The organism is Paenibacillus radicibacter (genome assembly GCF_024721995.1).
In the GTDB taxonomy this organism is placed as follows: domain Bacteria; phylum Bacillota; class Bacilli; order Paenibacillales; family NBRC-103111; genus Paenibacillus_AM; species Paenibacillus_AM radicibacter.
This window is the reverse complement of record NZ_JANQBC010000008.1, coordinates 1-57671: the sequence shown is the minus strand read 5'-3', so window position 1 is coordinate 57671 and position 57671 is coordinate 1. Positions and strand designations below refer to the sequence as shown.

The following is a 57671-nucleotide window of genomic DNA, read 5'->3' as shown; positions in this document are numbered from 1 at the left end:
TAGCAAGCTCTATCTGCCTCTTCGCTCCTTAAGTGAAGTAACAGGCAAATATGTGGATTGGGATGAGTTCCGTGGTAGTGTTGCTCTAACGGACAAGCCCGTCTTAACTGGCAAATATGAACTAAAGGCACCTGACCTAGCAAAAGGTATCAAAATGGGCGTCGGCTCCTCGTTGACGCATATTCCTGGCGACCCGGATAACGTCTTCTATTCCACAGCAGATCGTGGACCGAACGGACAGATTGATGTCGATGGCAAATCTCGCCGTACATTCCCGTTGCCAGACTATACGCCTTCCATCTATAAAATTAAAGTTGAAAACGGTGAAATCAAAATTCTTGAGGAAATCCCTCTTAAGGTAAATGGTATTAATCCGACGACTGGCAAATCGACGATCACAGGCTTGCCGAACATCGATGGTCGCGATGAAGTGCCATATGATGCGAAAGCAGAGAAGAAAATCAAGTATGATCCGTACGGATTGGATATCGAAGGGATCGCCTACAATGCTAAAGATGATACGTTCTGGATCTCGGATGAATACGGTCCATCCATCGTTCACGTGAAGCGTGACGGTACGATCATCGAACGCATCGTGCCGCAAGGCTGGGCATCACAAGTGAAGACGCCACTCGTTCCTGCGCGCGAAGTGTTGCCGGCTGTCTACAATAAGCTACGTCAGAATCGTGGAGCTGAATCCGTAGGTATTACGCCGGACGGCAAATATATGTTCATGGCGATGCAGAATGCACTTCGTAATCTGGACAAGACGATGGATAATTCCCATCAAGTTCGAATCATGAAGTTTGATCTTGCTACACTCAAACCAGTGGGGGAATTCGTCTACGTCTTGGAGGATGCTACGCCATTTAAGGGATTAGTACAAGGAGACATCGTGTTATCTGACATGGTAGCTATTAACGAGAACACGCTGCTAATCGACGAGCGCGACAAGTTCTCCGGTGATAAAGCGCAATTGAAACGTATTTTCGCGATAGATCTCTCGGATGCGACGAATGTTCTCGGCAAGTATGACGATGCGAAACAAGCGGGCAAGACACTTGAGCAAATGAGCATGCAAGAATTGAAGAAGAACGCAATCCTGCCAGTAGCGAAACGCACGGTACTAGATGCAGTAGAGTTCAAATACCCGTACGAGAAGATTGAAGGCGTGTCACTTGTTAACGGCAATACGCTTGTGATTATCAACGATAACGACTTCGGTATCGACAGCAATTTACCAACGAACGGTACGGAACTATGGACATTCAAGTTGCCTTATGCAATCAAATAATTGAGTAATGTGTAGACAGGCTATTTGCTTCTTGTAAGCAAATGGTCTGTTTTTTTGATCCTGACGCAAAACCTGGCTATAAATGTGCTTAAAAAGGTTATTTCTAACAGCTCCCCCGACTAAAGTCGAGGTTTGCGTACAGTCCTAGGGCTATGTTCAGTTAGGATGAGATAGGATACATTAACATTAGTATGTATTGGCATTGGTGGCAAATTTGTGAATAAGTGAAAATATTCGCATTGATTGTGGCTGTGCTTGAACGCAATAATACTTTTTTTATCCTTAAGGTTGGCCTAGAAAAATAGAGGCTTAAATGGTTACCTAGGCTTGCATGTATGTGGAGAAGGGGGACAAGTTAATTTTATGGAAAATGAAGGTCGTAGTAAAAAGAAGAAGTGGATACTGATATCGCTGGGGATTGCAGTTGTTTTAGCAGGGGCGGGTACGTGGTTCTTTCTCGCTAATTCCAGTCATGTGATGCCGATGGTTACGAACACTGCACAAGTAGAGCAAGGATCGATTCAAGTGAGTGTGGGTGGATCTGGTGCAATTGCATCTGCGGAGAAACAGAGTGTAAAAGCAGGTGACGGCGGTAAAATTCTAAGTTTCTCTGTTAAGCAAGGCGATCAAGTGAAAAAGGGGCAAGTGCTCGTTACATATGAAGCTAAAAATTTGAAAGATGAACTCAAGCAAGAAGAGTTGTCTTTATTAAAAAAAGAGATGGATTTGGAATCATCTCAACAAGCATTAAAGGAAAATACAGATGAGACCAAGATTGAAGAGATGAAAATTAACATCAAGAAGCAGATGCTAGAGATTGATCTATCGAAGAGTAAGATTCAATCTTTGCAGAATGATCAGAAGCCACCTGCACCTGTAGTTGCTCAAATTGATGGTGAACTTATTACACTTAATAACGTAGTCGGTGATACGGTTGCGGGCAGTGCGGCGATTGGTGAAATCGTGAACTACGGCAATTTAAAAATCGACATTGAAGTTGATGAGATGGATGTTCTTAAAGTCAAGGAAGGCATGGCTGCGCACATTACAGTGGATGCGTCACCAGGTAAGATTTTTAATGGAAAAGTGACGAAGATTGCAAGCGAGGGTACAGCTAAGAATGGAATTTCTGTATTCAAAATCACGCTTAGTGTAGATAGCAGCCAAGATGCAACCTCAATTAAAGCAGGAATGTCTGCTCGTGCGGTCGTAAAAATCGAAGAAAAGAATGATGTAATCATATTGCCTATTGAGGCTGTTCAGCAGATGGATGGTAAGAGTTTCGTTAAGGTAGAGGAAGTAGCCCCAGCTACTGATGGCGCGAAACCAGCTAAAGACAAGAAACCAACAGGAGCGCCAGCATCCGCAATGCGGGAAGTACAAGTCGGTATTCAGAATGAGAGCTTCATTGAAATTGTGAGTGGACTTCAAGTTGGTGAGAAAGTTGTTCTGCCGAATATGACACCAGGTGGGCCTGGAAATTTCGGTGAAATGATGGATGCGCCAGCAGGTGAAGCCGTTGTCGTAACTCATGGTGGGTGAGATGGAGCTAAAGGAGAGTAATAGGATGGTGGATAAACCTCTCATTGAGATTAAAGATTTAGTCAAAACATACGTTATGGCAGGGGAAAAAGTCCCTATTCTTAAAGGCATCACGTTCTCAATTGCACAAGGGGAGTTTGTTGCGATTGTTGGGCCATCGGGTTCCGGTAAATCGACGCTGATGAACATGATCGGTTGCTTGGATGTCCCAAGCTCTGGCAGTTACCTTCTGGATGGTAAAGAAGTTAGTGGGATGTCGGAGAATAAGCAAGCGCAAGTTCGCAATGAAAAGATCGGGTTTATTTTCCAAAGCTTTAACTTATTAACAAAGTTGACGGCACTTGAGAATGTAGAATTACCACTGATCTATCGTGGAATGTCGTTAAAAGAACGTACAGCACAAGCGACACAAGCATTAGTAAATGTAGGTCTTGGTGAACGTACAGGTCATAGACCGATGCAGTTATCAGGTGGACAACAGCAGCGTGTAGCCATTGCTAGAGCACTTGCGGGTAACCCTCCAATTCTACTTGCGGATGAACCGACAGGAGCACTAGATTCGAAGACGGGTAAGGAAATTATGGAGATGATGCACGAGCTACATGCCAAAGGTCATACGATTATTATCATTACCCATGACCTTGAAATTGCAGAGCAGGCGAACCGTGTCATTCGCATTCAAGACGGTTTAATTACAGAGGATCGGGGTGCTGCTTCATGATTCTAATGCAGGCACTCAAGATGGCTTGGAAAAGTATGATCAGTAACAAACTCCGCTCGTTCTTAACAATTCTAGGAATGATTATTGGGGTATTCTCTGTTATTGCACTCGTTTCTCTTGGAAAAGGATTAGGGAACAATATCCAAGATCAAATGGGTGATATGGGTATCTTAAAATTGTATGTGAACATTACTGGCCGAGGAACGAATGCATCGCTTAGTGTTGAGGATACAATGGCGCTTAAGAAAAAGGAAAACGTAGCTGCTATTTCTCCAACTATTAGTGGGAGTGTAAAAGCGAAGAGTGGAAATAAAAACAAGGAAGTACCTATAGAAGGTGTCGTGCCGGATTATGAGACGGTGGAAAACTTCCATGTGCAGAAAGGTCGATTTATTGTTCAAGCGGACGTTAATAATCGAACGAAGGTAGCACTAATTGGTACAGAGACAGCGACGAATTTATTCGGTTTAGCTGATCCTATGGGTAAAGAAGTTATTCTTAATGGAATTGCTTTTCGTATTGTGGGCGTACTTGAGTCTAAAGGAACCAGCTTCATGGGCTCTCAAGATAACAAGCTCATGATCCCGATTTCAACGGCAGGGCGGCTTCTTGCAAATCCAGGTATAAATAGCTTTGTTGTGAAAGTAAATGCGGCTGAGAACATCGATGGGGTGATGGCAAGTTTACGTAAGGACTTACTTAAGCGATTCAAGACTCCAACAGGTGATGGCTTCCATATTTACAATCAACAAGAATTCTTGGAGCAGAACGAGAGCATGATGGCGACGATGACGGCTGTGCTTGGTGGTATTGCAGGTATTTCCTTGCTTGTTGGCGGTATCGGAATTATGAATATCATGCTCGTATCCGTAAGTGAGCGCACAAGAGAAATTGGAGTTCGTAAGGCGCTAGGTGCGAAGAAGCGGGATATTCTGCTGCAGTTCTTAATCGAATCGGTGTTATTAGGTGCAACTGGGGGACTCATTGGCGTAGTAATCGGAATTGGAATTGCTCTTGGACTTGGACAAGCATTCAATCTACGAGTTCCAATTTCACTTGGAGTTATTAGTTTCGCGTTCTCCTTCTCATTAGTAATCGGTGTAGTCTTCGGATTATTCCCAGCGAATAAGGCAGCGAAATTACGTCCAATTGATGCACTGCGTGTAGATTGAGTATAATAAGAACATGAAATAGAGGAGGTCTATATGAAGAAACCATTATCAATGAAAATTATGAGCGCAACATTAGGCATCACACTTGCCATGGGTGGTGTTGCTCCTTATGCGTATGCTGCTGAGGCGACGGAGACAGTGGGAGTCGCACCTGTTCAAGTCTTGGAAGTAGCTAAAGGTGTTCAAGTTGAAGTGAAACAAGTGCAGAGTTTAGTTGAGCAAGGCAATAGCGTTCTATCGTTCGTTGTGTCCGTATCCAATAACAGTGACAAAGTTGTGGATTGGGCAGGCTACCGTGTTCGTACGACTACAACTTCAGGACAAGCGATCATTGCACAGCAAAATACAGTGAATAAAGACAAAAATAAAATCCAGCCCAGCCTAACACGGAATATTAGTTATTCTGTAAAGGTGAACGGTGTTGTTAAACCTCAAGATATGAAACTGGAGTTCATCCAGTGGGACTTTAGCAAACCGAACTTTGAGAACCCTGTAGGGGAAATTACAATTGATGATACGATGTTGGCCAAAATAGATTCCGGCGAATCAAGCCCCATTCAGAATAATGAGTTGGGTTTAATTGCAGCTCTTACGAAATTCAATCGCACAGCCAATGAGAAGTATTACAGCCCATCCGTTACAATTGAGATGAAGAATTTGGGATCTGAAAGTGTTGAGATACCAGATTATAAGTACAGCATTCGTACAGCTGATGGTACTTTGTATCCACTGGATCGTAAGGAAGAGAAAGCAGCGGTACTTCGAGCTAAAGACAGCAAGAGCTACGTCCTAACTGGGAAGATTCCAGTGTCCAATAGCTCAGACAATTGGGAGCTGGTGATGACACAGAATGTGACCGAATTAAAGCGTAATATTCCGGTTTTAACGTTCATTCTTCCTGAAGTTGTACAAGCCGAAACCTCGAAAGTCAAGACGAAGGTTGATCTGAACAGTGAGAAGGGTCATTATCAAGCACAGTTAAATGAAGTGTATCGTCTACCATGGGAGGGTGATGATGTCGTAACAGCAGAAATACTTCTTACGAATGAAGATGTGAAGTCATTGTCCATTCCTGATCTAACAGGTTACTTGGTACTCGACGACGCGTTTGAGATTAAGGCGAATGTGATTAACACGTCCAAAGCAATTGGTCTAGCACCAAAAGAAACTGTGAAGCTGCAAGTTGTGGGTAAAATTCCATATACAACGGATTATAAGTCTTTGAAGCTTGTTTTACAGGAAAAAGGCAGCAATGAGGAAGTTGCGGATCTAGTTGACTTCACAGTGACGAACCCAACGCAATCTTATGCTATATATCGCCCAGGCGACCGTTATACGAACGATCAACCAGGACGCAAGTCGAAGTACGAACTACTTGAGACTAAAGTTTATCAAGGTGCGACACGTAACGTGGTAATGGCTCGATTCGAAGTTGAGAATTATGAGAAGCGTCATGTGAATATTTCCAATCTAGTCGGTAACTTTATGACAACGGATGGTGGATTATATCCTGCACAAGCAGCTCAAATTTCGAACAAGCTTAGTCCTAACAATAAAGCAATTCTTGAATTCTGGAGCTATGTTCCAACCAACTTTAGCTCATCTTCTGCTTACTTACTAGTGGGTGATGGTGTGACAGCAGGCAAGCTAACAGAAGCGAAGGAAACACCAGACGGATTTATTAATCCCGTAGCATTCTGGCTTCCTGATGAGAAGACGAAGAAGCCAGGATCTATTCAAAATGTTACCGTTAATCCATTTACGCTTACTTTTAAAAATGTAAAAACAACTTCCATGCCAAAGTCAGACAGCATTCAAGTGAACATCAATTATGATCTTATCCAGGATAACTCCGCAGAGACGAATCCAGAAGGCCATAAGCTTATTCTTGAATTGAAGTTACCTGAGGGTGGAGGAACAGTAGAGCGCGTGTTTAATCTTAAAGATTTAGAGATGGGTAGTGGAGACTCCAACAATCTGAAGATCGGTAAGAATCAGAAGCTTGATCTGTCCTTTAATATAAGTGGTGCATCCAATAGTGTAACGAGTACATTGATCATGAACTTGTATGATGAGTTCCAAGGTCAGCGTAAGCTTATTGGCACACAGGCTGGTTTATGGGAAACAACGAAGAATGAATGGTAAGTAAGATTAACCGTTAGCAATGCCTATTAAGGTCATCGAGTATTTCTCGGTGGCCTTTTCTTTATATTTGATCAAACCATTTGCTCTGTAGCACAAATGGCTGGTTAGATAGTGCGCGATCCTTTTTATCGGGTACATGCACACATAGGCTTTCGCCCACATAGAATGTAAAGTGCTCAATCAGACGGATCAAGACGATGCACATCTTAGGAGGTGGAGTGGTGCCTGGATTGTTCGCAGCGATAGCGCTGTTCATTAAGCAGCTGACCTTACTCGTGTCTTATGTTAAGAATAATGCTTTCCCCCAACCTCTACATGAAGAGGAGGAGACGAAACACCTCCAACTTATGGCAGAAGGTAATCAGCGATCACGGAATTTGCTGATCGAACATAATCTTCGCTTAGTCGCTCACATCGTTAAGAAATTCGACAACACTGGCGAAGACCTTGAAGACCTTATCTCCATCGGAACGATTGGTTTAATCAAGGCTATTGAGAGCTTTCAGACTGGAAAAGGGACGAAGCTTGCGACGTTTGCAGCGCGCTGTATTGAGAATGAGATCCTCATGCATCTGCGTTCGCTCAAAAAAACACGTAAAGATGTCTCGCTCCATGACCCTATAGGGACGGATAAAGAGGGTAACGAAATTACTCTCATAGATATCCTTGGCACAGAACCAGATGATGTCATTGATAAAGTGCAGCTTAAAATCGAGAAGAGTAAAATATATCGTAATCTAGATATTCTAGATGAGCGTGAGCAAGAGGTTATTCGTGGACGATTTGGATTGGAACATGGCGGAGATGAGCGGACACAAAGGGAAATTGCGAAGGATTTGGGTATTTCGAGGTCATATGTATCTCGGATTGAGAAACGGGCGCTGATGAAGCTGTACCATGAGTTTTACAAGGTGAAGCGTTAGGGTTAATAGTTAGTAGGCAATCCGATGAAATAGTATATTGTTATAAATCATATAAGCCAGAACTCCAAACAAGGAGGACTGGTTTATTTTGGTTGTTATAAATTTTGTGTTCTATTGTATAGTTACATGTCAAAAGCTATGGTATGTTTTGATAAAATTTAAATGATGGAGTGGTGAACGATGCGTAAAGAACAGACTTCCATGTGTAATCTTTCACTCATCCGTGTCAAGAATATGAAACCAGCAGTCATAGATGGATTGCGAGTGGTCCTCGTACTAAAGGGTAAGGTCCAAGTCTTTGTAGATCGTATGGAATATTCGTTCGTCGATGATGATATGATCATCCTTAATCCGTATGAGACATTGCGCATTGAAAGTACGGGTCCGAATCTCATTCTAATGCTAACGATATCGCGCAAACATATGGAGAGTTGTATGGACGAACCATGGCACGCTAGGTATGCCTGTAATTCAGCAACGATAGATTCAAGTGATGAACGACTAACTGAACTTCGAACTACATTAACCTACTTCATGCTTGCGTACTACCGTCATTTGGATTCCAATCCATTTGAGATCAGGAAGCATTTATTTGAAGTGTTGAGTGTATTGACGAAGTATTTTATTAAAGAAGTGTCGATTGATTCGACAGATACTAAATTCATTCAGAATGAGCGAATCCATCACATTTTACAATATGTCGATCAGCACTATCGCACACCACTTTCTCTTGAGCAAATCGCAAGTGAGTCGTACATTTCACTATTTCACTTATCTCGCTTGTTTAAGAAAACGATGGGGAAGACGTTCACGCAGCATGTGAATGAAGTCCGACTGGAGAAGGCAGTACTTGAATTAACAAGCTCTAGTGAATCCATTCTCAAGCTTGCACTTCATCATGGATTTGCCAACATTAAGATATTCAACAAAAGTTTCAGAGCGTGTTATGGAATGACGCCAAGCGAGTATCGTACGAAACAAAATTCTAGTGTAAATCATGCTACCCAGAGTCGATCAACAACTGATACAGACTCCTATGAGGTCATACATGCAGAACTTGCTCTTCAAGAACTGTCTCGTTATATGGTTGAAAAAGAGATGGACGATGACCAGATCAACATTCAGGAAACGCGGCAATTTACAGTGCCTAGGGTGCATAGTGAACATAAGGATCATTTGAAGTTGAAAAAGCCTGCTCGATTAATCCAAGTGGGTTCTTACCACAATTTATTAGCGCATGAAGTTCGCGAGCAGCTTCGAATTGTAGCTAAAGAGCTTCAGATGGCGTATGTATGTTTCGAAGGGTTTCATCCGGGACTTGATGTGGGTAGGCATGGCATGATGATGTCAGCCAATCTGTACAACAATGAAATCTTCGATTTCTTGCAAGAGATTAAGCTGAAGCCTTTTATCCAACTGAATTCGAATATACAAGTAGAAGCCATTATTACGATACTGACGTATTGGATCAATCGTTACGGCATAAATGACGTTTTGCAGTGGCGTTTTGAATTGGTTAAGTACCCAGCCATGAAAGACTCCATTTTCCTTGAATGGTATCGTGCATTATATCAAGCCATGATGAAATTGCACCCCGAACTTCGAATAGGTGTGTATGCGATGTCCTATTATCAAGCCTGTCATTTAAAAGGATTTAAGAAGTTCCTGTACGAAGTCGATCAATCCCAGCAGTTACCCAGCTTTATTACAATAAATGCGGATCCCATGGGGGGGACTTTGTGTGAGGAAGAGACAATCGAACCGTTAATGCGCGCTAAGTATATCCCAATTGAGATGTTACAGCAGCTTCAATCCCTCTATCTAGAAATGAATGTCGAGCTGCCAGATATGATATTGCGAGATTGGAATACCCTTGCTGGCCAAGGAGAGATGAGCGGTTCTTTCTTTAGGGCGGCACTTATTATTGACGCTTTGACGACGTACTCGAATCATTTTCAAGGAATCGGATATTGGTTAGATATTAAAGTCAAAGACAGCGTGACGGAGCATAAAGGCTTCAGCTGCTTGTCTTTATTTATGTACGGGGAACTTAAACGTCCGCTTTATTTTGTCTTACAATTGATGGATCGACTCGCAAGCGATATTTTGCTAACAGAAGAAGGGGTATTAATTACAAGAGAAGAGGACAAGTTATATGTTCTCGTCTATAACACGTGCTATTCGGACCCCATTCATTCGATTGATCAGTTCTTAACACGTTCGCAGAATAAACAACTGCATCTTGTTATAGAGGGGCTTGAATCTCGAACCTATCTCATGAAAGAGTATTTGCTGGATAAGGATCATGGTGGGATTTATAACGAATGGTTAAAAGTCGGCTCGCCTGTTGATATAGATGCTGAATGTGCGGATTATTTAACTCGCAAAATTGTTCCTGCCATGTATATGAAGCGGCAATATGTTCAAGATACGTTAAAACTAACGTCTAATTTAACGATCAATTCCTGCAAACTTTATATCGTGGAGCCCGAGTATTCATAGATTGACCCGCATAGCAATTATGTAGGCGTTATTTTTGCTTATGAAAAATAAAAAAGCACAACATGTGCAAATTTACCCCTTTTTACAGCAAATGAAGGCATGTGAAAAAAGGGGTATTTTTATACAATCAATTGTGTAAGCGTTACCAAATACGAATCAATGGAGGAAACAACGATGAATTGGAGAGAACAACTATCTATTGAGGAAGTTATCGCTTGGCGTAGACACATGCACCAGCATCCAGAGCTTTCATTCGAAGAAGTAGAAACAGCTAATTATATTTATAACGTGCTAAGCACTTTTCCTAACTTAGAATTAAGCCGTCCAACGACGAATAGTGTCATTGCGACATTGAAGGGATCAGCTCCTGGTAAGACGATTGCGCTTCGCGGGGATATTGATGCTCTGCCGATTATGGAGGAATCTGATGTTAAGTTCCCGTCCCTTAATCCGGGTGTGATGCATGCTTGCGGTCATGATACACATGCGGCGATGCTGCTAGGTGCAGCGAAGGTTCTGTCTGGAATGAAAGAGCAGCTGAAGGGGACGATTAAGTTTATTTTCCAACCGGCAGAAGAAGTTCCACCAGGTGGTGCAAAGGCGATCGTAGAAGCGGGCGTCTTAGATGATGTGGAGTATGTGTTTGGTATTCACATTTTCCCGAAATTAGAGGTTGGATATATTGGCACGAATGTTGGAGCGATAACGGCTGGACAGGATATCTTTGAACTCAAGATTCAGGGTAAAGGCTCGCATGGATCAACACCAGAGCTATCCATTGACCCAATTACAATTGGTTGTGAAGTGGTATCCAACTTGAACAATATTGTATCCAGACATGTGGGTGCATTAGATAATGCGGTGTTGTCGATTGGACAATTCACAGCGGGTGAGGTGTTCAACGTCATTCCAGATTCCGCAACGATTAAAGGAACCGTGCGAACCACGAATCCAGAAACACGCAAGCTAATGAAGAAACGTATTCATGAAGTCATCGACCATCTTGTACATGCGTATAACGGAACGTATGAATTGAACTATATGGATGGCTATAGTGCAGTCATCAACAATGAAGAGGTAATTGAGATTGTTCGTGGAGCAGCGAAGACGATTGTTGGTGACAAGCAATTTGTTAATCCAAAAATGATGGGAAGCGAAGATTTCTCTGCATACAGTGATGTCTGCAAAGGTGCGTTCTATGTACTAGGCGGCGGTACAGAGGAAGAGGGATGCGGTTATATGAATCATCATCCGAAATTTAAGATCAATGAAGATGCGCTTGCTATCGGTGTGCAGATGCATACGCAGATTGCGCTAGATGTACTTGGGAAGTAGTGCTTAACATCAGGAGGTTTACACATGACAACTAATAAAACACCGATGATGTTAATCGTCGCTCTCATGATCGGTTATTCCATGATCTATATGGATAAACAAATGATCTCGACTGCGATTATCCCATTGGCTCAAGAACTTGAATTAACGAAAGCGCAATCTGGACTCATCATGAGTTTATTCTTCTTGGGATATTCCTTGATGCAAATTCCAAGCGGCTGGCTTGCAGATAAAATTGGAGCGAAGAAAGTATTACTCGCATCCCTTGGTTTGGTTGCCGTATTCTCCGTCCTATTCGGATTTGGCGCAAGTTTAATGGTGTTTGTGGTGATCCGTTTCTTTGCTGGAATTGGTCATGCAGGTTATCCGCCAAGCTGTTCCAAGACAATCGCAGACAATTTCCCTCGTGAAAAAAGAACGTTCGCACAAGCGCTTATGCTTGCAACATCAGGGATTGGTGGAATTCTAGCCTTTACACTGGGTGCACAATTAATTGCTTCGAACTGGCATAACGCTTATTATGTACTCGGTGCATTGTTCGCTGTCGCATTCGTTCTAGTATGGATCTTCGTACCGAATAATTATCAGACTCCTGCCCAGCAGAATAAGAGTCAAGCGCCGAAGATGAAGTTTACTGAAATCATCACGAATCGCAATGTGCTCACATTATTCGTAGCGATGCTGCTTCTTAACTTCTTGTTATATGGGAATATGTCTTGGTTGCCATCGTATCTGCAAACGAAATTCGGCATTGAGATTGGACAAGTGGGTATCATCCTAGCGATCAATGCAGTCTGTACGACAGTGGCGACTTTAATTGTGGGCAGCTTGCTCTCCAAGTTATTCCTTGGCAAAGAAAAGATGTTCACGATCGTGACAGCGGTTATCGTTTCGGTGCTTATGATTGTATTCGTGATGTCATCCAATCTAATTTTCTCAACAATCATCCTGTTCTGTATCAGCATGGTTTCGATTGGAACATTCATCTCGATCTTCACATGGCCGCACAAACTTTTCGATCAGAGCATTATTGGTTCTTCCATTGGAATCATTAACACAGGTGGTACGATTGGTGGTTTCTTAGCTCCAATGGTTCTAGGTTACTTGATCGACCAAGCGGGAGGCTCTTTTGGATCTGCCTTTACATTCATGGCAATTGCAGGTCTCATGTGTGGTGTGACGACATTAATGATTAGAAAACAAGCTTAAGCTTAGGAGCATGACGATGAAATACCGAACAGTGTTTGATATTATTGGGCCCATTATGGTGGGCCCTTCTAGTTCGCATACGGCAGGAGCAGCGAGGATCGGCCGAATTGCTCGAAGCATTTTTGGAAAACAGCCAGAGTGGGTTGAGTTATCACTGTATGGTTCTTTTGCAGAGACATACAAAGGACATGCGACAGATGTAGCCCTTATTGCGGGTGTTCTTGATTTTGATACGAATGATCCTAGACTGCCAGAATCGCCAAAGTATGCAAAAGAAGCAGGTATAGAGGTTGTGATCAAGACAGAAGGAGCTGTTCTTGAACATCCGAACACGGCTAAGATTCGATTACAATCAGGTTCGGAAGAACTTGAGGTTGTTGGAATTTCGATTGGTGGCGGGAAGGTGGAGATTACAGAGCTTAATGGCTTCGATCTACAATTGTCTGGGACGAGTCCTGCGATTCTGATCGTGAATCATGACCGTTATGGCGTCGTTGCAGGTGTGACGAGTCTGCTCAATCAAGAGCGGGTGAATATCGGTAATATGAAAGTGTCTCGGAAGGAAAAAGGTAAGATGGCGCTAATGGTCATTGAGACGGATGAACAAATTCCAATGTCATTAATTAAGCAAATCCGTGGACTAGAAGGCGTTGATCAGGTTCTATCAATGGACGATTATTAAGTTGCATAAATGTAAGGGGGGCACTTCATGTTTCGTCATGCAGCAGAGTTGGTACAAATTGCAGAAGAGCGCTCTTGCTCGATAGCAGATGTAATGATTGAACAAGAAATGCATGTAACGGGGAGAACCCGTGAACAAGTCGTAGAGCTTATGGGGCGTAACCTTGATGTGATGGAAGCGGCTGTTAAACGTGGGCTTGAAGGTGTGAAGTCACACTCGGGATTAACAGGTGGAGATGCTGTTAAGTTGCACCAATATATCAATAGTGGGCAGGGAATCAGTGATTATACCATTCTAGATGCAGTCAGTAAGGCAGTTGCAACGAATGAAGTGAATGCGGCAATGGGGCTGATCTGTGCGACGCCGACAGCGGGTTCGGCAGGGGTTGTTCCAGGCGTACTCTTCGCTGTACGGGATAAGCTGGATCCAACAAGGGAGCAGATGATCGAGTATCTCTTCACAGCAGGTGCATTCGGCATGGTTGTCGCGAACAACGCTTCGATTAGTGGTGCAGCCGGAGGTTGCCAAGCGGAAGTAGGTTCCGCAGCAGGGATGGCGGCAGCAGCAGTTGTTGCATTGGCCGGGGGAACGCCGCAGCAATCAGCTACAGCAATGGCAATTGCGCTGAAGAATTTACTTGGCCTTGTCTGTGATCCCGTAGCTGGTCTAGTCGAAGTGCCCTGCGTCAAGCGTAACGCGATGGGTGCTGCGGTTGCCATGGTAGGTGCAGATATGGCACTAGCAGGCATTACTAGCACAATTCCATGTGATGAGGTCATTGAGGCGATGTTTAGAATTGGTCAATCCATGCCTGCTTCCTTGCGCGAAACAGCACTTGGCGGTTTAGCTGCAACGCCGACGGGTAAGCGACTGCAAGAGCAAATTTTTGGTAAGGTAGAGCGTGTATAACCATAGATACGATTACAATAATAAGTGCACCTATTAGGAAGTAGATAATAGGTGCTCTTTTCCATAAGCAAAATTTTAGATTTCAGGTGTTTTTTCGTGTATTCACAATAATGTATAATAATGGTAGTTGACAAGCGGTGAGATTGGGACTAATATTGCTGTAATCTAATATTGGATAACACGATGAAAGAGCGAAGTAGCGATATTGTCACTGTCTCAGAAAGCCAGGGGTTGATGCGACCTGGTACACACAATACAAGCGAATTACACTCTGGAGTAACTTAAGGTAGCTTAAGCGGAATGGCAATCGATATCGTTGCTAAGAGTGGTATTACTAGTGGCTGCAGCGCTAGTGATGCAATTTGGGTGGTAACACGGTTAATCAATCGTCCCTATGTCTATTAAAGACAAGGAGACGGTTTTTTTGTTTTTCTAGGACAAATTTATAATTCTTATACCAATACACCAAGGAGCTGAACTGCAATGATGAATATTATCGATGAATTGGAATGGCGCGGGGCTATCAATCAACAAACAGATGCTGAAGGATTGCAAAAACTGACAAATGAGAAGTCGATATCATTGTACTGTGGCGTTGATCCAACAGGTGATAGTATGCATATTGGTCACTTGATTCCATTTATGATGCTCAAACGTTTTCAGATGGCGGGACATCGTCCGGTTATTCTAATCGGTGGAGCAACAGGTACAATTGGTGATCCAAGTGGTCGGACTTCCGAACGTACACTTCAAACAATGGAACAAGTACAAGATAATGTTGACGCGCTCACAGCGCAAATGAAGAAATTGTTCCTAAACGAAGGCGAGACAGGTCTTCGAATGGTAAATAACTACGATTGGACACATAACTTAACAATTCTTGATTTCCTTCGGGACTTTGGTAAAAACTTTAGCGTCAACACGATGTTAGCCAAAGATATAGTAGCAAGTCGACTTGACTCAGGTATTTCCTTTACTGAATTCTCGTACCAAATTTTGCAGTCGATGGACTTCCATCATCTGTTCAAGAATGAAGATGTACAGCTCCAAATCGGTGGCGCGGATCAATGGGGGAACATTACAAGCGGTCTTGACCTGATTCGTAAGAAGGAAGGTTCAGAAGCGAAAGCCTTTGGTTTAACGATTCCACTTATGCTTAAAGCAGATGGGACGAAGTTTGGTAAGACAGCTGGTGGTGCAATCTGGCTTGATCCGAACAAAACAACACCTTTTGAGTTCTTCCAGTTCTGGGCAAACACCGATGACCGCGATGTCATTAGATACTTGAAATTTTTCACGTTCCTGACAAAAGAACAAATTGATGAGCTTGAAATGAAGGTGCAGACAGAGCCGCACAAACGCGAAGCACAGCGTGTGCTTGCTGAAGAAATGACAAAGTTTGTGCATAGTGAAGAAGCGCTGGAACAAGCGAAGAAGATCTCTGCTTCCTTATTTAGTGGAGATATCAAGTCACTTACCGCAGATGAGATCGAACAAGGTTTCAAAGATATGCCGACGTTCCATGCGTCAAAAGAAACCAAGAATATTATCGACTGGCTCGTTGACCTTGGCATTGAGCCTTCCAAGCGACAAGCCCGTGAAGATATTACGAATGGAGCCATTACTCTTAATGGTGAGAAAGTGACGGACGTGAATATGGATGTAACTGCTCAGAATTCTTTTGAGGAAAAATTCATGATCGTTCGTAAAGGGAAGAAGAACTACAGCTTAGTCAAACTTAGTGAGTAGATAGTGAATAGATATATCGAAAGAATAGCTGTTTAACAGCTATTCTTTTTTTTGTTCCCTGTAAAAGTGTCATTTATACGAATTTTTTTGCTGGTAAATTAACACAAATACACACTTTAGAACTTTACATCTGCAAGAACTTACATATTGAAGAGAATGGAAGAAATGATTGTATTATCTAGTTTTGCAAAGTTGATATAACCCCTTTAACAGATAGAACGCTTGAACACAGATGCATAAGTATTCTTTTTCACATACTCCTTAAAGATTAGAATTTCATTAGAAAATCCCTCTAAATGTTTTATCTCGCACAAATAATAGGCAACCTAAGCCTTATCAGTAAAACGTTTAGTTGTAAAGTTTATATATTCATTTTTATTAATATTTATGCATTGTTTTAGTAGATATTCGCTTTTATCCATAAAAGCATGAATCGTTTAAAGAATTCCACGGTGAAGTAATGAAAGCATGAATGTAGGCTTCAAACAATTACTGGAAAATAACCACAAACCCCTGTTACCATTGGTGTTTATGTAATTGACAGATCAAAATAATCAGGAGCATACTGGGGGTGAAGTTAATCGGTTAACATCAAACATTGCCAATCTTTGAAGTGGTCTCGTCATTTCGATTCCATTTCCTTCTACCGAAACTTATTCATTGATTATTCATTGTTAGTGATTTTGGATTAGGTAGACTGGGCACCTCATTGAAAACTGAATAGAAAGAAGGATCGATTTTATGGCCAACTCAAAAAAATTGACGCTATTTGGGCTAATTGGTATTACGATGGCGTTCTTCGGTACCGTACGTAGTGTACCGACGTTATCCATCACCGGTTGGACGCAGATCTTCTATATGATGGTTGCGGCAATATTATTTGCTCTTCCGATCGCATTGATGTCTGCAGAGTTGTCAACGGGATTTCCTGAAGAAGGCGGACCGCAAGTTTGGGTAAAGAAAGCACTTGGTGAGAAGTGGGGTTTCGTAACATCGTGGCTGTTATGGGTCCAAATGTTTTTCGGGATGGTAATGGTCGCTTCGACTGTTGGGATACTTTTCGGATACGTCATTGATAAACCGAATTTATCTTCGAACAACTTATTCATCTTTGCAGTTATCCTTATCTCCTATTGGGGCGTTACTTTGCTAAACCTCAAGTTCGATATGGTCAAGATTGCGGGTAACTGGGGGGCAATTATTGGGGTTTATATTCCCTTTGTCATTCTGGTTGTACTCGGTGTCAGTTACATGATCAAGAATGGCATTCAGCCAAACAGTTACTTGGGCGACTTCAAACCTGGCGATCTACTGCCAAACCTTAGCGATTTGGGTAGCTTAGCTTACTTGTCGGGTATCATTTTTATCTTCGCGGGGGTTGAGATTTCATCGGTTCATGCGAACAATATTGACAACCCGAAACGCAATTATCCAATTGCTGTTATTGCATCTGTTATTTTACTTGTTATTTTCAACTTAATTGCCGGGTTAACCGTTTCTAATGCTGTACCTAGTGGTGCACTCGAGCTCGCAAACATTACACAGCCTTATATGATTTTCTGTGAAGACTTAGGAATTCCGACTATTTTTGTGAATATTATTTCGGCCATGATCTTAATTGGTGTATTGGTACAGCTAAGTGCATGGGTACTTGGTCCAAGTAAATCGATGATCAAGGTAGCAGATGAAGGGAACTTACCTCCTTTTTTCCAAAAACGTACAAGTAAAAACATTCCGATTACGTTCGTCTTAATTCAGGCTATCGTCATCTCGCTCGTATCTGTTCTATATATTGTTGTTCCAAACGTGAATACAGCTTTCTTAATTATTACGATAACAACAACCATTCTTTATTGTTTGGTATACGCGATGATCGCCATTTCTGCGATTCGCCTTCGTTACAAAATGCCTGAGACTGAAAGACCATTCCGATTGGGCAACAAAGGTAATGGCCTAATGTGGTTTGTTTCTATACTTTCTTTAGTCAGTGTAGGGATAACTATTGTTGTTAGCTTGATTCCGCCATCCATTCTGGAACCAAGTCAATCTAAAGGTTATGTCATTTATCAAATTGGAGCTACGATCGTCATGGTAGGTATTGCTCTAATTATTAATAAAATGAAAAAGCCAAGCTGGAAAAAAACAGCTTAACTTATTTATAAAATTATTTTAACAATTATGGGAGGTTTGTAATCATGAATTATCAAATACCTGAAATTAACTTAAAAGCATTATTCCTTGGAGACAAAGGGGAAAACGTCGATTTATTTAAAGAAGTACTTCTTAAAGCGGTGGACGAGCATGTCGGCTGGAGACAAAATTATCAACCGCAAGATTTGCCGGTCATTACGCCGTATGATAAGAGCTCTAAGAGTTTCCAAGATACCGCTGACCACATGCGCAGTGTATTTAATGAATTGTCTGCGAAGCTTCGCTCTGAATCTCTTCCTTGGCACACGGCTGGTCGCTTCTGGGGTCATATGAACTCTGAGACATTAATGCCATCGATTATCGCTTATACAACTGCAATGCTATGGAATGGTAATAACGTAGCCTATGAGTCTTCTCCTGGTACTTCTCAAATGGAGGAAGAGGTAGGGCATCAATTATGCAAAATGATGAGTTATAAGGAAGGAGAAAGCTGGGGACACATCTGTGCGGATGGTTCCATTGCCAACTTGGAAGGTCTCTGGTATGCGCGTAATATGAAGTCCTTACCGCTTGCAATTAAAGAGGTTGCTCCTGAATATGTAGTAGGCAAATCCGAATGGGAATTGCTCAATATGTCTACGAACGAAATTCTTGACATTATGGATCAAATTCCTGACAAGTTAGATGAAGTTAAAGCGAAATCCGCACGTAGCGGTCGTTATCTTGACAAACTAGGTAAATGGTTAATTCCTCAAACCAAGCATTATTCCTGGCTTAAAGCTGCAGATATCATCGGAATTGGTCTTGAAAGTGTAGAAGCAGTCGATGTAGACAGCGAATATCGCATGGATATTACCAAGCTTGAAGCAAGAATTCGTGAGCTTGCAGCAGAAGGAACGCCTATTCTTGGTGTAGTAGGGGTTATCGGTAGTACAGAAGAAGGACAAATTGACCATATTGACCGAATCGTAGCTCTTCGTGAGAAATTGGCTGCAGAAGGTATTTACTACTATATTCACGCAGATGCTGCTTACGGTGGTTATGCTCGTGCAATCTTCTTGGATGAGAATGATGAGTTCATTGATTACGACAAGCTCGGCGATGTATACAAAGAGCACAATATCTTTACAGATATGAACTTGTATGACCAGTGGATGACAGAAGATATCTATAAATCGTTCAAAGCAATGAGCCAAGTAGAGACGATTACCATTGACCCGCACAAAATGGGATACATTCCATACTCCGCAGGTGCAATTGCGATTAGAGACAGCCGGATGCGTGATGCCATTTCTTATTTTGCAACTTATGTCTTTGAAAAAGATGCTGACATTCCAGCTCTGCTAGGTGCATATATCCTTGAAGGTTCCAAAGCGGGTGCGACAGCGGCTGCTGTATGGACTGCTCACAAAGTATTGCCGCTTAATGTAACAGGCTACGGTAAATTGATGGGTGCAAGCGTTGAAGCTGCATATCGATTCTACAATTTCTTGAAAGACCGCAAATTCAATGTGAATGGCAAAGTAATCGAATTGCATCCATTAACGAAGCCGGACTTTAACATGGTTGACTATGTATTTAATGAAGTCGGTAATACGGATCTTGAGAAAATGAACAAGCTTAACCATGATTTCTTCGATTATGCTTCCTATGTAAAAGGTGGATTGTACAACAACGAATTTATTACATCACATACGGACTTTGCTATTCCAGACTATGGAAACAGCCCGATGCAATTCGTACAAAACCTTGGATTTAGCGTATCAGAATGGGATCGTGTAGAGAAAGTAACGATTCTTCGCGCATGTGCATTGTCACCATATGCGCATGATGCAGCGGTGTTTGAAGAGTATGCAGAGAAGATGGAAAAAGCGATGCAAGAGAAACTTGAGAAAATTTATATGTATGAAATGGACGAACAATAATTTAACTAGAGAATGCGTAACGATACGATTAAGCGTGTCGTTACGCTTTGCTCTATTTCATAAAGGAGCCGTATTGAAGATGATGACTTCTATAAGAAAAGTGTTAACTGTGGCAGGTTCAGACTCTAGTGGCGGTGCAGGTTTGCAAGCGGATTTAAAAACATTTGAAGAATATGGGGTATTTGGCTTCAGTGCGATTACATCGATCGTGACCATGGATCCGGATCAGAATTGGCATCATGAGGTACATCCTATTCCTCCAGCTTTAGTAGAGAAGCAAATGAAAACTGTGCTTTCGGGTGGACAACTTGATGCAATGAAGACAGGGATGCTTGGTTCAGTAGAAGTGATTGAACTCTTGCATCACATGATCGACAAACAAGATATTGCAAATGTGGTTATTGATCCCGTTATGGTATGTAAAGGTGAAGATGAAGTCGTTCAACCAGAGAATGGGCAAGCGACTCGTGATCTGCTGCTCCCACAAGCAACAATTGTTACGCTTAATCTGTTCGAGGCTGGACAACTTGCAGGTATGGGGAGAATCACTACGCTTAATGAAATGAAAGAAGCAGCACATAAAATTATAGAACAAGGGGCAAAACACGTTGTAATTAAAGGTGGCAAAGCCCTGCGAAGTGAAAAAGCAATCGATCTGTTCTATGATGGCAAGGAATTTGTGCTCTATGAAGCGGAAATGTTGGATACGAACTATAATCATGGGGCGGGTTGTACCTTTGCAGCTGCGATTGCCGCGGGCTTGGCTAAGGGTAACACGGTAAAAGAATCTGTTGCGATGGCAAAGAAGTTTACGCTAGACGCTATCAAACAAGGTTTTGCATTTAACCGATTCGTAGGACCGGTATGGCACGGTGCATATCATAACGCTCATGAGCGCATGAGCAATTAAGAATTTATATCTTACTCCCTTACTTTCAATAGAGACACCATGAGAGGAGTTCAGTTTATGAATAAAGAAGTTACGCTAAAAGAAAGCATGTTTCTTTTAGTTGTGTTATTAGCCATTATTGGGACAAGCATTATTGGTTTTGGGATGGACCCTCAAATCCCGATTCTAGTATCTATTGGCGCGATTATTATTTTTGCCAGAATCAAGAGATTTTCTTGGGATCAAGTTCATAAAGGGATTTCAAGCGGCATTACGCCAGGGCTTATTCCAATACTTATCTTTATGCTCATAGGAGCACTAGTAAGTGTGTGGATAGCTGCTGGAACGATCCCGACGATCATGGTATATGGCTTTAGTATTTTATCTGCTCAGTATTTTTTACCCTCGGTATTTGTGATTTGTGCAGTCGTAGGCCTTACAGTAGGAAGTTCGTTTACGACGATCTCAACTGTAGGCATTGCTTTCTTTGGTATGGGGCAAATCATGGGATATAACCCAGCAATTACGACTGGCGCGATTGTATCCGGAGCTTTTCTAGGCAACAATATCTCTCCTTTGTCAGACACGACAAATTTAGCTTCAGCCATTGCGGAAGTGGACTTATTCGAACATATCCGATATATGCTGCGAGTTGTTATTCCTGCTTTCTTGGTTTCTCTTGTTGGCTACGTTGTCATGGGACGTGCTGGGGGTCTTGCGACAGGAGACCAAATTCAGGAGTTAGTCCAAACCTTACATTCTTCATTTACGATATCACCTTTCACCTTGATTCCAGTGCTTGTCCTTTTTCTATGTGCTTGGAAGAAGGTTCCGGCTGTTCCGACTTTGTTAACTAGCATTGCAAGTACCATCGGTATTCTTTATATGTATCATCCGCATACGAGACTTGCGTATATTTCAAGCTTGATGCAGAACGGTTATGCATCGCATACCGGAGTTGAAGGTGTAGACCAGCTATTGTCTCGCGGTGGGATTCAAAGTATGATGTGGTCTGTTTCTTTAATCCTATTAGCACTTGCACTTGGCGGTCTGCTCGTCGAGATGAAGATTATCCGTGCGATCATTTCACGCATATCCTCTTTTGTCAGTACGAAAGGCAAGCTTATTCTTATGTCTGCACTTAGCTCAATGGGAATAAACTTACTGCTGGGTGAACAGTATTTATCTATTATTTTACCGGGTGAAGCATTCAAGTCTCAGTATGATGCGATAAATTTGCCTCGCCATGAAATGTCTCGTATAATGGCTAATGCAGGAGCGGCTTTTAATGCGCTTATCCCTTGGGGAGTTAGCGGAGTGTTTATTACGGGTACATTAGGTGTTTCCGCGTTAGATTATCTGCCCTTTGCAATCTTCTGCATCGCTGCACCTGTGATTAATATTATGTTTGGGTTTATCAATAAATCTGCGAAATCCGCTCATCAATCTTAATCAGGATAATGGGTGTAATCGATCGTAAACAAGGAGGTAATCCGATGTTAATAGATGAACTGCAAGGGAAGGCATTAAACGACTTTATTCAAGGAATCCTCTCACTTCAGACGAAAGAAGAATGTCTAGCTTTCTTTGATGATTTGTGTACGGTTAATGAGATCAAAACAATGGTTCAGCGTTTCCAAGTTGCAAACATGTTGTACAACAACCATACGTATAGTGAAATTGAAGATGTAGCCATTGCAAGCTCAGCTACGATTTCTCGCGTAAAGCGTTCTTTAAACCATGGCAATCATAGTTATAAAGTTATTTTTGAGCGTATGAACAAGAATCAGTCGACTAAGGATCAAGAGGATTAGATTCACGAATGAAAACAAAGCCAATTCTACTAAGCTTAATGGTAGGTTGGCTTTTATTGTTTTATATGATAGAAATAATTAGGATCAAACTGCGAATGGGGTCTACGATGAAAGTCATAACTTTATGTGGTTCTACGAAATTTAAGGATCAATTTGAACAGGCCAACGCGTACCTTACGTTGCAAGGCAATATTGTAATCAGTGTTGCTTTCTTTGAGCAGAGTGATGGATTTGAGATCACGGAGGAACAAGCGGCACTACTTGGAGAGCTACATTTTCGCAAAATTGATCTATCCGATGAGATCTTCGTGATTGATGTGGACGGCTATATTGGAAATAGTGCAAGACAAGAGATTCAATACGCGAATGAAAAAGGAATGAAGATTCGGTACTATTCGGACGGTGAGATTCCTTCGAATGTATTTAGTTAAGTGTGACATTCACGTATGAAACCAAGCCAATTCTACCAACTTAATGGTCTAATTGGCTTTATTTTTTCACGATTAATGAATAAGGAGAACCTCAACATGACATCTAACCCAATGACGATTCTTTTTATCAAAACCGATCACTGCGGCGTATGCGACTCCGTTCTAGAGAAGACGAAGGATATGCTGATGAATTACCCGAAGGTGGAGTTCTCACTTGTTCACATGCAGGAGCATCCAGAGGTAGCGTCTGAATATCTAATTTTTACAGCACCAACGATTCTAATATTGATTGAAGGCAAGGAAGTCTACCGCGCAGCGCGATTTGTTCGGATGACGGAGCTGGAAGAGACAATCGCGAAGTGGTATGAGGTTATTTTCGAGTAAAAGTTTACTTGTTCACGCGCCACTTCACATTTTTCATAATCATCATATAGGTCAAGATCGAGAACCCAACCATCATAAACGCATTCTGAGTGAGTGCAGGGGTCCATCCAATGGTGAAAATATCGAGCAGCGCTTGTGTGGCATACGTCGTCGGAAAGATATAGGAGACCCACTGGAAAGTGATAGGAAGCTGGTTCATATCAACCATGACTGGAGTTAAGAACGTGATTAGCATCATGAACACTTGTGTCAGCATGCTCGTCATATGGTGGTTAGGCGACCAGAAGCCAAGTCCCACTCCAATGCCAACCACACTGAACAGTGCGAGAAGGACAACGGGTATAATAGCGAAGCTGTAATTAAAATGAATGTCGAATACGAATTGTCCGATTAGCGCAATGATGATAAACGATGGTAGTGTCGTCATGAGTCCGCGGAGCAGGCAGGCGATGACGAAGTTGATCTTGGAAATTGGCAGTGAGGCGTAGAAGGTGAAATGCCCTTGATGCTTCTGCCAAGAAAGATCCTGTCCCATGGAGTTTATCCCCATCACAATGAGCCCGAAGACCATATTGCCCACGATCATGCGCACCATAAACTCGGGCGTCGGATTAATCGTAAAGAACTTCATGAACAGCAGCATGGTAAAAGGAAATATTGAGGCGAGCAGGAACACGAACACCCACGCCTCGCGAATAATGGAAAATTGGATTTTGAACAATATTCCGAGTTCAGTTAAAGTTCGACCCAATCGTTGTATCATGCTGTTGCTGCCTCCTTTAATGTAAGCGCGTTTTGCTCTGCTTCTTTATCAATATGGAAGTAGACATCTTCAAGACTTGGCGGTACGATCGCATATTCATCGATTTGGAAGCCATGATGATCGGCAATAATCCAATCCAGCACACGACTAGCATCCTTTTTCTCCACAAGCAGCCGCAGGCGGTTATCGCCATTACGCTCTAAGTCCCCGTAAGCCTCTAGATGATGGCACATTTCATCCACAATTCCCGAAGTAACGGTAATTTCGAATTTGAGTCGCTGATCGACCTTCTGTTTTAGATTCGAGACATGGTCTATTGCAAGCAGCTTTCCATGATTAATGACCGCAACACGATCCACGACTTGCTCCGCTTCCAGCACATTGTGCGTAACTAGAATAATTGTCGTTCCATCTCTATTCTTCTCTTGAATGAGATCCCATACGAGTCTACGTTTCTTCGGATCAAGTTCATTGGTAGGCTCATCAAAGATCATCACCGACGAGTTCCCAATTAATGTCGTACCAATGCCGATCATGCGCTTCTGCCCGCCAGATATGCGCTTGAGCATCTTGTTACGGTGTTCTTCCATCTCGAATCTAGCAAGTAATTTTTCGGTTTCACGCATTGCATCCTGTTTGTTCATTCCTCTTAAACGCCCGGTATAGAATAAGACCTCCCATACTTTGAGTGATACAAGTGCATGTGGATCTTGCGCGTAGAAGGCCACATTCTGTGCCACGAATTTCGACTGCTTCAGTACATCTTTTCCACGGAAAAGAATTTTCCCCTCAGTAGGACTCAAGTGTCCCACCATCTGATTAATGAGTGTAGACTTCCCAGCGCCATTAGGCCCAAGCAGCCCTAGGATTTCTCCTTCGTTCACATGAAAATGAATGTCGTCATTCGCTTTGACTTTCCCTCTCTTATAAATCTTACTAACATGATCGATCTCGTAAATATGCACGCTCTTCATCGCCTCTCCCGTTTAAATTGGATAGGTTTATTATGTGTGAAATGGAAGGGTTTTCTAACGGTCACGGGGATGAAATGAACTCGGTCTGGGGGCGGAATTGGTTCTGGACTCCATTTGTTCAGTGGCTGTTAAGAAGATTGTGAAATAATGTAGAAAAATCGCGAATTTCGCAGATTGGATCATGTAAAGGGAGAGTTGTTCATGTTCGAGCGAATCAGAAGGTTGTCGAAGAATAATGCTAGATCGTTGTTATCGATGCTGCTTGTGTTAGCACTGACGCTATCTTCAGGGATGCAAGTACTAGCGGAAGTTAACACAGCAAATAGCGATCCTCAAGTAGAGAAAGAGAAAACATTGCTTATGCAAGTGGAAAGTGCAGTCGGTTCAACAGGTACGGATCTTACAATACCTGTCACCATCCAAGGAATAAGCAAGGGAATCGCTTCGTATCAGATGGAAGTTGCCTATGATGCAAGTGTATTAGAAGTAAAGAATGTGACAGGGCTAACAGGTGGACAATTGACTTATGATGCCTCATCTAGCAATCAAGTTGTTGTGAAATGGTCAGGCGGGGATAGGATTGCTGCAGATCAAGCCTTGTTTACTATAAACGCTAGAATCAAAGATGATGCAATTGCAGGGGATACGGCCGTAGAACTTCGATCGATTGATGTTCAGGACGAGCAGGGTCAGAAGTTGCAAACGATAGCGAGTGCAGGGAAAGTAACCATTAATAGTAAACAGACCCTACCAACTTCAGATAAAAAGTATGAAATAGAGGGTCTATCGGATGTTGTGCTTCCTGCATTACAAGTAGGTTATGAGGCAGCGAACTTGGAAGCCTATACGTATACAATTACCAATAAAGGTACAGGTGAGTTAACAGGTTTGGCAGTTAAGCTATCGGGGAAGGATGCAGATCGGTTTGAACTTATAGAGCCTCAAGTAACAGTTCTGAATGCCGAAGCACCAGCGACAAGCTTTATAGTGAAGCCTAAAATAGGCTTAGCAGTAGGTAAGTATGAAGCGAGGATTCAATTAACGGCAGATCACATGGCAGAACTGACTAGCCAGCTTAAGCTAGAAGTTGTACCTGCAGTGAAAATGCGATCTACAGCAGCATCCAATCTACCTAATAATTGGCTATCCTATGGTGTAATGAGCGGGGGAGGAGCAAGCTCGAACCCTGTTTTTGCCAAAAAGACGATATTAGAGAACGATCAGTCTAGAGATACAAACTTGTATGTAGCTTGGTCGGAAAAAAATCCGCTGGGAGTCAGCCAAGTTTATGTCAGAGAAATAGATGTAACACAACCGGCTATTCCTCAATCTTCTATGTCGTTAAACCAGAATCCTGACAGCAATGCTATTCATCCTAGCTTAGCGGTAGTCGATGGGATTCTATATGTAGCATGGGAAGAGACAAGCCCAAGTGGTTCTTACATCTGGCTTAAACGCTACGTGAATGGAAATTGGGAGATTGTGAGAGGTGATTTGCCGAATGAGGCGATTGCTGAGGGACGTACGCCTGATTTAGGTGTGCGGAAAGTTTATGATTACGCGGATAATCGTGAAAAAGAGCATGTGGCTTTAGTATGGGAACACGCCAACAACATTTTTGGAAAAGAGTTTAATGATCTGGACGGGACAAATTTCAATAATGGGATGCCTCTTAATGACTTGGATGGAAATTCTGCTACACCCAATACAGAGCCGCGGATTGAAGCGGGATCTACTGAATTTAATAGTGTTTGGGTTGTCGCTTGGAAGAATGGCGAACGTGTTGGATCTAAGAAAATCCTCGATTCAAACATCTACAGTGTAACTATGGGGGAAGAAGGAATTAACTCGTTTGGTTTATTGCATGATTCCAGCGGTTCGTATTTAATGATGGCACAGCAGAATCGGATTAGACTATTCAAAAGCAGCTATAACTATTGGTACGATGAGATTAACGACTCTCTTTCAAAGAACTCATCACCCGTCAGTAATCCGCAAGGGTTATCAATTGGAAATAGCGGTGATTTTTTCGCAGTATGGAATGAAGAAGGTAAGGTTCGAGCGAAATATCGCAAAGGATATAGGAATGAGAGTTGGTCCTTTGTTGACCTCAATTCCCTTTCAGCAAACTTAGTAGCTAAACCGTCACTGATTAGCTATGGTAATCGCATTCTGATGGCTTGGGAGAATGGTGCTGATCAGCTAGAAGTAGCGGAATTTCAAGGCTTTAAAGTACAATATCATGCAGGTATAGATACGGAGAATAAGGGAATAGGTAGCCCTCCAACAGATGAAGCTAAGTATTCTCCAGGTGAGCAAGCTACAATTCAATATCAACATGGTTTATACCGACCTGGCTATCGCTTTAAAGGTTGGCAGATCGATGGTAAGGGTCAGCTATACAATCGAGATGATGTAATCGAAATGACAAATTCCGATATCAACTTATATCCATCTTGGACCAAAAACCTGACTGAGCTTATTCCTAATGATGCGGCTGGGATCAGTGTTACACCGAATCAATCAGGAGATTCTCCCATGTTGACAGATTATCAAGATCAGTTATATGCAGCTTGGACGGAATACAAGCAAGTAAGTGAATATGACTATATCAACACCGTTTATGTGAAAAGATGGAATGAGTTGACCCGAACATGGGAGCTTGTAGGAACAGAAGGTTTGAATCACAACGTTAACGTAGATGCGGAGAATGTAAATCTAATCGTCTACAAGGATGAATTATATGCACTATGGGAAGAAGACCATAAAATTCGTGCGAAGAAGTGGGTAAATCAGCAATGGATATCGATTGAACCCGATCCAGCAGACACGATAAATAGCAATGAACTGATTCAAGTTAAAGCTCTTCAAGCAGAAGTTCATGACGGTTATATGTATGCAATCTGGTCACAAGACCCTGTTCGAAGAGATGATCTAATCGATATCGTTGTGAAGCGTTATAACGGTGTAAACTGGGTGAATGTGGATACGAATGCAGTAGGGATTAGGGGCGACGTTAGAGCAATACAACCAAAGTTGTTCTCTTATCAATCGACTACTGGTGGATATGAGCTTTATGCGGCGTGGACGACTGAGGAGCGAGACGAGGATAATCATTTGGTTTCTAGTACGGTAGTCGTAAGTAAATACGATGAGACTTCTGGAAAATTTGTAGTCTTTCAACAGAAAGCATCGAACGAATTTACGTATAACTTCCCTGTTATAGGTGAGTTCAATCATAAACTTCATGTGGCATGGGTAGAGAGTGGTCTTGAGACTAAGAATGAGAACGGCGAAGATGAGTGGTTTGAATATAATCGTATTCGTATGGAGCAATTGGAAGGACAGCAATGGGTTGATGTGAAAGGTGGATTTGCTCAGAAAAAATACAATTATGATTTGCGTAATCTTAAATTAATTGAAGCTAACGATAACTTATATCTTTCCTGGACGGAACGAACCAATTCGCCTGATTCAGGCTTCGGAAGAATTAAGCGTTATGACGGTGATGCGTGGATTGCTATTGATGATGGAGGATTAGCGTGGAATGATGGAGCGTATGCGGAATCGGTTAAATCGGATCTGCACATTTTTAACAATAAGTTGAATGTGATTTGGTCAGAATCAGGTCCTAATTACGGGCGAATCCTTGTATCGAGTGTAACTCCCCAATCTACTCCCCAATATAAGATTACTTATTCTGGCAATGATAATACCAGTGGAACGGTGCCAGTGGATAGTAATAAGTATGTGGTAGGAGCAGAAGTTACACTATTAGACAACACGGGTGATTTGAAGAAAACAGGTTTCACATTCGCCGGCTGGAATACACAGGCAGACGGTAAGGGTACGTCGTATAAGGTTGGTTCTAAGCTGAGAATGGCAATATCTAATCTGATGTTGTACGCAGAGTGGACACCTAACCTAACTCCACCGACTCCAACACCTACACCGAAACCGACCCCAGATACGGGTAGTGGAGCAGACACAATCAGCACAACTTCCCCAAAAGTAGAGATCATTACAGTCGATGTGGAGAATGGTGTGAAGAATGGTGAGGTCGTTGCTAAGGCAACAATTAAGCGGACAACAGATCGTAACGGGCAGAAGCATGATGAAGTGACGTTCACTCCAGAGCAGGTGAAGCGAACGATTCAACAACTATTTGCAGCAGGTTCGAAATCGGCGAACATTGTCATTCCAGATAGGAAGGATGAGGTTGTAGAGTTAAATGTAAAATTGCCCAAGCAGGCAATCGAGATGTTAGTTCATGAAGGGATTAGCCTGGAGATCACAACCCCTAATGCACGGATCATCCTACCTTTGAGCTCGATGACAGGGCTTACCAATGACTTCTACTTCCGACTTGTTCCAATTAAAAAAGAGGAAGAGCGCAAGCAGGTGGAGCAGCGTGCTAAGACCGAAGAAGTTGTGCGTGAATATGTAGGTAATTCTACCATCACGGTGCTGGGTCGCCCGATGACAATCGAGACGAATCTATCAAGCAGACCAGTAACCCTAGTACTTCCTTTGCCACAAGGTGTAACCAAACAAGACGTAACCGATGCTGGGGTCTTTATCGAACATTCGGATGGGGATAAAGAAGTTGTCAGCGGTTTGATTGTACCTTACGACACTAGCGGTAGATTAGGTATTCAAATTACGATTAGCAAGTTCAGTACGTTCACGATAATTGAGGGTATTGGTCACGTGCATAAGCCTTATATTTACGGCTATCCAGATGGAACATTCGGACCTGAGAAATCCATCACACGTGCCGAAATGGCAGCGATATTAGATCGGACCTTTAATAAGCCGGAAATCGCTCAATTGCCCATATATCCAGATGTAAATAAACAGCATTGGGCAAGTTCTGCAATTACACGAGTGAGCGCAATGGGACTAATGAAAGGGTATCCAGATGGCAACTTTAAACCTGAACAATTCATTACCAGGGCCGAAATGGCGGTAATCGCTGCTCAGCTTGGATCTGAGGTGACAGAAAGAATAGCCGTAGCATCACTTAACGATATTGCTGGACATTGGGCTCTATCCTCTATTGAGAAGGTAGTGGTGCAGAATGTTATGAGCGGCTATTTGGACAAATCCTTTAAGCCGGATCAATCGATTATCCGTGCGGAGGTAGTAACGTTATTAAACCGTATCTTGCATCGTGGACCCCTGCATGGCGTGGATAAGTCCACTTTTCTAGACGTTTCCACTTCACATTGGGCGTTTAAACAGATTGAAGAGGCGGCAGTGAGGCATAAGTGGAAGCAAGTAGAGAATCAGGAACAATTCATTCACGAATAAGTGGTCATTCGAAGGCTAGCTCCCATTGGGGCTAGCCTTCAATTATTAGTTTCACTATCGCTGACATGAAGTGCATTTAAATCATAATCCAGCTAATCGTAGCCCTCATCTTGTTGTAAAGGCGATGGGTTATTTAACGCTTGAAATGAAAGCATATGATTTTGATGTGAATATAGTGGATTCAGTAGAAACTGTATTTGAATTGAAATGATAACCTTGATCGGCGACATGCCTTTCAAGGTTGTTTTGTACCCCTAATTACCCCGAGTAAAATTTATCTTCTTTTATCAAACCCTAAACTATTACTAAGTAAAAATATATATTTTAACTGACTAATTTTAGTCAAAAACAAGAAAAAACCTTAAAACTGTCTCTTTCAAATGATGATAACAACCTAAAAACACACTATTTGCACACAAATGTCGAAAAAACTAAAAATTTGTTAGTAAAAAATATTGATTTTTACTAGATTAAAAAATATAATGAATGCAACATCAACAATTACTGTTTGGTAGCGCTATCAGTACAAAAGTTTTGGGGCTATCTGCAAATTGGGGATGGATTGTCAAAGATAGATTGTAATCGCTTACACAAATGAAGAGGGTTTTGGTTTTTTGCACTTGTATGTTCACAGTTTAGTACAGGATTTAAGATCCAATACAACGAGGGAGTGTTCATCATGCTTAAAGCAAAGAGTAGATCAGTAGTTAGTGCAATCGCACTTACAACACTAGTGTTGTCAGGGTGCGGTGCAGGTGGTACGGGAGATGCTTCAAAAGACGGTCAGAAGTCCCTTCGCTTTGCGACTTGGGATTCTGATGAGAACCTGAAATTACAGCAACAATTAGTAGATAAGTTTAATCTTGCTCATCCAGATATTAAGGTAACGCTGGAAGCTTACGGTAGTGATTATGATACGAAGATCGCTGCTGGTATGGGTGCGAAGGATGCACCAGATGTCATGTACATGTGGAATTACCCTACTTACAAAGAAGCGCTAGAGCCACTTGATAGCTACATCGGGAAAGAAGGCGCAGACTACAAGGGTAACTTCTATGAGGCACTCTGGAACTACAACTCCACAGACGGCAAGACACTAGGTATCCCTGTTGGCTATACGACGCATGTCGTTTACTACAATAAGGACCTATTCGATAAAGCGGGTGTTGCTTATCCAACAAGTGGTTGGACTTGGGATGACCTGCAAAAAACTGCGAAACAATTAAACAATCCTGCGGAGAAGATTAGTGGGTTCGCATTCTCTGGCAAGCCCGATCCATACGATTATGAAATGTACTTATGGGGGAACAAGACTTCTTACGTCGATGAGCAAGGTAAAATAGCTGGAGCTTTGAACGGTCCTAAGTCCGTTGAAGTGTTAACAATGTTCCAGAACATGCTTAAGGATGGATTCGCAATCTCAACAGAAGGAACGGGCTCCACAGAGATGAAATCCGGTAAAGTCGCGATGTTCACGAATGGCGCTTGGTCCATTGGAAGTTTGAGAGAAGCGGGTATTAATTTCGGTGTTGTTGAAATCCCGTCTTACAAGAATGGTACTTCTGCAAGTATCGTTTCCTCGTCTGGTGTATCGATGTCTAATAACTCCAAGAATAAGGAAGCAGCTTGGGAGTTCATCAAATACTGGACAAACGAAGAAAACAATAAAGCACGTATTGACTATGAGCTTCCAGTTTTGAAGAGCGTTGTTACGAATGAAAAGCTAGAGGAAGACAAGTTTAAGAGTGTGTTCTACAGTATGTTAAAGAAGAGTGAAGGCTTCACGCCAACATCCTTCAAAGTAGCGAACTGGAGTGAAATGTCTGAGAAGCTGGCGCTTGTGTTCGAGCAAATCTTTAACCCAAGCACACTCATGGACCCACAGAAAGCATTAGATCAAGCAGCAAAATAACAAGTCCAATATCATCATGGCTCTTTACTAGAATCGCGGGCGTAGTGCAATTTGCTCATAAGTGAACTAGGAGGGGTGCAGCAGCATCCCTCTTCTTATTAGAAGTAAGTAGTCCGAACATCTTTACTAATAGACGCTAGGGTATCGGGAGGTACACTATGGAACAGACCATTAAACCTCATAAACGGGGTAAAAAAATGCAAAAATGGATCCCTTATATGTTCATTTCACCATGGATTGTGGGTATCTTGCTGTTTACGATTGGTCCACTATTCTTCTCACTTGTTATGAGTTTCTTCGATTGGCCGGTAACTTCGGCACCAACGTTCGTTGGATTCGGTAACTACATTAAGATGTTTACTGAAGATCCGCAGTTCTATAAATCGATCGTGATTACGTTTAAGTTCGCCCTCTTTTACGTGCCACTAAGTCTCGTGACATCTTTGATCTTGGCTATGTTGATTTCGTTGCCGATTAAAGGGGTTAAATTTTTCAGAGCGATCTTTTACTTGCCAGCCGTTGTATCGGGTGTTGCTGTATCGATTATTTGGGGCTGGATCTTTAATACGAAGTACGGGATCTTAAACTATGGTTTATCCTTGTTTGGGATTGATGGGCCAAAGTGGCTGGTTGATCCCAAAATGGCGATCATTGCCGTTGTTCTTGCGAGTGCGTGGGGCGTAGGTACGATGATGCTCATTTTCTATACAAACATTAAGAGTATTACACCAGATATGTATGAATCGGCATCCATTGATGGAGCTGGACCGCTACGCCAATTCATTAGCATTACACTTCCGCTTATTACGCCAACCATTTTCTTTAACTTGATTACATCTACGATTGCAGCGCTTCAACAGCTTACGCTCGTGTTGCTACTTACAGCAGGCGGACCGCTGAAATCGACTTACTTCTATGGACTATTCGTGTACAACAATGCATTTAAGCACCACAAGCTTGGCTATGCGAGTGCGAATGCATGGTTCATGTTCATCATCATTTTGTTGCTCACAGCGTTGATTTTCAAATCGTCTAATACGTGGGTGTACTATGAGGATGAAGTCGGTAAGAAAGGCAAAAAGGGAGGTAAGAAGAAATGAAATTAACCAGAGGACATAAGGTTGTTGTCTATATTTTATTAGTCATATTGTCTCTGTACTTCTTATTCCCGTTTCTATGGATGGTGCTTACTGCGCTGAAGTCTGAAGCAGAAGTTCATCAGTATCCGGTCGTGTTCTTCCCAAGTGAAATCCGGTTTGAGAATTTCGCGAATGCGTGGAAGGCGCAGCCATTTGGCTCTTACTTTATGAACTCAGTCACGATTACGGCGCTGACAACGATTGGTCAGATCATATCTTGTTCCTTGATTGCATTCGGTTTTGCTAGATATGATTTTAAATTTAAAAATGGTCTCTTCGTTCTATTACTCGCTACAATGATGATTCCTTGGGACGTTACGATGATTCCACTTTACATGCAGTTTAATATGTTTGGTTGGATCAATACGCTTAAACCGCTTATCGTTCCTTCATTCTTCGGGTCGGCTTACTTCATCTTCTTATTAAGACAATTCTTGATGAACGTTCCGCGAGATTTGGAGCAGGCAGCGAAGATCGATGGAGCGAATGATTTCCAGATTTATTCCAGAATTTTCGTACCGATTATGAAGGCTCCGCTTACGTTAATTGCGGTACTGAATCTCTTGAGTGTATGGAATGATTACTTAGGTCCACTTATCTTCTTGCAAGATCGTACGAAGTACACGCTAGCACTCGGACTAGCATCCTTTAAAGGTATGCATGAGCTGCAGATCATTCCTATTATGGCGATCACAATCATTATGATCATCCCACCAATTATTGCATTCTTCTATGCACAAAAATATATCGTTGAAGGTATCAGTGGCGCCGTGAAATAACGGCGCTTAGGTGCTAATCAGCAAGAAACAGAAGAAAAAAGTTGAGGTGAGCACATGACAAAACCATTTTCCTTAAATATTGCGGATATTCCGTTTAGCCGATTTGGCTCATACTTTGCATTCTCGTACAATGCCAAGGAGCAGCAGCTTCTATTCCGAGATGTACATGGCGGCGACGAAGCGCCTAGCACTTTGTTTGTGATGGAGCTTGTGAAGGGTGAACACGCTGTCGAATATGATATTGATGCAACAGAAACGAAACTGCGTATTGTGCATCGTCAGCAAGAGTCCGAATACGTAGAGATTTGCATCAGTGATGAGAACATTGTTCGTTTCAAAATGAACGGTGTCGCACTGAAACTTACTGCAGTTAAGACACGCTATGATAGCTTCATGCCATACAAAGAGAACAAGTGGGAATACATTGTGTATTCCAAGGAAATTAGACTCATGATCAGCCTGCTTCAAGGAAGCATGGATATTATCGCTCCTTGGAAAATGGTCGGCAACGAGAAGATTGAGCTCTTGTTTAATGAAAATGAACAGCAGTGTGAGTTTGCAGTTGAGAGCTACAAGACGGTGTGGACACCTAAGGAATACGATAGCTATGAAGAAGCGTATGAGCGTGTTGCAAGTCATTATGAACAGTGGCTTACGCAAATGCCGAAGGCAGCAGAGAAGTATGTGGCATCACGTAATCTTGCATCGTATATTACTTGGTCTTGTGTGGTACATCCAGAAGGCCTGCTTAAAGATTACGCGATGTACATGTCGAAGAACTGGATGTTTAACATCTGGAGTTGGGACAACTGCTTTAATGCGATGATGCTAAGTGGCAATCAGCCTGAACTTGCTATGGCACAGCTTGATCTATTCACCCAGTATCAAGACCCGAGCGGTATTTATGCCGATTTCATTAATGATAAGTTCATCTCCTTCAATTGCTGCAAGCCACCAATTCATGCTTGGGCGTTTAAGAAGATGAGAGGAATGAACGAGTGGTTCAACCAGCAAGAAGTAGTGAGCAGAATGTATGACAGCTTGGTAGGTTCAACGAACTTCTGGGTACAGCATCGTCGCCACGACGATCAGACACTGCCAGTTTACACACATGGCAATGATTCCGGTTGGGATAATGCTTCCATTTTCCACGACGGAATGCCAGTAGAAGCACCAGACTTAACCGCTCACTTGATTCGTCAAATGGACATTCTTGCTGAGATGGCTACTGAATTACAGCGTGAAGACGAAGCGGTTCAGTGGAAGAAGCAGGCGGATAAGCTGTATGCACTTCTTATTGATCGATTGTATGCGGACGGACGATTCGTGGCTAGATACGCGCCAGAGAATCGAGTGATTACGAATCAAGATAGCTTAATCTTAATGCTGCCGATTGTAATTGGTTATCGCTTGCCACGTGAAGTGACAGATGTGCTTGTACAGTCACTTGCTGAGCGATTCGAAGCGACATATGGGCTTGCTACAGAGAGCAGCCTTAGTCCTTTGTACAAGGAGAACGGTTACTGGCTTGGACCAATTTGGGCTCCTGTTACGTATTTGTTCATTGATGCTCTAGAGCATAATGGATATAATGAAATGGCGTCTAGAATTGCTGAAAAATTCATGAATATGACGTTGATCGGCGGTATGGCCGAGAATTTCGATCCTTTTAGCGGAAAAGGTCTAGTAGATCCCGCATTTACTTGGACATCCAGCGTATTCCTACTGCTTGCAGAGCAATATCTTGCGGCATCGGAGGCTAGATGATGAGAAAGTATGCAGGTGAAATCGGGCTCCTTCTTGTTGCTATTATTTGGGGTACAGGATTCGTGGCTGCGGCAGTCGCACTTGAATCCATGTCACCTTATCAGGTGATGGCGGTTCGATTCTTGATTGCAGCCTGCTTGATGTCCATTATATTCATGAAACATCTTCGGAAATTGAATCGATCAGTAATTGGAGCAGGCATTGTGCTAGGCATATTCTTGTTCTTTGCCTTTATGCTTCAGACTGTGGGACTGCAGTATACGACACCATCGAAGAATGCATTCCTAACCGCAGTGAATGTCGTTATTGTTCCTTTTATCGGCTATATGCTGTATAAAAGAGGAATTGACAAGTTCGGCATGATCGGTGCGATTCTCGCGATTCTTGGTATTGGCGTGTTATCACTTGAGATGAATATGAGTTTGAATTTCGGTGATGTTCTGACGTTGATCTGTGCGATTAGCTTTGCATTCCATATTTTCTTTACGTGTGAATATGTGAAGAAGCACTCGCCGATTGGACTCACGATTGTTCAGATGATAACAGCGTGTGTCATGTCACTTGTCGTACTTCTATTCCGTGGCGAATCTCTACCACTAAACATGGGTAGTAGTGGTCTTATGGCAGGCGTGTACTTAGGCGTGTTTAGCACCACCATTGCCTACTTACTACAGACGATTTCTCAGAAGTTCACATCGGAGACGAAGGCGGCAATTATTCTAGCGACAGAAGCACTATTCGGTACTTTATTCTCTATCTTGATCCTGCATGAAGTGATTACGATGCGTATGATGATTGGCAGCGTCTTGATCTTAGCAGCGATTCTCATTGCTGAGACTAAACCAAGTTTTTTACAAAAAATAATAAGTAGGCGGTATAATGGCGACTATTAAAGATATTGCTGATATCGCAGGCGTATCCATTGCAACAGTATCTCGTGTACTCAACTATGATGAGACATTAAACGTTACGGATGAAACGAGGCAGCGGGTATTTGAGGCTGCAGAGCAATTGTCTTATCAAGTATCTCATAAGAAAAAAAGAAAAAAGAAATACAAGATTGGGGTCTTCTATTACTATTCACTTGAAGAAGAACTCAACGATACGTACTATCTCTCGATTCGTGTTGCGCTGGAGAAGAAGCTAGAAGCTGAAGGGCTTAAAGTGCATCGCATTCGCAGCACGGATCAACCGGAGCAACTGCGATCACTTGACGGGATTATCTGTCTGGGCTTCTTCGTTCCGGAAGATATTGAGCGTATTAAGAGCTTCCAGAAGCCGACAGTATTCATTGATTCTTCACCGAATGAGGACTTGTTCGACTCGGTTGTCGTCGATTTCCACAAAGCGACGAAGAAGGCACTTGATCACTTCATAGAGCTCGGACATACGAAGATCAGCTTCATTGGCGGTGTAGATAAGGACAAGAACGGAACGCCTTACTACGATTTGCGCCAGAAAGTATTCGAGAGCTATTTGATGGAAAAAGACTTGTATTGTGTAGATTACATTAAGCTTGGCGGATACAATCCGAAGGACGGATATGTGCTGCTTAAAGAATTGCTTCTACTTGATGAGAAACCAACGGCTGTATTCGTAGCGAACGATTCGATTGCGGTAGGCTTGTACAAGGCTTGCTCGGAGCTCGGTTATCGGATTCCAGAAGACATTAGCATTATTGGCTTCAATGATATCTCTACTGCGCAATTCATGGTTCCACCACTTACAACGATTCGTCTTAGCACCGAATTTATGGGTGAGATGGCGGTTTCGATGATGCAAGAGCGTTTGCTAAGTGACCGGGAAATTAGCTTGATGGTGACCGTGCCAACGAAGCTAATTATTCGTGAGAGCGCGATGCGAGTGAAATGAGCAGATTAAAGTAACAGCACCCCCAATGTTAGGGAGATCTAACATTGGGGGTGCTGTTTTTTTCAAGGTGTGACTACTTCAACCTTTCATTTTCTTAATTCCGTAGCCATAACTTGTAATAATCGACCCAACCTTGCGCATTAATGGATACCCCTTCAAGATCAGGCTGTGCAAGCATCGTTATGCGGTTGTGGTACAGGGGGAGATAGCTATGGTGTGATAACAGCTCATTCTCAAATGTTGTCCACCGTTCATATCGTTCACCTTTGCTTTTTATTTGAAAAATTTCCAAAGTGAACTGTTGAACGAGATTGCGTTGCTCGTCGCTAAATTGCATGTGGAGAAGACTGTTCTCGGATTGAAATACATGTAGCAAGGATAACTCTGCATCTTCTCCGATTGTAGCACTGTCGTGAACCAGATCAGCTTCTAGAATCTTTGAGGGATCTAACAATTCCTCAGGTGTTAAGTAGTGTACTGACAGGGGTATTCCATATTTCGCAAATCTCTGCTGAATCCAGGTAGCATCTTCTCTATGATCTGCTTCCATAAACGTATACAGGCGAAGGGATTCACCTTGATACGGAATCTTGGCAAGTAATGCTGTAATCTTCCGTTTCTGTTCATCTAATCCCATTGTTGTTGCATTCAGCTTTATAAGATTTGGCGAGAAAAAGCGGTTGACTGCTTCAGATCGCTCACCCGCTAATTCGTGTACGATGGCAGTCGGATCGAGAATCAAGGAGATCGCATGTCTGAAATCGGGGCTTGATACAATACCGTCCCTATTTTGTTGAAAGCTTAGATAAGTCACATTGCATTCCGTACGGACTGAAGTTCTGTTTGACTCCATTTCGGCTCGACTGTTAGCTTCGAGTGTAAGATTATGCTCCATTGATGGTATATATTGCAGACCATAGGAATTCTCCATTCTATTCTGATCGTCCTTATGTGTCGGCACTACCCAAATTTCTACTCGATCGAGCAGGGCACGCTGACGAAAATAGGACGAAAAAGCTTCTAATACGAGCATGGATTCATCGTTTCGGGTGAGTCGAAATGGACCTGTACCAATGAGTGCAAGTTCACCATTGATCCGATTACGCCCATCAGCACTTGCTTGTACAATGGACAAGTGTGGATTGCTTGAAAGTCGATCGAACCAATAACAAGGGGAATGCAGTTGGAATTGCAACGTATACGCATGGATCACTTCGATATGCGCAATATTCGCTGTCAGCCAGCGATAAGGTGAGCATACAAGCCCCAAACGTTTAAAAGTATAACTTACATCCTGCGCGTCAAGTTCCTTGCCATCATGGAATTGAACACCTTTATGCAGGAAGAACGTCCACGTAAGTCCCTCTTCATCCCTTTCAACATGATGTGCAAGATGAGGTATTACCTTGTTCGTACGTGCATCATATCGAAGCAATGTATCGGTCGTATGCATCACAATATGGTTTTCTGAGCGCAAATACATCTGAGCAGGGTCTATTCTAGTAATTTCGTAATCGATCCTGAGGCGCAGCGTATCATAAGGCTTGTCCTCGTAATGCTCTTGCTGGAAACCGAACTGCGTATCAAACCAATTTTGGAACTTAGCATAGGCATGTGGGAATCTGTGGCGATATTTTTGATGATGGGCGAGTGCAGCTTTAATTTTCCCGGTATAGACGAGTTCTTTAGCTATCTTTACATAGATATCTTCTATTTCATTGCAAAATATGAGCTGCGAGCGATTGCCCCTACCTCTTCCAGGTATCCAACGAATATATCCTTGATCTTCTAGCTTGCGGATAATGAGATTCGCATTGCGCTTCGTGCAACAAAGTAAGTTAGATAATTGCTCGATAGTGATCGTTATTCCTTGCTGCAGTGGAATATTAGAATGGGGTGTGCGAATACGATCGTAATCTTCGAGTAATTGCATAATGTGATTTCCTTTCTGACAAAAGCTGAAAAAAACCTGAGAAATCTCTTCACTTTTTACACTCAACCCCCTGACTTACAATGTGAGAAACAGAGGGGGAATACAGATGAAGAAGATTGCACATACATGGCACTACATCAAGCAAAACTATCATATCACGATACAGATCAGAATGTTCGGTGAATTATTAACGAGTTTGACAAGCTCAATGCTTGCACCATTTTTACTTTTGTATTTACATACGAAGTTAGAAGGTTCTGTTCTATTACCATTAATTATTGTTAGTCTGCAGCCACTTGCTGAGATTGGGGCGACGATTGCTGGGGGAAATATTGCAGATCGCTTCGGAAGAAAACCGATCATACTAGGTGCTCTAGGGATGCAAATCGTTGCGATGGTAGGATTTATGTTTGCAGAATCAATCTGGCTGTTCGCAAGCTTATACATCCTAAATGGTATTGGTCGCTCCTTCTATATTCCAGCAGAGCGTGCTCAAATCGCGGATGTTGTACCTGATGAGAAGCGGGCAGAAGTATATGGTGTACTGAATACACTCGGATATATCGGTCAAGGACTCGGCCCAGTACTAGGGATGATGGTATTTGCCTTCGAGCCAAGCTATGTGTTTGGTATACAGGCTTGCTCACTACTTATTTATTCACTTGTATTTTGGAAAAAGATTGACGAGACAGCACCAGGGGTTGCTAATGAAATACATGAAAATCTTACGAAGACAACAGTGAAAGTAGATTCGTATTTGTCTCATGAACCTACAGATTCAGTGTTCGTGAATTTGAAGCGCTGGATAGGGAATCATCAATTTGTCTTGCTTTTAATGCTGTGCGCCTTGCCAATTAGTTTCTTTTACGCACAGACAGAGACGGTATTCCGACTGCATGTTCAAGCTACATTTGCCGATTATGTGTCGATTATTGCAATACTTGCAACGGTGAAGGCTTGTCTATCTATCGGGCTACAAATTTGGCTAATTAAGAAGACGGAGAAGCTTCCTCTCCAATCGATCATGTTGATCACTTGTCTCTGCTTCATGGTTACGTCCCTATTATATGGATACTCAACTCTACTATGGCCATTAATAGCGGCACAGCTACTATTGACGATCGGAGAGAGTCTTGGACTTACGAGATTACAGCAATACGTAGCTCAAATTGCTCCTGCAACGAAACGAGGGCTATATTTCTCCATCCACGGCACACATTGGGATATTTCTCGCTCAATTGGACCGATTGTTGGGGGTATGATCTTCGTTCAAGCTGGTGGTGCGAGCATTTTCACATTGACAGCGATTTTGTTGGTCGCTTGTTATTTTGCCTATCGATTCGTATTGTCACGGAGGAGTTACTAGTGTCCTTCATCCAATGATGGCGGTTTATTCTATCTTAATGAATCTGTCTGTGTACGGACTGCATCATCCATTTACCATCGATTTTTTTGAAATACATCTTTACTGTACTGCTTGCACCGATATTACTCACATCTGTCATACGACGATATGTGTAACAATGGACTGATAGTTCTTCCGCACTTGCTTTAGGGCTTCAATTTCTTGGTGTAGGTTTGCAATTTCTTGATCTTTTCGTTTCACTAGCTCTTGATGATCAGGACTGCTCGTATTCACTGAACAACCTTGAAGGAGAATGAGGGTCATACCAAGAGCTAGAATGGACATCTTTTGTATACTAATCATCTAACACCTCAAATCCAGATTTATACTGTATGATTATGGAAAATTATACACGATCTGATGTGTGGTGTAATCGATATATTTTTCATTGAAAAATAAATGATTCCTATGTTACGTTAATCGAGAAGTACGATGATTTTCGCTAAAAGTTTTAAGGTGTGGAATTTATAGAAGCGAAAGGAATGGTGACGCATGATTAAGGTAGGTATGATCAGCTTCTGGCATGTACATGCTGGCGACTACGCTAAACTTACAAATGAACATCCTGACACGGAGATTGTAGGCATTTGGGATGAGAATCCAGAGCGTGGAAGACAAGAAGCAGAGAATAGAGGAGTCCCTTTTTACAACACTTTAGAAGAGTTGCTAAGTCAAGATGATATTACGGCTGTCATTGTAGACAGTCCAACAAGTACACATCGTGATGTGATGATTCAAGCTGCGAGAGCTGGAAAGCATATTTTTACGGAAAAAGTACTCGCTCCTACACTTAGAGAAGCAAATGAAATTATACAAGCTGTTCGTGAAGCAGGTGTAAGTCTAACAGTCTCACTTCCAAGACTGTACCATGGGTATACAAAATCGATTATGCAAGTACTGGACAATAAGTGGCTTGGAGAACTCACCCAAGTGCGTGTACGTGTAGCTCATAATGGCGCAATCGCCAATTGGCTACCTGAGCATTTCTATAACAAGAGCGAAACACATGGTGGTGCAATGATTGATCTTGGCTGCCATCCGATGTATTTAACGCGACTATTCCTTGGTGAACCTGATCGTGTGAGTACCCAATATGGCTATGTGACAGGTAGAGAAGTAGAGGATAACGCCATCTCGATTCTAACTTATCCAAGTGGTGCAATCGGTATTGTGGAGACTGGATTTGTTACGCCGCATTCACCTTTTACAATTGAAATACATGGAACAACAGGAACCTTACTATATGGATTCCAAGATGCGGATAAGCTATATGTTCGCAGTTCAACTATTGCTGAAGGGCATATCGAGATTCCTATCGAATCCCCTACGACAAATTCATTCGACATGTGGGTGAACAGCATACATACGGGACTTCGAACAGAATATAACCTTGCAATGGCTATTGACCTGACGAAGTTGATGGAGGCATCCAATCTATCTTGGCAGGAGCAGCGTGTGGTCAAGGTAAGTGAGTTAAAAGCTTAGGTTCGCTCTCATAAGATAATTTAATGATGGTGCTTCGACCACTTCCAACATCATGGAGGTGGTCTTTGCTTATTTTGGAGGGGAAATCATAGTAAGTGTGACCAATTTGATTGTTGCACCACTATATTGCTGATACCATTGTTCAAGCATACATAAGTGAAACTGATCACATTGACAGCAGAGGAGTTAATCATCATGAAGAGAATCGTAACACTAAGTACACGCACACTATTGGAAACGGTAAAATACGGCGGATGCGGTGCATGCCAAACTTCTTGCCAATCCGCATGTAAAACATCCTGTGGTGTTGCCAATCAACGTTGTGAAAATGCAATGAACAAATAAGCAGTATCATTCACCGCCCGTTGAAAGTTAGATGGGCGGCTATTTTTTTGGTCTTAACTTGGTTGGATAAAGGAGTCTGATTAACGAATATGATTCATCAATATCAACTTAACGGATATAACATCGTGCTTGATACCTATAGCGGAGCAGTGCATGTGGTCGATGACTTGGCATATGACATTATCGCGATGTATGAGAGCGTAACGACAGACGAAATCCTGCAGTCTATGCAGGTTAAATATGAACATGATCCTAACATTTCCGAGGAAATTATTCGAGATACGATTAAGGAAATTGGCGGACTTAAAGATAGTGGACAGCTATTTACAAGCGATGCATATGAGAATCTCTCTATGGATTTGAAAAAGAGAAAAACATACGTGAAGGCACTGTGTCTTAATGTTGCGCATACGTGCAATCTATCCTGTGACTATTGCTTCGCTAGTCAAGGTGAGTACAAGGGCGATCGTGCAATCATGAGCTTTGAAGTTGGACAAAAAGCCATTGATTTCTTGTTGGAGAACTCCGGTCATCACCGGAATTTGGACATCGATTTCTTTGGCGGGGAGCCATTAATGGCTTGGAAAGTCGTGAAGCAGATCGTCGCATATGCGAGAAGCCGTGAGAAGGAATATAAGAAGAACTTCCGCTTTACGTTTACGACGAACGGCATGCTGTTAAATGATGAAGTGACGGAGTTCTTGAATCAGGAAATGTACAATGTCGTACTCAGCTTAGATGGAAGACAAGGCGTGCATGATCGACTTCGGAAGACAATTACGGGTAAAGGAAGTTACGAGCATATTGTACCGAAGTTCAAGGAATTTATTGAGAAGCGCGGCGATCAAGAATACTATATTCGGGGTACATATACACGCAACAATGTGGATTTCACGAATGATATTTTCCATATCGCAGACCTTGGCTTTGATAAAATTTCGATGGAACCGGTCATCTGTGATTCTAAGGAACCTTATGCACTTACGGAAGAGGATCTACCAGAGATTTATAATCAATACGAGATTCTTGCTAAGGAAATGATTGAGCGTGGCGAGCAAGGAAGAGGATTTACGTTCTATCATTACATGCTGGATCTCTCAGAAGGTCCATGTATTCAGAAGCGAATCACAGGGTGTGGTTCGGGTACAGAATATCTGGCTGTCACACCTTGGGGAGAGCTGTTCCCTTGCCACCAGTTCGTTGGCGATGAAGCATACAGTATGGGCAATCTCTGGGATGGTGTGACGCGTTCAGATCTAGAATGTCAGTTTAAAGAAAACAACTGCTATTCAAAGCCTGAGTGTAAGGATTGTTGGGCGAAGCTTTACTGCAGCGGTGGCTGTCCTGCCAATGCCTTGCATGCAACAGGATCAATTAGCGGTATCCATGAATTTAGTTGTGACGTCTTCCGTAAGCGGGTTGAATGTTCCATGATGACGAAGATTGCAGAGACGATTCGAGAGATGTAGGAGCACTTCCTAGAGTTTATCATTTGAAATGATCCCTATAGAGTGGACACTTTAACAAAAGGTGTATACACTATGGGGATTTTGTTCTTTAACATTATTTGCTATGATGAGAAGCGGTGCGTAGAGAGGTATTTGAACGAAGTGAATGTAGGAGGACGAGGGGAATAATGGCAATACATACGAAGCAAGTCTTAAACGACAAAGCGGTACTTGCTGCTTTAGAGCAATCGCTTGCGATGATTGAATTTAATACGCAGGGAGAAGTGCTGTGGGCAAATGAGAATTTTGCACATGCAATGGAATACACTTTATCCGAGTTAGTTGGTGTACATCATAGGCAATTTTGTACGGATGATTATGCGAGTAGTTCCGATTATCTGACGTTTTGGCATAACCTAAGAAGTGGCAAAATGTTTCAAGAAAAAATCATTCGTGTATCTAAGACCCAAAAAATGCTTAATCTTGAAGCCACCTATATGCCTATTCTAGATGAAGAGGGTCAAGTAGTGGCAGTCCTAAAAGTAGCAACTGATATAACAGAACGAGAAGTTGCGAAAGCCCAAGTATCAAGTGAACTTAAAAAAATGTCAGAAGAATTGTTTACCCGTACGCAGGATGGAATAACACGTAATCAACAGGTTGCTTCGGTAATTGCTCATCTCGTGGAAGATAATGAGCAAAGTCTAGTCTATCTTCATGACTTAGAACAGCAGAACATAGCTGTCCGCCGTATCGTAGAGACGATTAGGGGCTTTGCATCACATACCAATTTACTTGCCTTAAACGCTGCGATTGAAGCGGCACACGCAGGGGAGTATGGACGAGGTTTTAATGTTGTAGCCACTGAAGTTCGGAAGTTGGCGAAGAACGTTAGTGAAGCTGCACAGGAGATCCAAGCGACCATCGAAGGCATTTCCAAGCATATTGATCGAGTCAGTCAAAGCACAAAAACCTCTCAAAGTGCAATTGTCAATAGTCAAAGTCAGATTCAGCTAGTGGTAGAAGAGTTCACAGGGATTAGCAAAGCTGTTGGCAAGCTAGATGATCAAGCTAAGACATTAGGCCAAATGTTATAACAATAGATGGAATAAAATTAGCGTCCAACTCCTTCAATTTGCTAAAAGCGGAAGGGAATCGGACGCTTATTCGTTTGTCTTGTTATTTTTATTATGAATCGTTCGTAAAGCCTGACTTAAATCTTCAATAATATCATTAACATCTTCTAAGCCTACCGAGATTCGGATATTGGTTGATGCTTAAGCTGGGTCTTGTTGCTTCCATCACATTTTACGTAACACTAAATACATATCTAAAGTTTATAGACAGCACTTAACACTTAAATAATAGAATTTTCTTGCAAGCGCTTTAATACCATGCTATGATGTTCCCATCAACAGGTTAATCGATTAACTAAATGCGTTTAACTTGGCTTTTATAGCAAGGAGGTCCCGATGGTTACACTTAAGGATATTGCGAAACACGCAAATGTAAGCGCTTGTACGGTGTCGAGATTCTTAAATTCCGATATCGTCGTGAAAAAAGAAACCGAGGCGAAGATCCAGCTTGCGATTAAAGAGCTAGGTTACGTACCGAACGTTGTTGCGAAAGCACTCAAGCGTCGGGAGACGTTCAATATCGCGGTCATTCTGCCGAAGATTAACAATCAGTATTATTCCGAAATGACTTCTGGCATTAGCCAGACACTGGGTAAGCATCACTACAATTTATTCATATACGAAGTCGACAATCTGAAGCTTAGTGAAGATGAAATTCTTCAACTCATGCGAGAGAATATGATCGCAGGTATTATCTTTATCGGGTTATTCTCGGATATGTCCTTTAAGGAAAGTATTCAGGATGTGGTGGGCTGGAAAATTCCGGTGGTGTACGCGAACAGACGGATTGCCTATAACGGCTTCCCGCTCGTGTATCCGGATATGGTTCAAGCAAGTAAACTTGCGACTGAGCATCTACTAGCCAAAGGAAAGAATCGCATTGCATTCGTACATAAGCATTTGCCGAATGATTTACTTGCTTACTTTGAAGAAGGCTACCGACAAGCAAGCAACAATGAGCAAGGACCGATCATTCTTAAAGTGGATAATGGGATGGATTTATCCCAAGATTGTATCCCAATGCTGCTTGAGCGTAACATCGACGGTGTGTTTGTCCTTAACGAGATGCTTGCTGCACATCTGACGAAGGCACTTGTTAAAGCGGACGTACAGATTGCGGATGATATAGCGGTTGTGAGCTTGGGGAATTCAATCATTTCACAAATTTCCAGTCCAGAGCTGACTTGTATTGATTTGCAAGACCGAGAACTCGGGATTCAAAGTGCTGAGATTATTCTTAGCCAAATCCGCAAACAAGCGTATGAACCGGTAACGGTGCTTGAACCTATTATTGTAGAACGTAACTCTGCTTGATAAGTTTTGAAGAATGATTGCTTATCAGGCAGAATATCTTTTTCAGTTTTAGTTAATCGTTTAACCAAATGTAACGATTATATATTTTTCAACATTAGTTAAACGATTAACTAGATCTAATCTAACTCAAATTAACGTTAAGAATGAGCCTCACCGCTCTACTTATAAAATGACAAAAGAAAGGGAGCATTACACATGAAACTTACAGCAGTGAACCATCTGGATAAAGTCCACACGATTTTTGACATTTTAAACGGCAAGTATGAAGCAGATCTTCTTCTTAAGAACTTGAACATCTTGGACGTACACGGAGAAACCGTCTACCAAGGTTCGATTCTCGTCTATGACAAACGAATTGTTGCACTTAATCCCGATGAATCTATAATCAAAGTGAAAGAAGTATTCGACGGCAAAGGGTTATATGCGATTCCAGGCTTAATTGATGCGCATCTACACTTTGAATCACAGCTTGCGAATCCGACTGCACTAGCAGAAGCGATGGTTCCTTGTGGAACGACAACGATTTATGCGGAGTGCTTGGATCTACTAAGTGCAGCAGGTGAGGATGGAATTGAAGCAGCGAAGAGCTTATTCCAAGATTACGATAAACTGCCTTACAGATTGTATGCGTTTGCACCGGGTAAGAAGGTAGCCGCACATGTAACAAAAGCAGTACTAGATATGGAACCGGTCATCGGATTAGGTGAGTTTGAGCATTTCACATACAGCTCAGGCGATGAAGATGATTTCCACAAAGCAGCATGGGTGAGAGAAAAGGGCGGATTTATTAACGGACATTGGGGTGTAACTGCTCTTTCCGATATGATCTTGAATTACTTGCCAGCCATTGGCGTATCGAACAACCATGATGTATGGAATGTGAACGATATTGAGAAGAGCATTCGTTATGGTTTTGCAACACAAATCAAGTTCGGTGTCGGCAGCAGTGAAGTGATTAAGAATTTACTTCGTGCGATCGTAGACCGTAAGTTCCCGACAGATAACTTTATGTTATGTACGGACAACATCTCGATTGAGCGCTTGCAGAAGATGGGGCATATGGACTGGATTATCTCGCTATGTGCAGAGATGGGGATTAGTCCGATCAAGGCGATTAAGATGGCTTCCTACAATGCGGCGAAGTCGTTCCATATGGAAGATCAGATTGGTTCATTGACACCTGGACGCTTCGCAGATATCGTTCTAACAGACAGCTTGTCTAAGATTAATCCGCTATACGTATTTAAAGATGGTGAACTGATTGCCAAAGACAAGAAGTTACTTAAGAATGCGGAGATCGACTACTCCGGTATGTGTACGAAGGGTGTAAGAGGTCTTGAAGACTTACAGCCGGAAGAGCTGGATATTGTACCGCTAGAAGTGTCGGAAGATGGTACGAAGGCGAAAGTGTATATGTTCGACGTATATGGTCGTGGTCATGCGAAATTCTACCAAGAAATTTGGGTTCCGATCCATAATGGTAAGATCGTACCTGAGCATGAAGGTGAGAAATTAAGCCGTTTGTCTGTAGTTCAGCGTTATGCCAGTGACAAACGACATGTTGTAAGCGGTTTATTTAAAGGGGTATACGTAGAAAGCGGTGCAGTAGCGACATTCTGGCCAGCTCCGACTCCTTATTTCGTAGCAGTGGGACAAGAAAGTGACGAGATGTGCTACTGTTTGAAAGAAGTGGACCAATACTCAGGCGCATGTATCGTTACCGAGAACAAGGCGATTAAGAGTGTGATGCCTCTTGAAATTCACGGGGTTATGGCGAACATGACCGTGGATGAACTTACAGCAAGTGCGGCAAGCATTGACGCTGCGTTAGAACAATTGGGTAACCGTAATGAAGGCGAGCCTGTTGTGAACAAGCTTCTTAGTCTATTTATTTCTCTTCATCGTTTCCGCTTCATGGAATAATATTAAATTCTAATTTTCTATGGAAAGAGTGAGGATATATGCAACCTAATAGCGCAATTGCAATGTCTAGCGGCAGTTTAACGAAGAGATGGATCGTTTATTTAGTTGGTATTTATATATTAACTTTAGGTATTAGCTTAGCTATTCGAGCAGGTATTGGTATTTCACCTCAGAGCAGTTTGACGCGAACGATGACCGTTATTTTCCCTGCACTTAGTCAAGGAACTTACTCTTTCCTATTGGAACTTATCATGTTGGTGCTTGCGTACGTTGTTGCGCCGAAAAAATTCAAAATTACGTTTATTGCGGGATTAATTCCGGCACTAGCACTTAGTATTTTCTTGGATTTTAACTTAGGGTTAACGAGCTTCATCAAGCTAGATGTGTATTATACGAAATTCATTCTTCTTGCCATTGGTGATGCCTTCTTAGCTTTCGGTTTATATCTCATGATTCAAGCGAATCTCGTACTGATTCCGGTAGACTTGTTCGTAAACACAGTAGTGAACAAGTTCGGCAAGAAGTGGGGGAACGTGAAGACGGTGTTTGATTGTTCCTTACTTGTCGTGTCGGCTTGTATCGGTCTCTTGTTCTTGGCTGAAGTTAAATTCATCCGTGAAGGTACGATCATCAATGCGATCTTAGTCGGTCAATACATTCGCTTGTACACATACTTGTTCAATAAACGTAAAGCTTCACAGACGCACGAGAATACAATTAAATCTTAAGTTTGACTTGTAAAATAGGATGCCCGCTTTCTAAAGCTTATACAGCTTAGAAGCGGGCATTTTGTATTGCGACACGAACTATCCGCTCGCGTTAGAAAAGTTGAATCGAGCCCTGCTTTTTGCTACAATTCTTGGATGGTGGTGATGAATTCTAGTGGATATTCTTATGGTTATTCAGCAGTTATATCCGAAGTTCTCGAAGAAAGAACAGTTGATAGCCAATTACATTCTTCAAGCGGGTAAAGAAATTAAGAACATGAATATATCTGTCCTGGCAAGCCATGTAGGTGTATCGAACGGGACGATCACACACTTTTGCAAGAAGATCGGCTGCAACAATTTTGCGGATCTGAAAGTGCAGTTAGGTGGACTTAGTCATGCAACGACTCCAGCGACAGAGGATGATATTCTGGCGCAAGTATATAACTTCTATCAAGCGGTGATTGAGCGTTCGAATCAGTTGATGGATATTAAATTTTTGCATCGGATGGCTGGACAAATCACGAAAGCATCGCGAATTTTCATATACGGAATTGGAAGTTCAGGGCTTACAGCTAATGAAATGATGCTGCGCTTACTGCGGATGGGCTTTAACGTGCAGAGTATTACGGACTCCCATCTTATGCTTATTAACAGCTCACTTGTTAACGAGAATGACTTGGTCATTGCGATCTCGACTTCCGGCGAAACACCTGTAATCGTAGATGCGACGCGCATTGCGAAGAACAACAATGCCAAGGTGATCTGCTTTACGAGCTTCTCAGAAAGTACACTTGCCCAGCAAGTAGATTCGTATATTCTAGTGTCGAATACACTTTTCATTGATAAAGAAAGATTCGTGAACAGTCAGTTTTCGGTGATGTATGCGTTCGACATGCTATGTATGATCTTGCTCTCGAATGAAGACCTGAATCGCCGCATGCAAATGACAATTCATACCATTTTGGAACATAATAAGAAGGAATAGTTACCCAATTATTTTCATACCAGTAAGACTTAGAAAGCGTACTAAATGTACGTTTTGTAAAGCGCTTACTGGTATTTTTTTGTGTTTTTATGGAAAAATAACGTTATGAAAGCGGTTGATACCATTAAATATTTAAAATTATTTTAGAGAAAAGGTATTTACTATAATTATTTTATGCTATACAATGAGCGTATCAAAGGGAAGTACATGATTTACAAGGAGGAAAATTCTCATGTTTAAACAATTGCAAAAGCTGGGCAAGGCATTTATGTTACCGATTGCAATCCTGCCTGCTGCTGGTTTGCTTCTCGGAATTGGTGGTGCATTATCGAATGCGAATACGGTTGCAGCTTACCCAGTTCTGAATACACCATTCTTACAAGCTATATTCCAAATTATGTCCGCTGCAGGTAATGTCGTCTTTGCTAACTTAGCACTCATCATGTGTATTGGTTTAGCTGTCGGTCTTGCGAAGAAAGATAAAGGTACTGCTGCACTTGCAGCGGCTGTTGCTTTCTTGGTAATGAACGCATCCATCGGTTCGATGATCACAATCTTTAGTCCCGATGTAAAATCGATCGATACAGGTGTTGTCGGTGCGATCGTAATCGGCTGCTTGGTGACTTACTTAAATAATCGTTACAGAGGCATTCAATTGCCATCATTCCTCGGCTTCTTCGGGGGTTCACGTTTCATTCCAATTATTTCATCATTTACAGCAATCTTCGTTGGTGCGATCTTCTTCTTGATCTGGCCAACATTCCAAGGCTGGCTCGTTTCAGCAGGAACTGCAATCGCTAGCATGGGTTATATTGGAACATTCTTCTATGGATTCTTGCTTCGTCTAACTGGTGCTGTTGGTCTTCACCACATGATTTATCCGATGTTCTGGTTCACAGAACTTGGCGGTGTAGCAACAGTTGCAGGTCAGCAAGTTGTTGGTGCACAGAAGATTTTCTTCGCAGAGCTTGCAGATCCGAACCATGTTGGATTGTTCTCTGAAGGAACTCGCTTCTTCGCAGGTCGTTTTGCAACGATGATGTTCGGTCTTCCAGCGGCGTGTCTTGCAATGTACCACTGTGTGCCGGCAAATCGTCGTAAGTTAGTATTCGGTTTGTTCTTAAGTGGTGCGCTTACTTCTTTCTTAACAGGTATTACAGAGCCGATCGAGTTCATGTTCTTGTTCGTCGCTCCTTGGTTGTATGTGGTTCACGCATTCCTAGATGGTCTATCCTTCATGCTTGCAGATATGTTATCCATCCGCATTGGTAACACGTTCTCTGGTGGTGCGATCGACTTCATGTTGTTCGGTGTGTTGCAAGGCAACGACAAGACAAACTGGATTTATGTCATTATCTTAGGTCTAATCTGGGCTGTTATTTACTACTTCTTATTCCGCTTCTTGATCAAAAAGTTCAACGTTGGAACGCCGGGTCGTGAAAGCGATGGAGAAGAAGTTGCAGTTCAGACGAAAGACAGCATTTATGACACAGCAATGAAAGTTCTTGTTGCACTTGGTGGTAAAGAAAACTTAGAAGACGTTGACGCATGTATTACACGCCTACGTGTTGCAGTTAAAGATGTATCTAAAGTAGATAAAGACAGAATCAAAGAACTCGGTGCAACAGCGGTACTTGAAGTATCTGGTGGTGGTATCCAAGCGATCTTTGGCGCTAAAGCTGACTTAATCAAACAGAAGATTAACGAGGCAATCGGAGAAGAGTAAAACAAGCATCAAGGAGGAACATACTGTGAATAGAGGACTAATTGTATCTTGCCAAGCCCTTCCGGAAGAGCCGCTTCATAGCCCCTTTATTATGGGACGCATGGCAATTGCAGCTGTAGAAGGCGGTGCGGTAGGTATCCGCGCCAATAGTGTTGCAGACATTGAAGAAATTAAGAAGAATGTAAACTTGCCGATTATCGGGATTATCAAGCAAGAGTATCCTGATAAACAATCTTTCATTACAGCAACAATGACGGAAGTCGATGCGTTAGCCGCAGCTGGCGTTGAAATTATCGCGGTACAAGCGACAATGGATCAAGAGGACGAATTCTTGCAATCCTTGTTCGTAAAATATCCGAATCAAAAATTCATGGCTGACATTTCAACCGCAGAAGAGGGACTGCGTGCTGACCGTCTTGGCTTCCACTATATTGGAACAACTCTTATTAACTACACACCGCAATCTCAAGGTATTGAGAAATTCGATGTGCTTGAAGAGTTAATTGCGAAGTGTAAGAAGCCTGTCATTGCAGAAGGTAACTTCAATACACCGGAACAAGCTGCTCGTGCACTTGAGATGGGCGCATATAGCGTCGTAGTCGGCAGTGCGATTACAAGGCCGCAGATCATTACCAAATGGTTCGCGGATGCGGTTAATGGCGTAGTGAAATAAGAGATAAATAAACAATTGGATAGGGTGAGAAAGCAGTGGAATCCGAACGGAAGGATTCCACTGCTTTTCTTTCTATATGGCTATGTTAAATTCTAATGTTGATGTGTGACCAAAAGGAAACCGCCTTTGTGAAAAGGCGGTTAATTGAGTTATCGTGTCCTGTTAGCGCAACGAAATAATGAGCCTAATCCGACAGTGCCCGCATGATGTTGGATTTCGCCTCTGCCGCAATCGCTTCATTCCCGTCATCGACCGCTTGCATTAAGATTATTATGGGGATGTATACCGCGATCAGCCGCGCCAGCAGCTTCGTTTCCTCGTCCGCTCCTCCGTACGTTTCGAAAAACACGCCGCGAGCGTAAGGTGGTAAAAAGCTATAAGCAACGCTCAAATCGCAAGCCGGATGGCCTACGCTCAGATCGCCCCAATCAATGATGCCGGAAACGATCCCGTTCTCATTCAAAGCATATTTTTGAAATGAAGATCGCCATGTAGTAGTGCATTCACCGCCTCGACACGGTCCTTTTGCAGCCTGCTAATATACGCTTCGATCACACCGGACTCCTCCGGCGACTAGTGTTCAACCACCTTTGATAGAAAGCCCTCCAATTTCACTTTGCGCGATGCTATGTCCGTCAAGTTTCGATGATCTTGTTGAACTCCGCACTTCAGCGCCACCTGCACTGGAAACTCATGCAATCTCCGCAAAAATTTCGCCAGCGTCTCTGCCGATAAAGCCCGGCGTTCTTCCGTCAAACCGATTGGGAAATCTCCTGGCACGTAGGCATAGCCAAGAAATGGTGCCGGGTATTCGTCACTTGCTTCGCCATAAAACAACGGTTTCGGATAGGGGATGGTCATATATGCCTCCAGCTTCGGCAGCAGCTTCCCTTCCATACGAATCGAGCCAACTGCAATCGTTCTTCTTGGAAACCGGAACACGTACTCGCCACCGATGAGAAAAACCGTATTGTCCCAGCCCCAGTCTAATCGCTTCACTTGCTTCGATGACAGCTGAGGGAATTGTCTGCCGATCAGCGTCCGCGCCTGCTCTTCGTTAACCTCCCACTCCGCATCCCATACATTCGTTCCTCCCATGAATTGTTTGCCTCTTCGTTCCTTACGTTATTTAGATGTTTACATTCCCTGGAAGTTACGCATAACTGCCAATTAGCGTAACACGGCTGCCGATCCGTGTCGGCAGCCGTGTCTTAGTTATCTATTAAGCTATAGTGTCCCGCTAGTTTAATATTATCAATCCTTACCCTCTGGTTTGCTCCAAACTTCAATGAAATTACCATCCAGGTCAAAACGCCCCATATTTTTTTATAAACTTCTTCTAATTAATACTATTTTTTTAATATTAATAGTAATCGATAGAATGAAATTGATAGCAGCAAGACCCATCCAAAGAAATACTGAATACGACATCCACACCCTTATCATATAATAATTAAAGTTGAATAGAAAAGGCCAAATGAATACCAATACCAAAAATATAATACTTAAGATAAGTCTGACACGACTTCCAATTAACTTGCTGACTCTTGTCTTTTCATCTTTAATGTTTAGTTCTATTCCTCTAACTAGTTTAATTGCCTTAAGACATAAGTTAACGACTGCTACGATGACTAATAATGAAAATATCAAATCAGTTAATACATGAACGTCATCATAATTATATTTTTTCATAGGATTTCCATTTATATTTTCATATATATTATTAGCAATTTGCAATGGAGCATTTGAATCCATATTAGCCAACACAAATATGGCCTGCTGCTTTTCTAAATCAATAATAACATGTGAGGAATAATTAGGATTAGCGCCACTATGGCTAACAACTCTACTTTTAGTATCAATACTCCATCCGAATGAATAGTATTGATTTTCATCTTCATATCCAGCGGTTTGTTCTTCGACTTGATGAGATCGTTGTATAGCATTCATTAGATTATCAGGTATATCGCCTATCCCCATTTGGGCATTAACCCAGCGTTCTAAATCCTTTAAATTAGTTACCAAATATCCTGCAGCAATATTTCCATAATATCTTGGGGCATTATATTCTAAGTCCTTACCAAAAAATACACGATAACCTTTGGTAAGTTTATCAGATTCCTTCTCCTGACCTGTTGAAAAATAACTGTCAGTCATTCCTAAAGGAACCAGTATATTTTCAGTTATGTAATCCTGATAACGTTTACCTGTAACTTTTTCAATAATCATCGCTAAAATATCATAATTAACGGTAGCATAATTATATGCTGTCCCAGGATACGTATCTAAAGCAATGTCTGAAATATTATGTATAGTTTTTTCAAGCATATCCTCCGTAGTACCTTCAGGAATTAACTGAATACTCCACGGTGGGATTCCACTTGTATGAGCTAACAACTGATTAATAGTAATATCACTCTTCACACTCTTAAAAGTTGGCTCAAACGACGGAAGATAATCTGAAATAGAATCTGAATAAGATAAGTAACCCTCATCTCCTAATAAAACTATGGCCAAAGCCGTAAATGCCTTGGTAGTCGATCCCAATTCAAACAATGATTCTTCACTAACCCTTTTCTTATTCTTAACATCTGCATATCCGTAATTCTTATATTCTGTCTTGCCCTGCTTTGATAATACCACTGCTACTCCTGGAGTGGCTGATTTGGACATTACGGTTTTCACCATATCATCTGCATTATCATAATTTCCTATCCTTATCAAAGCTCCAAGTTCATTCCAACAAACTATAGAAGTAATGATCACGATAAGCAGAATGACACATATTGTTGATGAACCTGTTTTACTTCGTATTTTCTTCAATGTAATCCTCCCAATTGTTAGTCATCTAAAATATTGTATACCATTACTTCCCTACTTACGACATCTAGCGAACAAAGGGGCGTAGCCCGCAGCATAGATACGGTGTATTCGAAGGAACCTTCATTAGCTCGAATTTGTTTTTTTAGCAACATGATTTGTCCGATATGATATGCATTATGAATACTCAAATTAGAAACAACTTCCCACCAAGGAGCATTAAAATATTCTGGAAGTTGTTGTAAGATTTTTTTCATTTCTTCTAAAACAGTTCTCCAATCGCTAAAAACAATCTCAAGTCTTGTTAATGTATTCCTCCAGCCAAAATCGTTCAAATGATCTGGAGTCAAAGAAAATGTTTCATCATTGTTAATTGCATTATTCAATACAATTTCTCCAGCCTTAAAGCGTTCAAGCCAGTTTTCATTGCAGGAAACAAGATGATTCACGATTGACCATATGGTTTGTTTATTCTCATTCTCAGTAATTGCTTCTTTCACGGTTAAATCTGCCAGTATATCCGCACTCGCGAACTTTTGAACTAACCTGCCCGTTAGCGTAACACGGCTGCCGATCCATGTCGGCAGCCGTGTCTAGGTTATGATGGTAATAGTGAAATACCTTTGTTATATCTATGTAGTAGAGGAGTTTCTAACTCTTGTTCTAATCTTTTAATTCTTTCAGTTATAATTGGTTGAACATAACCTAGTTCTCAAAGTCTGAACACTTATAAAAAAGATTGATAAGAAATCCTGTTAGTTAAAGTTTCTTGTTCTACTAACGGTGCAGGTTAACTCAAGTAGAAACAAGAACAGAATATGACAAAAAAGGAACAGTAAAACACTGTTCCTTTTTTGTCATTAAGTTTCAGCACACCATAGTTCAATTTCTATTTTTAATTCAGGCAATCCTAATGCTGTTATATATGCAATTGTCATTGATGGGAATTCATTATCAAAAAACTTATTCCATTTAAGGTCGAAATAATCCCAATCTATTTCTTCAGTCGCCCAGATATTAACCTTAATAACATTTTTTTGAGACAACCCCTCTGATTCAAGAACCTTTTTCATGTTTGCAAAAGTATTAGTTATTTGATCGTTTAAACTCTTCGGAACATTGCCTTTCATATCTGTTCCTACTTGACCTGATGTTACTATTAAGGCTGCCCCTTTAGGCACTCTAGTGATATGACTGTAGTCACCTACTGGTTTTGGCATTAGCTTAGGGTTTTTTCTAATAATTTCTTTCATAATATTACCTCACTCGTTATAAATTTTCTGCATATCTTCTTAAATAATTAGGCAGACTCCACCAATTACTATTTTTCTAAAAGAAAACTGCAGTAGAGTACCCATAACCCATAGATAAAAGCACAAGTATTCTCTTTTTCATGGTATGGACACTCCCTTTCTTTATAATGTAAGTAAAAGTATATATTAGATAATTGGTAATAGTTTTTATAGAATTAA

The 57671-nt window shown here is 42.0% G+C and carries 44 protein-coding genes, 2 pseudogenes and 1 other annotated feature (1 of these 47 running past the window's edge); of the genes and pseudogenes, 37 read left to right on the top strand and 9 right to left on the bottom strand.

All coding sequences use genetic code 11. The features are described 5' to 3' along the window. The 19 genes from NV379_RS15205 to NV379_RS15115 form a co-directional block, all read left to right on the top strand. Nucleotides 1-1294, top strand: the 3' portion of a protein-coding gene (locus NV379_RS15205) for an esterase-like activity of phytase family protein (protein WP_258208176.1). Its footprint begins 158 nt before the window's first position; 1294 of the gene's 1452 nt are visible here — the last part of the coding sequence; the start codon falls outside the window, past its left edge; its stop codon occupies nucleotides 1292-1294. A gap of 363 nt (nucleotides 1295-1657) precedes the next feature. Continuing rightward, nucleotides 1658-2836, top strand: a complete 1179-nt coding sequence (locus tag NV379_RS15200; protein WP_258208175.1) for an efflux RND transporter periplasmic adaptor subunit — start codon at nucleotides 1658-1660, stop codon at nucleotides 2834-2836. Nucleotides 2837-2861: 25 nt separating this feature from the next. Next, the gene (locus NV379_RS15195; protein ID WP_258208174.1) at nucleotides 2862-3557 is read left to right on the top strand and encodes an ABC transporter ATP-binding protein; all 696 of its coding nucleotides are present in this window, start codon (nucleotides 2862-2864) and stop codon (nucleotides 3555-3557) included. Then, entirely contained in the window at nucleotides 3554-4729 is a 1176-nt protein-coding gene (locus NV379_RS15190) for an ABC transporter permease (RefSeq protein WP_258208173.1), read from the top strand. The genes NV379_RS15195 and NV379_RS15190 overlap by 4 nt, the downstream gene beginning before the upstream one ends. A gap of 33 nt (nucleotides 4730-4762) precedes the next feature. Beyond that, on the top strand, nucleotides 4763-6874 hold the full coding sequence (locus NV379_RS15185; protein ID WP_258208172.1) for a hypothetical protein: 2112 nt from the start codon (nucleotides 4763-4765) through the stop codon (nucleotides 6872-6874). Nucleotides 6875-7095: 221 nt separating this feature from the next. After that, nucleotides 7096-7797, top strand: a complete 702-nt coding sequence (gene sigK / locus NV379_RS15180) for an RNA polymerase sporulation sigma factor SigK (protein WP_258208171.1) — start codon at nucleotides 7096-7098, stop codon at nucleotides 7795-7797. 180 nt (nucleotides 7798-7977) lie between these two features. Beyond that, nucleotides 7978-10299 (top strand): helix-turn-helix domain-containing protein, encoded by a 2322-nt coding sequence (locus NV379_RS15175; RefSeq protein WP_258208170.1) that lies wholly within the window; start codon nucleotides 7978-7980, stop codon nucleotides 10297-10299. A 174-nt stretch (nucleotides 10300-10473) separates the two neighbouring features. Next, nucleotides 10474-11634: a M20 metallopeptidase family protein gene (locus tag NV379_RS15170; RefSeq protein WP_258208169.1), complete on the top strand. Its 1161-nt coding sequence runs from the start codon at nucleotides 10474-10476 to the stop codon at nucleotides 11632-11634. Nucleotides 11635-11658: 24 nt separating this feature from the next. Further along, nucleotides 11659-12843, top strand: a complete 1185-nt coding sequence (locus NV379_RS15165; protein WP_258208168.1) for an MFS transporter — start codon at nucleotides 11659-11661, stop codon at nucleotides 12841-12843. Between the two features lie 16 nt (nucleotides 12844-12859). Further along, nucleotides 12860-13525, top strand: a complete 666-nt coding sequence (sdaAB, locus tag NV379_RS15160) for an L-serine ammonia-lyase, iron-sulfur-dependent subunit beta (protein ID WP_258208167.1) — start codon at nucleotides 12860-12862, stop codon at nucleotides 13523-13525. A 27-nt stretch (nucleotides 13526-13552) separates the two neighbouring features. Beyond that, nucleotides 13553-14434, top strand: coding sequence for an L-serine ammonia-lyase, iron-sulfur-dependent, subunit alpha (gene sdaAA / locus NV379_RS15155; protein WP_258208166.1), 882 nt, complete (start codon nucleotides 13553-13555; stop codon nucleotides 14432-14434). Between the two features lie 174 nt (nucleotides 14435-14608). Next, nucleotides 14609-14831 (top strand) — a binding site (T-box leader). Nucleotides 14832-14920: 89 nt separating this feature from the next. Continuing rightward, nucleotides 14921-16183 (top strand): tyrosine--tRNA ligase, encoded by a 1263-nt coding sequence (gene tyrS / locus NV379_RS15150; RefSeq protein WP_258208385.1) that lies wholly within the window; start codon nucleotides 14921-14923, stop codon nucleotides 16181-16183. A gap of 741 nt (nucleotides 16184-16924) precedes the next feature. Then, on the top strand, nucleotides 16925-18334 hold the full coding sequence (gene tyrP, locus NV379_RS15145) for a tyrosine-tyramine antiporter (RefSeq protein ID WP_258208165.1): 1410 nt from the start codon (nucleotides 16925-16927) through the stop codon (nucleotides 18332-18334). Nucleotides 18335-18378: 44 nt separating this feature from the next. Further along, nucleotides 18379-20259, top strand: a complete 1881-nt coding sequence (gene tdc / locus NV379_RS15140; protein WP_258208164.1) for a tyrosine decarboxylase — start codon at nucleotides 18379-18381, stop codon at nucleotides 20257-20259. Between the two features lie 82 nt (nucleotides 20260-20341). After that, on the top strand, nucleotides 20342-21169 hold the full coding sequence (gene thiD, locus NV379_RS15135) for a bifunctional hydroxymethylpyrimidine kinase/phosphomethylpyrimidine kinase (RefSeq protein ID WP_258208384.1): 828 nt from the start codon (nucleotides 20342-20344) through the stop codon (nucleotides 21167-21169). A gap of 57 nt (nucleotides 21170-21226) precedes the next feature. After that, on the top strand, nucleotides 21227-22600 hold the full coding sequence (nhaC, locus tag NV379_RS15130; protein ID WP_258208163.1) for a Na+/H+ antiporter NhaC: 1374 nt from the start codon (nucleotides 21227-21229) through the stop codon (nucleotides 22598-22600). A 44-nt stretch (nucleotides 22601-22644) separates the two neighbouring features. Further along, nucleotides 22645-22962: a YerC/YecD family TrpR-related protein gene (locus tag NV379_RS15125; protein WP_258208162.1), complete on the top strand. Its 318-nt coding sequence runs from the start codon at nucleotides 22645-22647 to the stop codon at nucleotides 22960-22962. A gap of 107 nt (nucleotides 22963-23069) precedes the next feature. Then, entirely contained in the window at nucleotides 23070-23393 is a 324-nt protein-coding gene (locus tag NV379_RS15120; RefSeq protein ID WP_258208161.1) for a hypothetical protein, read from the top strand. A 96-nt stretch (nucleotides 23394-23489) separates the two neighbouring features. Further along, nucleotides 23490-23777, top strand: coding sequence for a thioredoxin family protein (locus tag NV379_RS15115; RefSeq protein WP_258208160.1), 288 nt, complete (start codon nucleotides 23490-23492; stop codon nucleotides 23775-23777). Nucleotides 23778-23781: 4 nt separating this feature from the next. Here the strand turns inward: NV379_RS15115 and NV379_RS15110 are convergent, their stop codons facing one another. Both NV379_RS15110 and NV379_RS15105 read right to left on the bottom strand, forming a co-directional pair. Next, on the bottom strand, nucleotides 23782-24540 hold the full coding sequence (locus tag NV379_RS15110) for an ABC transporter permease (RefSeq protein ID WP_258208159.1): 759 nt from the start codon (nucleotides 24538-24540) through the stop codon (nucleotides 23782-23784). Continuing rightward, nucleotides 24537-25514, bottom strand: coding sequence for an ABC transporter ATP-binding protein (locus NV379_RS15105; RefSeq protein ID WP_258208158.1), 978 nt, complete (start codon nucleotides 25512-25514; stop codon nucleotides 24537-24539). The genes NV379_RS15110 and NV379_RS15105 overlap by 4 nt, the downstream gene beginning before the upstream one ends. Before the next feature lie 201 nt (nucleotides 25515-25715). On the opposite strand from NV379_RS15105, the gene NV379_RS15100 reads away from it, so the two are divergent. From NV379_RS15100 to NV379_RS15070, 7 genes are all read left to right on the top strand, one after another. Then, a complete protein-coding gene (locus NV379_RS15100; protein WP_258208157.1) occupies nucleotides 25716-30827 on the top strand; it encodes an S-layer homology domain-containing protein in 5112 nt (1703 codons plus the stop codon). Between the two features lie 679 nt (nucleotides 30828-31506). Further along, nucleotides 31507-32739, top strand: coding sequence for an ABC transporter substrate-binding protein (locus NV379_RS15095; RefSeq protein ID WP_258208156.1), 1233 nt, complete (start codon nucleotides 31507-31509; stop codon nucleotides 32737-32739). Between the two features lie 158 nt (nucleotides 32740-32897). After that, nucleotides 32898-33839 (top strand): carbohydrate ABC transporter permease, encoded by a 942-nt coding sequence (locus tag NV379_RS15090; protein WP_258208155.1) that lies wholly within the window; start codon nucleotides 32898-32900, stop codon nucleotides 33837-33839. Beyond that, nucleotides 33836-34657: a carbohydrate ABC transporter permease gene (locus NV379_RS15085; protein ID WP_258208154.1), complete on the top strand. Its 822-nt coding sequence runs from the start codon at nucleotides 33836-33838 to the stop codon at nucleotides 34655-34657. The genes NV379_RS15090 and NV379_RS15085 overlap by 4 nt, the downstream gene beginning before the upstream one ends. Before the next feature lie 54 nt (nucleotides 34658-34711). Next, nucleotides 34712-36424, top strand: a complete 1713-nt coding sequence (locus tag NV379_RS15080) for an amylo-alpha-1,6-glucosidase (RefSeq protein WP_258208153.1) — start codon at nucleotides 34712-34714, stop codon at nucleotides 36422-36424. After that, complete coding sequence (locus tag NV379_RS15075; protein ID WP_258208152.1) at nucleotides 36424-37317, top strand: DMT family transporter; 894 nt, start codon at nucleotides 36424-36426, stop codon at nucleotides 37315-37317. The genes NV379_RS15080 and NV379_RS15075 overlap by 1 nt, the downstream gene beginning before the upstream one ends. Then, nucleotides 37304-38296 carry a LacI family DNA-binding transcriptional regulator gene (locus NV379_RS15070; protein WP_258208151.1) on the top strand — a complete coding sequence of 331 codons (993 nt, stop codon included), beginning with the start codon at nucleotides 37304-37306 and terminating at the stop codon, nucleotides 38294-38296. Before NV379_RS15075 ends, NV379_RS15070 begins: the two co-directional genes overlap by 14 nt. A 94-nt stretch (nucleotides 38297-38390) precedes the next feature. Here the strand turns inward: NV379_RS15070 and NV379_RS15065 are convergent, their stop codons facing one another. Continuing rightward, entirely contained in the window at nucleotides 38391-40229 is a 1839-nt protein-coding gene (locus tag NV379_RS15065) for an ABC transporter substrate-binding protein (protein WP_258208150.1), read from the bottom strand. 106 nt (nucleotides 40230-40335) lie between these two features. Between NV379_RS15065 and NV379_RS15060 the strand changes: the two genes are divergently transcribed. After that, nucleotides 40336-41595 (top strand): MDR family MFS transporter, encoded by a 1260-nt coding sequence (locus tag NV379_RS15060; protein ID WP_258208149.1) that lies wholly within the window; start codon nucleotides 40336-40338, stop codon nucleotides 41593-41595. A 135-nt stretch (nucleotides 41596-41730) separates the two neighbouring features. On the opposite strand, the gene NV379_RS15055 is transcribed toward NV379_RS15060, so the two are convergent. Continuing rightward, the gene (locus NV379_RS15055) at nucleotides 41731-41937 is read right to left on the bottom strand and encodes a hypothetical protein (RefSeq protein ID WP_258208148.1); all 207 of its coding nucleotides are present in this window, start codon (nucleotides 41935-41937) and stop codon (nucleotides 41731-41733) included. A 189-nt stretch (nucleotides 41938-42126) separates the two neighbouring features. Between NV379_RS15055 and NV379_RS15050 the strand changes: the two genes are divergently transcribed. From NV379_RS15050 to NV379_RS15005, 10 genes are all read left to right on the top strand, one after another. After that, nucleotides 42127-43119 (top strand): Gfo/Idh/MocA family protein, encoded by a 993-nt coding sequence (locus NV379_RS15050; protein WP_258208147.1) that lies wholly within the window; start codon nucleotides 42127-42129, stop codon nucleotides 43117-43119. A 195-nt stretch (nucleotides 43120-43314) separates the two neighbouring features. Next, nucleotides 43315-43464 carry a six-cysteine ranthipeptide SCIFF gene (scfA, locus tag NV379_RS15045; protein ID WP_258208146.1) on the top strand — a complete coding sequence of 50 codons (150 nt, stop codon included), beginning with the start codon at nucleotides 43315-43317 and terminating at the stop codon, nucleotides 43462-43464. An 89-nt stretch (nucleotides 43465-43553) separates the two neighbouring features. After that, nucleotides 43554-44933: a thioether cross-link-forming SCIFF peptide maturase gene (gene scfB, locus NV379_RS15040; protein WP_258208145.1), complete on the top strand. Its 1380-nt coding sequence runs from the start codon at nucleotides 43554-43556 to the stop codon at nucleotides 44931-44933. Nucleotides 44934-45100: 167 nt separating this feature from the next. Continuing rightward, a complete protein-coding gene (locus NV379_RS15035; protein WP_258208144.1) occupies nucleotides 45101-46009 on the top strand; it encodes a methyl-accepting chemotaxis protein in 909 nt (302 codons plus the stop codon). Between the two features lie 375 nt (nucleotides 46010-46384). Continuing rightward, the gene (locus NV379_RS15030; protein ID WP_258208143.1) at nucleotides 46385-47362 is read left to right on the top strand and encodes a LacI family DNA-binding transcriptional regulator; all 978 of its coding nucleotides are present in this window, start codon (nucleotides 46385-46387) and stop codon (nucleotides 47360-47362) included. 195 nt (nucleotides 47363-47557) lie between these two features. Further along, the gene (locus NV379_RS15025) at nucleotides 47558-49285 is read left to right on the top strand and encodes an amidohydrolase family protein (RefSeq protein WP_258208142.1); all 1728 of its coding nucleotides are present in this window, start codon (nucleotides 47558-47560) and stop codon (nucleotides 49283-49285) included. Between the two features lie 38 nt (nucleotides 49286-49323). Further along, nucleotides 49324-50013, top strand: a complete 690-nt coding sequence (locus NV379_RS15020; protein ID WP_258208141.1) for a YczE/YyaS/YitT family protein — start codon at nucleotides 49324-49326, stop codon at nucleotides 50011-50013. 154 nt (nucleotides 50014-50167) lie between these two features. Further along, nucleotides 50168-50980: a MurR/RpiR family transcriptional regulator gene (locus NV379_RS15015; protein ID WP_258208140.1), complete on the top strand. Its 813-nt coding sequence runs from the start codon at nucleotides 50168-50170 to the stop codon at nucleotides 50978-50980. Nucleotides 50981-51212: 232 nt separating this feature from the next. Next, nucleotides 51213-52706, top strand: coding sequence for a PTS transporter subunit EIIC (locus tag NV379_RS15010; RefSeq protein WP_258208139.1), 1494 nt, complete (start codon nucleotides 51213-51215; stop codon nucleotides 52704-52706). A gap of 25 nt (nucleotides 52707-52731) precedes the next feature. Continuing rightward, on the top strand, nucleotides 52732-53379 hold the full coding sequence (locus NV379_RS15005) for an N-acetylmannosamine-6-phosphate 2-epimerase (protein WP_258208138.1): 648 nt from the start codon (nucleotides 52732-52734) through the stop codon (nucleotides 53377-53379). 184 nt (nucleotides 53380-53563) lie between these two features. Here NV379_RS15005 and NV379_RS15000 read toward each other — a convergent pair. The 5 genes and pseudogenes from NV379_RS15000 to NV379_RS14980 form a co-directional block, all read right to left on the bottom strand. Next, a pseudogene (locus tag NV379_RS15000) lies at nucleotides 53564-54477 on the bottom strand (phosphotransferase). Between the two features lie 228 nt (nucleotides 54478-54705). Then, nucleotides 54706-56202, bottom strand: coding sequence for a serine hydrolase domain-containing protein (locus NV379_RS14995; RefSeq protein WP_258208137.1), 1497 nt, complete (start codon nucleotides 56200-56202; stop codon nucleotides 54706-54708). A gap of 17 nt (nucleotides 56203-56219) precedes the next feature. Then, nucleotides 56220-56699 (bottom strand): DinB family protein, encoded by a 480-nt coding sequence (locus NV379_RS14990; protein WP_373426119.1) that lies wholly within the window; start codon nucleotides 56697-56699, stop codon nucleotides 56220-56222. Nucleotides 56700-56800: 101 nt separating this feature from the next. Continuing rightward, a pseudogene (locus tag NV379_RS14985) lies at nucleotides 56801-56911 on the bottom strand (helix-turn-helix domain-containing protein); the annotation flags it as partial. Between the two features lie 148 nt (nucleotides 56912-57059). Next, the gene (locus NV379_RS14980) at nucleotides 57060-57452 is read right to left on the bottom strand and encodes a RidA family protein (RefSeq protein WP_258208136.1); all 393 of its coding nucleotides are present in this window, start codon (nucleotides 57450-57452) and stop codon (nucleotides 57060-57062) included. Nucleotides 57453-57671: the final 219 nt, after the last annotated feature.

What these genes read in the sequence shown, in the direction of transcription:
- NV379_RS15170 (WP_258208169.1), top strand. Translation starts at nt 10,474, where the DNA reads ATGAATTGGAGAGAACAACTATCTATTGAGGAAGTTATCGCTTGGCGT.
- NV379_RS15025 (WP_258208142.1), top strand. Translation starts at nt 47,558, where the DNA reads ATGAAACTTACAGCAGTGAACCATCTGGATAAAGTCCACACGATTTTT.
- NV379_RS15120 (WP_258208161.1), top strand. Translation starts at nt 23,070, where the DNA reads ATGAAAGTCATAACTTTATGTGGTTCTACGAAATTTAAGGATCAATTT.
- scfB (WP_258208145.1), top strand. Translation starts at nt 43,554, where the DNA reads ATGATTCATCAATATCAACTTAACGGATATAACATCGTGCTTGATACC.
- NV379_RS15080 (WP_258208153.1), top strand. Translation starts at nt 34,712, where the DNA reads ATGACAAAACCATTTTCCTTAAATATTGCGGATATTCCGTTTAGCCGA.
- NV379_RS15050 (WP_258208147.1), top strand. Translation starts at nt 42,127, where the DNA reads ATGATTAAGGTAGGTATGATCAGCTTCTGGCATGTACATGCTGGCGAC.
- NV379_RS15195 (WP_258208174.1), top strand. Translation starts at nt 2,862, where the DNA reads ATGGTGGATAAACCTCTCATTGAGATTAAAGATTTAGTCAAAACATAC.
- NV379_RS15115 (WP_258208160.1), top strand. Translation starts at nt 23,490, where the DNA reads ATGACATCTAACCCAATGACGATTCTTTTTATCAAAACCGATCACTGC.
- NV379_RS15110 (WP_258208159.1), bottom strand. Translation starts at nt 24,540, where the DNA reads ATGATACAACGATTGGGTCGAACTTTAACTGAACTCGGAATATTGTTC.
- NV379_RS15070 (WP_258208151.1), top strand. Translation starts at nt 37,304, where the DNA reads ATGGCGACTATTAAAGATATTGCTGATATCGCAGGCGTATCCATTGCA.
- sdaAB (WP_258208167.1), top strand. Translation starts at nt 12,860, where the DNA reads ATGAAATACCGAACAGTGTTTGATATTATTGGGCCCATTATGGTGGGC.
- NV379_RS15020 (WP_258208141.1), top strand. Translation starts at nt 49,324, where the DNA reads ATGCAACCTAATAGCGCAATTGCAATGTCTAGCGGCAGTTTAACGAAG.
- NV379_RS15100 (WP_258208157.1), top strand. Translation starts at nt 25,716, where the DNA reads ATGTTCGAGCGAATCAGAAGGTTGTCGAAGAATAATGCTAGATCGTTG.
- NV379_RS14980 (WP_258208136.1), bottom strand. Translation starts at nt 57,452, where the DNA reads ATGAAAGAAATTATTAGAAAAAACCCTAAGCTAATGCCAAAACCAGTA.
- NV379_RS15185 (WP_258208172.1), top strand. Translation starts at nt 4,763, where the DNA reads ATGAAGAAACCATTATCAATGAAAATTATGAGCGCAACATTAGGCATC.
- NV379_RS15075 (WP_258208152.1), top strand. Translation starts at nt 36,424, where the DNA reads ATGAGAAAGTATGCAGGTGAAATCGGGCTCCTTCTTGTTGCTATTATT.
- NV379_RS15165 (WP_258208168.1), top strand. Translation starts at nt 11,659, where the DNA reads ATGACAACTAATAAAACACCGATGATGTTAATCGTCGCTCTCATGATC.
- NV379_RS15105 (WP_258208158.1), bottom strand. Translation starts at nt 25,514, where the DNA reads ATGAAGAGCGTGCATATTTACGAGATCGATCATGTTAGTAAGATTTAT.
- NV379_RS15200 (WP_258208175.1), top strand. Translation starts at nt 1,658, where the DNA reads ATGGAAAATGAAGGTCGTAGTAAAAAGAAGAAGTGGATACTGATATCG.
- tyrP (WP_258208165.1), top strand. Translation starts at nt 16,925, where the DNA reads ATGGCCAACTCAAAAAAATTGACGCTATTTGGGCTAATTGGTATTACG.
- NV379_RS15190 (WP_258208173.1), top strand. Translation starts at nt 3,554, where the DNA reads ATGATTCTAATGCAGGCACTCAAGATGGCTTGGAAAAGTATGATCAGT.
- tyrS (WP_258208385.1), top strand. Translation starts at nt 14,921, where the DNA reads ATGAATATTATCGATGAATTGGAATGGCGCGGGGCTATCAATCAACAA.
- NV379_RS15125 (WP_258208162.1), top strand. Translation starts at nt 22,645, where the DNA reads ATGTTAATAGATGAACTGCAAGGGAAGGCATTAAACGACTTTATTCAA.
- scfA (WP_258208146.1), top strand. Translation starts at nt 43,315, where the DNA reads ATGAAGAGAATCGTAACACTAAGTACACGCACACTATTGGAAACGGTA.
- NV379_RS15010 (WP_258208139.1), top strand. Translation starts at nt 51,213, where the DNA reads ATGTTTAAACAATTGCAAAAGCTGGGCAAGGCATTTATGTTACCGATT.
- NV379_RS15095 (WP_258208156.1), top strand. Translation starts at nt 31,507, where the DNA reads ATGCTTAAAGCAAAGAGTAGATCAGTAGTTAGTGCAATCGCACTTACA.
- sdaAA (WP_258208166.1), top strand. Translation starts at nt 13,553, where the DNA reads ATGTTTCGTCATGCAGCAGAGTTGGTACAAATTGCAGAAGAGCGCTCT.
- thiD (WP_258208384.1), top strand. Translation starts at nt 20,342, where the DNA reads ATGACTTCTATAAGAAAAGTGTTAACTGTGGCAGGTTCAGACTCTAGT.
- NV379_RS15030 (WP_258208143.1), top strand. Translation starts at nt 46,385, where the DNA reads ATGGTTACACTTAAGGATATTGCGAAACACGCAAATGTAAGCGCTTGT.
- NV379_RS15060 (WP_258208149.1), top strand. Translation starts at nt 40,336, where the DNA reads ATGAAGAAGATTGCACATACATGGCACTACATCAAGCAAAACTATCAT.
- NV379_RS15035 (WP_258208144.1), top strand. Translation starts at nt 45,101, where the DNA reads ATGGCAATACATACGAAGCAAGTCTTAAACGACAAAGCGGTACTTGCT.
- NV379_RS15090 (WP_258208155.1), top strand. Translation starts at nt 32,898, where the DNA reads ATGGAACAGACCATTAAACCTCATAAACGGGGTAAAAAAATGCAAAAA.
- NV379_RS15085 (WP_258208154.1), top strand. Translation starts at nt 33,836, where the DNA reads ATGAAATTAACCAGAGGACATAAGGTTGTTGTCTATATTTTATTAGTC.
- NV379_RS15055 (WP_258208148.1), bottom strand. Translation starts at nt 41,937, where the DNA reads ATGATTAGTATACAAAAGATGTCCATTCTAGCTCTTGGTATGACCCTC.
- nhaC (WP_258208163.1), top strand. Translation starts at nt 21,227, where the DNA reads ATGAATAAAGAAGTTACGCTAAAAGAAAGCATGTTTCTTTTAGTTGTG.
- tdc (WP_258208164.1), top strand. Translation starts at nt 18,379, where the DNA reads ATGAATTATCAAATACCTGAAATTAACTTAAAAGCATTATTCCTTGGA.
- NV379_RS15065 (WP_258208150.1), bottom strand. Translation starts at nt 40,229, where the DNA reads ATGCAATTACTCGAAGATTACGATCGTATTCGCACACCCCATTCTAAT.
- NV379_RS15175 (WP_258208170.1), top strand. Translation starts at nt 7,978, where the DNA reads ATGCGTAAAGAACAGACTTCCATGTGTAATCTTTCACTCATCCGTGTC.